The organism is Methylobacterium sp. Leaf85, from assembly GCF_001422125.1.
GTDB lineage: Bacteria > Pseudomonadota > Alphaproteobacteria > Rhizobiales > Beijerinckiaceae > Methylobacterium > Methylobacterium bullatum.
The window spans coordinates 226691-281713 of record NZ_LMME01000023.1 but is presented as its reverse complement, the minus strand read 5'-3'; the positions used below and the strand labels follow the sequence as shown (position 1 = coordinate 281713).

Below are 55023 nucleotides of genomic sequence, written 5' to 3'. Positions count from 1 at the left end.
CCCAGATCCGATCTCTGACCGCCCCCGGCCGCATGGGAACCCGACCCCGCTCCCCGCGCTTGCCCTCACGAGCCGGCATTCCACCCGGCCGAGGAGACCGCCATGTCGAGCGACACCGAGAAACATCAGGCTCTCCTGGCCGCCCTGAAAACCGCACAGGGCAAGGGTGACGGATCGTTCGAGCAGGCCGTCACGCAAGCTTTCGCGCATGTCTTCGAGCATCTCGAGCGCCTGAACGCCGTCAGCGGTCCCGATGAGGGACGCGCCCTTCATGCCGGCGAGTCCCCGACCCTGCGGTAGGTCCGCACTCATCGTGGGGAGCGAGGTTCTCAGCTGCCCGGGTCGATGACCGTGCGGACCTGTTCCAGCAATGACGGACGGATCGCCAGCGGTCCGTCGAAGGGGCGTTCATGCATCGCCACGACTCCCAGCGTGATCACCATCGCCAGACCGAAGACGGTCAATGTCATTGCCTGCGACGCGGGTCGTTCGGTGTGGATCGCGGCGATGACCAGCAGGGTCAGGGCCAGGAGCGCGAGCAGGGTCGCCCACTTGCTGTCGTCCCCCTCCACCTCGCTGAGGGCGAGCCGTTCGCTCCGGGCGGTCTGCAGGGCGAGGGTGGCGGCCAGGAGAGCGGAGTGATTGGCTCGTCCGACGACGATGTCGAAATTCGGCGCCACCACGGCCTGGAGCAGCCGGCCGAAGGCCTGATCCGCCTTCGATGATGCCTTTCCGCCATTGGCCATCGCCGGCCATTCCTCGACCACGATGGCCTCGATGTACTCCGCCAGCATCATGCGGATATCCGGTAGATCCTTCGACACGGACCGGCTCAGGTTGAACACGGCCCGCGCCTGAGCGCTCTCCGTCTGGACGACGCGGGAGGCTTGCCTCTGGCGCTCCCACGCATCGTTGGCGACGAATCCCATCAGGAGCGACAGCAGTACCGACAGGACACCCACGAAGGCGGGGGCGATCCCGGTCGCCACCGCCACGACGACGGGACGCGTCCGCTTCGTGTTGGTGAGCAGCATCAGGATCAGGCACCAGGCCGAGACGAGAAGCGCAAGGGTCCCGAAGATCAGCCAGATCGGCTGGTCGAGCCAGAACGTGAGCATCAAGGGTGATCCGGGCCGGTGGCGGCGGCCGTGATGAGGGCTGCGCGAGCGAGGACGCATGCGTCGTTCCAGATTGCGGACGACGATGCCCGCCGTCACCCGCAGTGGCGCACGAAGCACCGCGCGCCTTTGGAATGCAACGCAACACGCCCGGTGCCCGCGATCCGAAGGGCCACCTCATTGTGAGTGACGGGCCCACCGCGTGGCGCTCGCCCCAATTCCCTCATTCGCGTACCCCGATTCCACGCCGGCACTTGCGCTCGTACTGCGGCGCACCATCTACAGACCATCCAGCGAGATGGTATGGGGATGGTTTTCGATGTCGGATACGGTTCGTGAGCTTCGTCCCAAAGCGCCCGACAGCGAGAAGCTGACCCTCAATCTCGGCTTCGTCGATCTCGGCCAGATCGACCTCCTGGTTCGGGACGGGTTCTATGCCAACCGTGCCGACTTCATCCGCACGGCCGTGCGCAATCAGCTCGACCGTCAGGGCGACGCGGTGAAGCAATCGGTCGCCCGCAAGCAGCTCAGTCTCGGGCTGTCCCACTACAGCGTCCGCGATCTCGAAGCCGCCAGGGATGCGGGGACGCCGCTGCACATTCAGGTGCTCGGCCTCGCCAGCATCGCGTTCGATGTGACGCCGGAGCTGGCCCGACAGGCCATCGCCTCGGTGCAGGTTCTCGGGGCCTTCCAGGCCAGTCCCGAAGTCAAGGCGGCCTTGGCCGACCGCATCGCCTGACCCATTCGCCATGACCCGGGCGGAACGCCGTTCCGTGCCTTCACCCCATCCAGGATCGTGACCATGACCGCTTTCTCGACCATCGACATGGGTGAGGTGACCCGTCTCACCCGCGCGGGCCAGTTGAGCGAGGCGATGGCCCTGCTCCAGGGAAGGCCCGTTCCGTCGACACCGACCGGCCCCCACGCTGCTGCCGGGACCATCGACATGGTGGCGCCCACGATGTCCGGCGGGGCCTGGACCGCGCCCGGCACCGACCGCACGTCCGCCGATGGGGCGGCGAGCACGGCGAAAACCGCCTTCGCACGGCCGGGACTCGCGGAGACGATCCAGACCCTGCGCGAGCGTTTCCCCAAGATGGGCGCGATGCCCGACCTCGGACAGGGCATCGGATCGGCGCGGGGCGCCACCGTCGCCGTCCCGGAAGGGGCGCGGTTCGAGGAGCGGAGCTTCGGCAACGAGGCGGGCAGCCGGGCCTACAAGGTCTATGTCCCCAGCGGCTACCGGGGCCAGGCCCTTCCCGTCGTCGTCATGCTGCATGGCTGCACCCAGAACCCGGACGATTTCGCCGCCGGAACCCGCATGAACGCACTCGCCGAGGAGCAGACGTTCCTCGTGGCCTATCCCGGCCAGCCGCAATCGGCCAACATGCAGAAGTGCTGGAACTGGTTCAACGCCGGTGACCAGCAGCGAGGCCGCGGCGAACCTTCGCTGATCGCCGGCATCGCCCTGGAGGTGGTGAAGGAGTTCTCCGCCGATCCGAGCCGGGTCTATGCGGCGGGCCTGTCGGCCGGCGGGGCGGCGGCGGCGATCATGGCGGCGACTTATCCGGATGTCTTCGCGGCGGTCGGCGTCCATTCCGGGCTGCCGTGCGGGGCGGCCAGCGACATGCCCTCCGCCTTCGCCGCCATGAATGGGGGCGGTACTTCCAAGGCGCCGCAGAACGGTCCGGGCGTGCCGACCATCGTCTTCCACGGGGATGCCGACAAGACGGTGAAGCCGGTCAACGGCGAACAGGTCATCGCCCTCGCGATGCCGGGCGCCTCGCTCGCGCGCACGGCGACCCAAGGGACGACCGAGAGCGGGATGGGCTTCACCCGTACGGTCCGGACAGATGCGTCCGGGCGGGCCATGCTCGAACATTGGGCGCTTCACGGCGCCGGCCATGCCTGGTCCGGCGGAAGCAGCGACGGAACCTACACCGACCCGCGCGGCCCCGATGCCAGCCGGGAGATGGTGCGGTTCTTCATGACGCACGCGAACCGTTCGTCGTGACCGCTTCGACCTGCGGGGCTCTTCGGATTTCGTCGAAGGGCTCCGCACCACCTCTCGTTCGAGAGCACGTTCCGTAGAACGGGACGAAGGAGACTCCCGGCGGGACGCTCTCGGCCGCCCGGTACTAACCGGCCTTCAGCCAGGCGCGAAGACCGAAGGAGACGATCCCGAGGGCGACGATGCTGGCCGCCCAGATCGCCGCGAACCAGAGCAGACGCCGCCACAACGGCGATGGGTTTCGGCGAAACGCGGCGGGCTCCATCAATGGTACCCCGCCTCATCGACCTTTCCGCGAAAGACCCAGTACGAGTAGGCGGTATAGGCCAGGATGATGGGGATCAGCACGGACGCGCCGGCCAGGAGGAAGACCTGGCTCGCATGCGGCGAGGCGGCTTCCCAGATGGTGATGCGGCCGGGCACGATATCCGGGAAGATGCTGATGCCGAGCCCGGCGAAGGAGAGCAGGAACAGACCGAGGGCCAGGAGAAACGGCGCGGTCTCGGCCCCCTTCCGCAGCAGGCGGAAGAACAGGAACGAGGCGACGGCGACCAGGATCGGCACCTGCGCCGTGAGCAGCACGTTCGGCATCGAGAACCAGCGCTCCCAGTATTGTCCCTTCAGGAACGGCGTCGCCGCGCTCACCGCCGCCACGGCCGCGATCGTCGCCGCGCCGAGCCACAGGGACAGCGAGCGGGCGCGTTCCTGCAGCGATCCTTCCGTGCGCATGACGAGCCAGGTCGCCCCCAGGAGCGCATAGCCGCAGACCAGGCCGATTCCGACGAGCACGCTGAAGGGAGACAGCCAGTCCCACCAGCCGCCGGCATAGGCACGGCCTTGGACCTCGATGCCCTGCAGCAGCGCACCGAGGGCGACGCCCTGCGCGAAGGTGGCCACCACCGATCCGCCGGTGAAGGCGATGTCCCACAGGACCCGGTGGCCGGGGTCGCGCCACCGGAACTCGAACGCGACGCCCCGGAAGATCAGGCCCAGCAGCATGGCGATGATCGGCGCATAGAGGGCCGGCATGATCACCGCGTAGGCGAGTGGAAAGGCGGCGAACAGGCCTCCTCCGCCCAGGACCAGCCAGGTCTCGTTGCCGTCCCAGACCGGGGCCACGGAGTTCATGGCGGTGTCCCGCTCCTGCCCCGGCCGGAACGCCGGGAACAGGATTCCGAGACCGAGATCGAAGCCGTCCATCACGATATAGGCGAAGACCGCGAAGGCGATGATGAAGGCCCAGACGACGGTCAGGTCGATGCTCGCGAGCATGGCGGAATCCTCACTCGGCCGGATGGAGGGAGCGGCCGGGATCGACCGAGGGTGCGGGCGTGATGCCCGCGGTGCGGATCGGAACACCGGGCTCGATCCCGTGCTCGCCGAGATGCGGGGATTTCGCCATCAGGCGCAGGATGTAGAGGATGCCCATGCCGAACACCGCGAAATAGATCAGCACGAAGGCTACGAGAGAGGAGCCCACGGCCGGCGCCGAGAGGGGAGACGCCGATTCCGCCGTGCGCAGCAGGCCGTAGACCGTGAAGGGCTGCCGCCCCACCTCCGTGGTGATCCAGCCCGCCACCACGGCGACGAAGCCGGCCGGCCCCATGGCGATGGCGAAGCGGTGCAGGAGCGTCCATTCGTAGAGCGCCTTCCTGTAGCGCGCATACAGGCTGGAGACGCCGAGCAGCAGCATCAGCATGCCGAGGCCGATCATCACGCGGAAGGACCAGAACACCACCGGAACCGGCGGCCAGTTCTTCCGGTCCACCGTGTCGAGCCCCTTCAGCGGCTCGTTCCACCCGTGTTTGAGGATCAGCGAGGACAGTTTCGGGATGGAGATCTGGTAATCGACCCGGCCTTCCGCCTGGTTCGGCAGGCCGAACAGGATCAGCGGCGCCCCGTCCGGATGGCTCTCGTAATGCCCCTCCATCGCCATGACCTTGGCGGGCTGGTGCTCGAGGGTGTTCAGCCCATGGGCGTCGCCGGCCAGGATCTGCAGCGGCGCGACGATGGCGGCCATCCACATGGCCATCGAGAACATCGTCCGCGCCCCGAGATTGTAGCGGTCGCGCAGCAGGTGCCAGGCGCCCACCGCCCCGACCACGAGGGATGTCGTGAGGTAGGCGGCCAGCACCATGTGGACGAGACGGTATGGGAAGGAGGGATTGAAGACGATCGCCCACCAATCCTCCGGGATGAACTGGCCGGCGGCATTGATGCCGTAGCCCTGCGGAGTCTGCATCCAGGAATTCACCGACAGGATCCAGAAGGCCGAGAAGAAGGTGCCGATCGCCACCATGAGGGTGGCGAAGAAATGCAGCTTCGGCCCGACCCTGGACATGCCGAACAGCATCACGCCGAGGAAGCCGGCTTCGAGGAAGAAGGCCGAGAGCACCTCGTAGGCCATCAGCGGGCCGAGCACCGGCCCGGTCTTGTCGGAGAAGACCGACCAGTTCGTGCCGAACTGGTAGGACATGACCAGCCCGGACACGACGCCCATGGCGAAGGCGATGGCGAAAATCTTGATCCAGTATTTGAACAGATCGAGGAAGACCTGACGGCCCGTCGCCAGCCAGAGTCCCTCCAGCACGGCGAGAAAGCTGGCGAGCCCGATGGAAAACGCCGGGAACACGATGTGGAAGGCCACCGTGAAACCGAACTGGATTCTCGCGAGCACGAGGGCGTCAACGTCCGACAGCATGTCGATCAACCTGAATGGTCGTTGGGAACGGGCAGGAAAACGACTCGGCAGCTCAGTCTCGTCGACGAACCCTGCCCCATTGCGTCGCTGCGCTCAACGCCCGGCTTCCGGCCCGGCCTTCGGCACGGCCCGGACCGCGAAGCGGCCTTCCTCGGCCTTGTTGATGTACTGGCTCGCGATGAAGAGCCCCTTGAGCGGGCGGATGATCGGCACGCAGGCCAGGAGAAGCAGCGGGAGCGTGAGCACCGCATGGATCCAGAGTGGCGGATCGTAGGTCAGTTCCAGCCAGATCCCGAAGGCGGTGACGGGAAATGCCATCGACATCATGATGAAGAAGGCGGGGCCGTCCGCCGGATCGGCGAAGACGTAATCGAGGCCGCAGGCCTCGCATGCCGGCTTCAAGGTGATGAAGCCATCGAACAGCCGCCCCTCGCCGCAGCGCGGGCATCGGCAGCGCAGGCCCACCGACAACAGGGATCGATCCGTCGTTCCGTCCATGGTCGAGGTTCCTCGATGTTGGCTCACGTCCCGCACTCGATCGGCAGCGGCTCAGGTTTGCGGGCTTAAGATTGTATGGTATCAAAATCCATACATTGCCTCGCAGCGCGAGTTGCGGCTGTCGGTTTTTGAGACGGGGAAGCCTGTGGCTCTGTTCCTTGTATGCATACAACTTGGCGTGATGTAGGGTCAATGATGGAATCGTGGAGCCCTACAATCCTGGAAGAGGCCGGGCCGAAATATCTGGCCATCGTCCGGGTCCTGGCGGACGACATTCGCTCCGGGCGGCTCGCCCCCGGCATGCGGCTGCCGCCGCAGCGCAGCTTGGCCAAGCATCTCGACGTCGATCTCACCACCGTCACGCGGGCGTTCAACGAAGCGCGGAGGGCCGGGCTGATCGATGCCTCGGCCGGGCGAGGCAGCTTCGTTCGCGCCGCCGCGTCGCCGCTGGCGAAGGTCAGGGCGCCGGACCCATCGGCGAGCGTCGATTTCAGCATGAACATGCCGCCCCAGCCGGCGGAGGCGCGGCTCGCCGAGCGCATGGAGGCGGGGCTGGCGCGGCTTTCCGCCTCGCCGGGCTTCCTCGACCGCATGCAGTATCAGGACAGCGCCGGCAATCTGGCGGATCGCGCGGCTGCGGCGACTTGGCTCGCTCGCCGGCTGGGTCCCGTGCCGGTCCAGCGGGTCATCGTAGCCGGCGGGGCGCAGGCCGCCCTCTCGGCCATTCTCGCCGTGCTGCTCAGGCCCGGCGACGCGCTCTGCGTTCCCGCCCTGACCTATCCGGGTCTGCGGATGGCGGCCGAGCGGCGCGGAGCCCGGTTGCTTTCCGTCGCGACCGACGGGGACGGCATCGACCCCGATTCCTTCCTCGAGCGCTGCCGGGCCGAGAGGCCGCGCGCCCTCTACCTGGTGCCGACCCTCGACAACCCGACGACGGCGACGCTCCCGCTGGCCCGTCGCGAGCGGATCGCCGAGATCGCACGCTCCCACGGGGTCGCGATCATCGAGGACGATGCCTACGGCGCCCTGCCGCCGGACGCTCCGGCCCCGTTCGCGGCTTTGGCCGGCGACATCACCTGGCATGTGGCGACCCTGTCCAAATGCGTCACTCCGGGCTTGCGCATCGCCTATGTCGTCGTGCCGGGCACGAACGAAGCGGTCCGTGTCGCGGCCGAGCTGCGCGCCATTAGCATGATGGCCTCACCGCTGGCCGCCGCCCTCGCCTCCCACTGGATCACCCACGGAGACCTCGACGCGATCGTCGGGGCCATCAGGCGCGAGAATAGCCGCCGTCAGGTCGTGGCGCGGGAGGCGCTCGTCGGCCTCGAAGTCCACGCTCATCCCTGCGGGCACCATCTCTGGCTCCCGCTCCCGGCGCCGTGGCGGCGCGGCGAGTTCGGGGCGCATGCGCGCCAGCTCGGGGTATCGGTGATCCAGAGCGATGCTTTCGCCGTCGGCCCGGCCCCCGACGCGATCCGCGTCTCCCTCGGCGCCGCGCCCGACAGCGAAGCCCTGCGATACGGCCTCGGCCTTCTGGCGACCCTGCTGGCACACCCGCCCGGTGCCATTTCGAGCGTCGTGTGAGGGAAGAGCGGAACCCGGCCGCCTGGATCCCCAGTGAGCGTGTCTGGTCACCCTGCATCCGGGATTAATACAGCAAAGCTTGGCAGTCAGCCTCGGTAGGGTCTCCCTCGACATCGGGCGATACGATTTCACCCTCAGTTTAGAATTCCTTTAGCCTGCGTTCAGCTTTCTTTTGCCAAAAGCTCCCGTTGGTATTGCCCAATGAGCCCGGCGCGCACGGCGTGCCGACTGCCGAGGGGGGATGGATGGACGTTCGCAAACCGGGAATGGCGCAATCACTGCAAGCGGCCGAGGCTGACGGTCAGACGTTGGAGCGCCCCGCCAAGGGAGGGATACCGGAGGCGGTGCGCGTGCATCTGGGGGCCGAACTGAGGGCGGTCTACGCTTGCATCGTCGCGGAAGATCAGCCGCCGGCTTTGTTGGATCTGATTGCCCGGCTCACGCACGCATCCGCCGGGCGCGGCGACGCTGCGTATGCCGCCTTCAGCGCCGATCTGCTCACGGCTCTGCCGGGTTTGAGGGCCTTCGCCCTGTCGCTCGCCATCAACCCGGCGATGGCGGACGATCTCGTGCAGGAGACGCTTCTGAGAGCCTGGCAGAACCGGCATCGGTTCGAGCCTGGCAGCAATCTGACGGCCTGGCTCTGCACCATCCTGCGAAACCACTTCTATACGGAGTGTCGCAAGCGGAAACGGGAGGTCGAGGACGCGGATGGCGCCATGGCGGCGCAGGTGGCCGCGCCGGCATCCCAGGAGGCGAGCAGCGACCTCAAGCGGGTCTGGCAGCATCTCGGCAAGCTGCCGCCGTCTCAGCGGGAGGCCCTGATTCTCGTCGCGGCGCAGGGGATGACCTACGAGGCCGCCGCGGAACTCATCGGCTGTCAGGTCGGCACGATGAAGAGCCGAGTGAGCCGCGCGCGCTCGTCCCTGGTCGGGTACCTCGGGATGGAGGTGCGCCCGAAGGCGCCCTTGGGCCAGATCGCCGCCGACAGTCTCGAACCCGCCGCCATGCAGGTCGGCCTCGGCGCCTGATGTCGATAGGGCTGGACGTCGAATCGATGAGCCGCCGTCGACCTGCACTTCACCCTGAACATCATCGCCGATGTCGGCGGATACCTTTTGGCAAGGCCTTGCTCGTACCGGCGGATCAGCATGTCCCCCCCCCATGCCCGCCGCCGGGTTTCCCTCGGGCCGAACCTGATGGCCCCTGCCCCCTCCCGTCATGCGAATGATTGCGCCGGCCCACCAACGAGCCCTACCATCTCCGTGGCAGCCGCGAGGTCATGCGGTCTCGGCCCGGATGAGGTCCCCTCATGTTCGTGGACGAAGGTTGGAAGCCGCCGAGAGAACCATCGTGGGAGCCGCCAGCTCGCAAGCCTCCGCTAACCAGAGGCCAGGAGCGGGCGGTGGTCTGGATCATCGGGTTGAACGTGCTGCTCCTCTTTGTAGCACCCGTAGGCGGAGCGACCGTGATCCATGCTATCGCCGCGCTATTCGTGAGGGGCTGAGCGATGGATAGTAAGACGCAGATTTTAATCCTTGCGGTCTTGATCGCACTTGCGATTGTTATATTTGACCGATTGCGGAACTGTGATCCAGCCTCATGCTCTTACCGAAAGGGGCCGACAGTGGCGTTGCCACGTTGATCGTGCCCGCTCGCCCGGTAGTAGCGACACGTTGTCGTCCGCAAGGGTATGCCGCGGCGTACAACTCGGCGACCGTTCTTGAGGCCGTTCGTAAGGGTTAGCATCGGCATACCGATCCTCCCCCGGTTTCGCTGACACCTTTGATACGCTCCTTGCGGGCGGGGAAGGTGATTGATGGCCAAGACGAGACGCGAGTTTGCTTCGCTGCACCTTCGGTGCCACGCCAGAGTTCAAACGCGAGGCGGTGGCCCTGCCGGAGACCAGCGGCCGGGCGCCACCGCATCGTCCTCGGTGAGGAGCCGCGCCAATTCGCCCGCCTCGATCTCCGCATCCTTGGGCATGACCGACTGCCCAACTGGAGGGTAGGCCTCTCACCGCGCTTGAGCCGCTCCACAGCCGCGAAGTGCGCCATACAGTCCCTTGGGACGCGCGAGCCTACTTGCTTCGCGATGGCCAGGGGGGCGTCCTGAGGCTCAACTTCCAGTCTGCCTTCCCCGACCACGGGGTGGCACGAAGGACCTTAGGTCCCCCCTGGAATCACGCGGCGGAAGTAGTACGATCCCAGCCTCTCGCGGAGGGGGTATGACCTCAATGCCATGAGTGGTTTGCACCACCGGACTGTATGACCGGCGTCTGCTAAGGCACTGATTTACGCGCTATCTCAGCCTAGGCAATGGCTGAGAAGCCTAATGGCGCGCCCTGCGGGAGTCGAACCCGCCTTTTCAGCGTGAAAGGCTGACGTCCTAACCGATAGACGAAGGGCGCTTGCTCGAGAGCGAGGGTTCTATAGGCGGCTTCTCCCGGCAGGGCAACCGGTGTTTCGCGGTGTTTCACGCTTGACGAACGGCATGGCGGTCGCTTTGTCGCTGCTCAGCATCGGCGCGGCGTTTCGATCGTGCCGTCAGACAGTGGATTACACCATGAATACGCGACGCGACGGGCCGGGCGGACCCCGCACCGGCCGCCCCGGTGGCCAACGCGACCGGTTTCGTCATGGTCCGCCCTCCTCCGGGCCGCGCGGGTCAAGCGGCGATCACGTCGTGCTCTATGGGTGGCACCCGGTGTCGCAGGCGCTGGCGAACGAGGGGCGCGGCCTGCATCGGTTGCTCGCCACCGAGAACGCCCTCGCGCGCCTGACCGAGGAGCTCGGCCAACTCCGGATCGACGCCGAACTGGTGCGCCCCAACGCGATCAACGCCCTGCTCGGGGCGGATGCCGTGCATCAGGGCCTCTATCTCGAAGCCGATCCCCTCCCCGGCCCGGATCTCGACGACCTTCCGGACGATGCGCTCCTGCTGGCGCTGGACCAGATCACCGACCCGCATAATGTCGGCGCCATCGTCCGTACCGCCGCCGCGTTCGGCGTCGCGGGCATCATCACCACGGCGCGGCATTCGCCCACCGCCACGGGCGTACTGGCCAAATCCGCCTCGGGCGGGCTCGAACACGTTCCCCTCGTGATCGTGCGCAACCTGTCCGATGCGCTCATCGATCTGGGCAAGCGCGGCTTCACCCGCATCGGTCTCGATTCGGAGGGGGAGGCCACCCTCGATTCCGTCGGGCCGAAGCGGCCCGCGGTGATCGTGCTCGGTGCCGAGGGCAAGGGACTGCGCCAGCGCACGCGGGACAATTGCGACGTCCTCGCCCGTATTCCGTTCAGCGGCGAGATCCGCAGCATCAACGTGTCGAACGCCGCCGCGATCACGCTCTATGCCTTGAGTGTGCGCGGCGATTGAGACCGAGCGACGCCGATCCCGACCGATGGTCCTCCTCGGCGCGATCGGCGGACGCCCGCCGCCGCGTAGGCAGACGGTGATGAGGTTCACTCACCACCGTCTGGTCTGAGGCCGCGATTCAGCGCCAGAACGGTTTCACGTCGAGCAGTTCCTCGTGTGCCTTCTCCGCCGCCTTGAGCAGATCGTTGGTGCGGGCTTCTCCGTCGGCGGCGGTGAGGCCGGCGGCGAACAGCGCCCGCCCGTCGCCATCGGCGGCCTCGCCCGTCCCGGTGGTAGCCAGGCTCGCGAGCACGGAGTGGGCGGTGGCGAGGTCGTTGAGCGCGCCGAGATGGTCCTGCAGGTCCGAGAGGGCCGAGACGAACGCCTTGTGGTGCTTCTGCGCCTTCTTCTCCGCATAGAGCGAGGCGAAGAATTCCGCGCCGTAGCGCAGCTTCTTGGCTTCGATTCGCACCTCGTGGCGCGCCTCCGCATCGAGGCGCTGGAGATGGCGGCCGCGCTTGCGGATGCGCCGGCGGGCCTTGTCGAGCATGGCTTCGGCATGGTCGCGGGCGGAGACCGCCTCCCGCTTAGCATTGCCGCGCCACGGCCCGGTCTCGATCCAGGCGGACAGATCGAGGATCAGGCTGCGCCAGGCTTGCGATTCCAGGATCGTGAAGACGGTCCCGTAGGCGCGATCCCGCTCGGCTTCGAGGCGGATTCGCAGATCGTCGAGCCCCGCCTCCTCCGGTCTCCGGGCCATCTCGTCGGCCAGGGTTTCGCTGAGGAAGACATCGAGGTTGCGGGCGTGCCCGAACGGCTCTGTGACGCGCTTGATCTCCTCGCGCAGGGTCGTTGCGGCGGGATCGCTCACGAGAATTGGCTTGAACAGGGTGAAGGCCGAGCGCAGCCGCCGCAGGGCGACGCGGATCTGGTGCAGCCCTTCCGGGTCGCGCGTCTTGAGGAACACATCCTCGTTGAGCCGCAGATGGGTCAGGCAGGCAACGGCGATGGTGCGGAAGGCCGTGGCCGCCGAAGCGTCCCGGTCGAGCTTGACCGCTCCGGCCTTGCTCGGACGCCGCAGGCTCTCGCCGAGGATCCTGAAGCCGCGCTCGCTCTTCGACAAGACGCCGAGACGCAGGGGCACGGTCTCCGCGAGACTCTGCGCCAGGGAGAACAGGTCCGCCGGATCGCCCTCGATCAGTTCGAGTTCGAGTTCCCAGATGGGCGCGTCGCCGACCGGCGTCTCCACCCGCCCCTGGTCGAGGGTCGCCGAAATGCGCGAGTGTCCGTGGGCGACGGCCCGGGTGGTACGCTCGATGATGGTGGTCACGACGGCGGCGAGGTCGGGCGAGGACGCGCTGGCGAGTACCTCCGGGACCGGCGTCTCCTCGAGGAGCGACAGGTCCGGTGTCGGGCCGTCCACGGCCCATTCCCATTCCGAGCGGTCGAACAAGCCGGCCGCCGAAGATGCGGCCTTCACCGTCTGGACGTGACGCTCCCCATGCCGGCGAACCCGCAGGGACATCCCCTTGCGGTGAAGCGCCCGGTCGGCCGTGTCGTAATAGGTGGCGGACAGGAACTCGGCCTCCGTCGGCTGCTCGACGGCAAGCAGCGGGTGGCGCGCCAGCTCCGCCAGTTCCGCGGCGCCGCAATCCAGCTTCAGCTCGACTTCCCTCGGGGTACCCATCGATCGTCCTGTTCTGTGATCCGGTATGACGGGCGCCAACGCCCGAGGACCGGGTGTGGATCATCCATGGGCTTCGACGGGCACGCAAGCGGGCCATGTCGTTGCCCGGATGGACAAACCCGAGAATTCCCGTAGCTGAGACGGGGTGGCCCGGTTGGTCTGGCCTCGATCCGGGGAATCGGATCTTAGGCGAGAGATCACACGGGATCGTAAGGGTTCGATGACGGTGGACCGGGTGAGGGCCGATCGGCTCCTGGTCGAGGGTGGCCATTTCGAGAGTCGGGCGAGGGCCCAGGCTGCGATCGAGGCGGGTCTCGTCACCGCCGACGACCGCCCCGTGACCCGCGCCTCCGACAGGCTCGACCCCAGGGCGCGGATCGTGGCAAGCGCGCCGCACCCCTTCGTCTCGCGCGGCGGGCTTAAGCTGCAGGCCGCGCTGGCGGCGTTCGGATTCGATCCGGCCGGGCTCGTCTGCCTCGATGTCGGCGCGTCCACCGGCGGCTTCACCGACGTGCTGCTGAAAGCCGGTGCCGGGCATGTCTATGCCGTCGATGTCGGCCGCGACCAGCTGCATGCCTCCCTGCGCGGCGATCCCCGCGTGACCAGCCTCGAGGGCCGGGACGTGCGTGGCCTCGACACCGCGGCGATCCCGCGCGCACCGTCCCTGGTGGCGGTCGATGTCAGCTTCATCGCCCTTCGCCTTGTCCTGCCCGCAATCGTGCCGCTCATGGCTCCCGGTGCGGCCCTGGCGGCATTGATCAAGCCTCAATTCGAGGCGGGGCGCGACCGGGTCGGGCGCGGCGGCATCGTGCGCGACGAGGCCGTCCACCAGGCGGTCTGCGAGGAGGTGACGAACCTCGTCACCGATCTCGGCCTGTCGGTCCTCGGCCTCATCCCCTCCCCTGTCGCCGGTGGCGACGGCAATCGCGAGTTCCTCATCGGGGCACGCTCGACGGTGCGCCCATGACGGACACGACCATGACCGAACAACAGCCCCTTCGTACCGTCGAGATCGCGCGCCTCGGGCAGCGCGGCGACGGCATGGCGACGGACGGCACCGTCGTTCCCTATGCCCTGCCCGGCGAGCGCGTCTCGATCCGCAAGGACGGCGCGCGCGTGTCCCTCGTCGCGGTGGAAACGCCCTCCCCGGACCGGATCGACCCGTTCTGCGGCTATTTCGGAACCTGCGGAGGCTGCGCGGTCCAGCATCTCGCGCCAGAGCCCTACGCCGCCTGGAAGCGGGGCAACCTCGCGCAGGGACTGGCCCAGGCCGGGATCGACGTGCCATGCGAGCCCGCGCGCGATGCCCATGGGTCGGGCCGCCGCCGGCTGACGCTCCACGTGCGCGAGATCGACGGCAAGGGCGTCGCCGGGTTGATGGAGGCGCGCAGTCACGCCCTCGTGGCCATCGACCATTGCCCCATCACCGTCGAGCAGCTCCACCGGGCGCCGGCCGTCGCGCGGGCGCTGAGCGCTCCCCTCGGCCACGGCCGCAAGCCCCTCGACGTCGCCTTCACCGCCACCGAAGCCGGACTCGACGTGGACCTGCGCGGGCACGGCCCGGTGAGCGAAGGCCTGCGCGCCACGCTGGTGCGGCTGGCCGGCGAGCTCGACCTCGCGCGCCTGTCCCTGCACGGCGACATCGTGGTGGAGCGCCGCGCGCCCGCGATCACCACCGGCGAGACCCGCCTCGTGCCGCCGCCGGGGGGCTTCCTGCAGGCGACGGAAGCGGGCGAGGCGATGCTCGCCGAACTCGTGGTCTCCGCCCTCGACAAGCGCGTGAAGCGCGTGGTCGACCTGTTCTCCGGGGCCGGCCCGTTCACCCTCGCCATGGCCCGCACGCGGGATGTCCATGCGGTGGAGGGCGAGGCGGCGGCGATCGCCAGTCTCGACCGGGCGTTTCGCGCCACGCGCGGCCTGCGCCGGATCACGAGCGAGACCCGCGACCTCTTCCGCCGGCCGCTCCTGCCCATCGAGCTCGAGACCTTCGACGCCGTGGTGTTCGATCCGCCGCGCGCCGGAGCCCAGGCCCAGGCCAAGCGCATCGCGGAATCGAAAGTGCCCCTGGTCATCGGCGTCGCCTGCGACATCGGCTCGTTCGCCCGCGATGCGGCGACGCTGATCGAGGGCGGCTATCGCCTCGAACGGGTCGTCCCCGTCGACCAGTTCAAGTATTCGAGCCATCTCGAAATGGTGGGCGTGTTCCGCAAGGATGTCGCCAAGCGCAGGCCCTCGCTGAGGTAGGGGCCGGCCCCGACGGTCGCAGGACCCGCGTCGTCTTCGGGGCGCGGTGCGCTGCGGCACGCGGCAGGGCTCCGCGAGGTCATGGCAGCCGCGCTCGAAATCCCATGGCCGGCGTGGATGGCCATGGCCATGTTGGGAGGAGCAAAGTCGCTCTCCCATTCAGGACCATTCGTCGTGGACGCCTTCACCGCCAAGCTGCTGGTTTCCGCAGCCATCGTCACGGCCGTCGCCGGTTTCTCCCTGCTGACCGCCGGCTTGGCGCTCCTCGACGTCTACAACGACTTTCGTCGCGGAGCCGACGAGCGAGCCTCGTCCCGCCCCCAACCCTGAACGCCCGCGCCCTTCGGTCAGAACAACGTCCCCTGAGCGTCCTCGTCGCTGGATAACGGGCGCTCGTCCGGCGGAATGTCGAAGACCGTCTCCGGTCTGGCCCGGCCGACCGGGACGGCGAGGTCCGCGCCTTCGTTGCGTGCGTCGTTGACCCTCGCGCTCACCACGTCGAGGGTCAGCCATTGGTCGGGGCACGGCCGGCACAACGAGACCGCATCGCGCGGCTCCGTGCCGAGATGGTCGAGCCAGGGCTCGATGGCCTCTGGCGATAGGATGGCCGGCATTCGGTCGTGGATCGCCGCCATGGTGCCATTGGCGCCCGTGGTGACGATGGCGGCGGTGTCGATCTCGGACCCGTCGGCCCCGAGCCAGTTCTCCCACACACCCGCGAGCGCCATCGGCGCCCCGTCCGCCCGGCGGATCATGTAGGGCGTGCGCGTCATGGCCTTGCCGGTTCCCTCCCGGCGCCATTCGTAGAACCCGTCGGCGAGGAAGACGCAGCGGCGGTGGCGGATGGCCCCCCGGAACGTCGCCTTCTCCAGCACCGTCTCGACGCGCGCGTTGATGATGAGCGGAAAGCCCTTCGGATCCTTCAGCCAGCCCGGCAGGAAGCCCCAGCGCATGAGCCGGAAATGCCGCTCGCCGCGTTCCGCCAGCACGATCGGCACCGGCTGCGTCGGCGCCACGTTGTAGCGCGCCGGGAAATTCGGCTGCTCGGGATAGCCGTAGAACGACCGGAAGACGTTCGGATCCTGCTGAATGAGGAAGCGGCCGCACATGTGCTTACCTTCGCCCGCCGTCCATTGCAGGACGAGCTCGATGAGCGGTGCCGAAGCTCCGTAGACGCACGAGATCCATCCCGCCCTACAGCCACTTCTTCCAGCGGAAGAACACATACGGCAGCACGGCGGCCACCACCATCATCACCACGGCCATGGGATAGCCGAAGGTCCAGTCGAGCTCGGGCATCGCCTTGAAGTTCATGCCGTAGATCGAGGCGATCAGGGTGGGCGGCATGAACACCACCGCCATGACCGAGAACAGCTTGATGATGTTGTTCTGCTCGAGATTCACGAGGCCCAGCGTCGCGTCGAGGAGGAACTGGATTTTCGAGGATAGGAAGGTCGCGTGCTCCTCGAGCGACTGCAGATCGCGCAGGGTCGAGCGTACGTCCTCGCGCAGTTCCCGCGGCGCCTTGGTGGTGCGGTAGGTCGCCGAGAGCGAGAGCAGGATGCGCTCCATGGAGACCAGGCTCTCGCGCTGCTTCGAGATCAGGTCGCCCAGGCGTCCGAGCGCCCGCAGCGTATCCTGCAGGGCGGTGTTGCGGGCCGAAGGGTCCGCCTTCTCCTCGAAAATCTTGCCCGAGAGCCGGTCGATCCGCTCTCCCTGGAGCTGGAGCACGTCCGCCGCCCGGTCGATCACGGTCTCGATCAACCCGGCGAGGATCGTCTCGCCCGACGGAGCGGCGGAAGGACCGTTGCCCGTCGAGCGTCCGGCCCGCTGGGTATACATGCGGAAGGCCTGGGGCTCCTCGTAGCGCACCGTCACGAGGCGGTTGCCGCGCAGGATGAAGGTGATGCCGGCCAGCCCCGGCTCATCCGCGTCGCTGACTTTGCTCAGCACCCGGCCGGTCATGTAGCGCGCACCGTCCTCCACGTAGAGGAGCTCGGAGGGCTCGATGTCCTTCATCTCCTCGCGGGTCGGCACCGAGATGCCCATGAAGGCCTCGACCTTGAGGTCTTCCTCCCGCGTCGGGCGGATCATGTCGAGCCAGACGGTCTCGTCGGGAATGGGGTCCTGCAGTTCGAGGGGACGGCGGTCGAGCAGGATGTGCCCGGGGCCGGCGATCGGCTGATGGATGAAAATCACGCTTTACGTCTCAGGCGAGGGCCCCGGAAGGCGGTGTGTTCGCATCCGGCACGAAGAAGTCCGGCGCAAGGGGTATGCCGGGTGTGACGCGGTATTGTGTGAAGTCCGTGACACCTTGCTCGGCGAGGAAGCTGTCGTCGATGAGGAAGCGGCCGGTGACCTCGCGCGACGGTTTCAGGAACAGGGCATGGGCCGCATCGGCGACGATCTCCGGCGTCCGGCTCGCCTGGATCAGCGCTTCGCCGCCGAGGAGGTTGCGCACCGCCGCCGTGGCGATGGTGGTGCGCGGCCACAGGGCGTTCACGGCGATGCCCTGCCTGCGCAATTCGCCCGCGAGGCCGAGGACGCAGAGAGACATGCCGAACTTGGCCATGGTGTAGGCGAGATGCGGCGCGAACCACTTCTCCGCCATGTCGAGGGGCGGCGACAGCATCAGGATATGCGGGTTTGGCGCCTTTTCCAGATAGGGGATCGCATGTTTCGAGACCATGTAGGTTCCGCGCGTGTTGATCTGGTGCATCAGGTCGAAGCGCTTCATCTCCGTCTGCGGCGTGCGGGTGAGCGAGATCGCACTCGCATTGTTCACCACGATGTCGATGCCGCCGAAGGTCTCCGCGGTCCGCGCGATGGCCGAGGCGACGCCCTCCTCGTCGCGCACGTCGACGATGAGCGGTAGGGCGCGCCCGCCCGCCGCCTCGATGGCGGCCGCCGCCGTGTGGATCGTGCCGTCGAGCTTCGGGTGCGGCGTGTCGGTCTTGGCGGCGATGGCGACGTTGGCCCCGTCGCGGGCGGCGCGGAGACCGATGGCGAGGCCGATGCCGCGCGAGGCGCCGGTGATGAAGAGGGTCTTGCCCTTCAGGGACTTCGAATCCGTCATGGCCGTCTTCTCACGATCCGAGTTGAAAACGCGGCGGCGTCGTGCCGTCGGCGTCGGTGAAGCCGTATTCGGCGGCGAGATCGCCCGCGTGCAGGATGCGCCCGGCACGGGCCTGGACATCGGGATCGGCGGCGAGGGCCGCCAGCGCCCGTCCCGCATAGAGCGGGCTCTCCGTCGCCCGGTCGGCATGGCCGTTGTCCCGCGCCCGCTCCGTGAGGACGAAGCCGGGCGAAAGGCCGAGCGCGGTGACCCCATGGGGGGCGAGCTCCCGGGCGCAGGCGAAGGCGAGCCGGTTGGTGCTGGCCTTGGCGAGATCGTAGAACACGTCGCCGAGGTAGCCGGTCTCGGTGTCGAACGAGACGAAGGCGATGAGGCCGCGTTTGGCCGAGACCATCGCCGGCGCGACGGCTCTGGCGAGGAGCAGCGCCGGATAGGGGCCGGTCTCGAAGACCTGCGAGAACGACTCGGCGGAGCGACGCCAGAACGGTGTGCCCCATTCGATCCCGTCGGCGTAGCTCTCCCCGTCGAAGCCTTCGTTGCCGCCCCAGACGCTCGAGACCGCGACGTCGATCCGGCCGAAGCGACGCAGCGCCCAATGGACGAGGCCGTCCACCGCCCGCTCGCTGGTGTGGTCGCAAAGGTAGTGGTGGCCCTCGCCCCCGGCGGCATCGACCTCGCGGGCGGTGTCCTCGATGGTCTCTGGCCGGCCCTCGGTGCGCGGCCCCGTCTCGCTCGACCGGGCCGTGACGATCACCGTGGCCCCGGCCTCTCCCAGCCCGCGGGCGATGCCCCGGCCGACTCCCCGTGAGGCGCCCGCGACGAGGCAGATCGTCCGGCTCAGATCCGGGACGGCGGCGCGCCCGCTCATGAGGCTTTCGACTTGCCGAGAAAGCGCGCGAACGCCTCCTGTGCCTCGGGCGCCCGCAGCCGTGCTTCGAAGGCCACGGCCTCCGCTTCGAGCGCCGCCTCGACCTCGGCTTGATTGCCGCGAATGAGCCTGCGCGTCGCGGCGACGGCACCGGGCGGAAGCGCGGCGAGGCGCGCCGCCTGGGCCAAGGCGTGATCGAGCAGGAGGTCGCTCGGCGCGATGGCGTTGACGAGGCCGAGGCGCAGGGCTTCCTCCGCATCGAACGGTTGCGACAGAAGGAGGAGTTCGGTGGCCTTCAGGATCCCGACCCGGCGCGGCAGCAGGTAGGACGAGGCCGCTTCCGGCACGAGGCCGAGTTCCACGAACGGCATCCGGAACCGCGCGGCCGGGCTCGCATAGACAAGGTCGCAATGCAGCGTCAGCGTCGTGCCGATCCCCACCGCGATCCCGTCCACCGCCGCCACCATCGGTGTCGTCGTCCGGGCGAGCTGGCGGATGAAGTGAAGGGCCGGCGCCTCGGTGAAGGGTTTTCGCGCGCCGGCGACGAAATCGGCGAGGTCGTTGCCGGCGCTGAACGCGCCCGGCGCCCCGGCGAAGACGATGGCGCCGATACTCTCAGATGAATCCGCCTCAGCGAGCGCGTCGCGCATGGCATCGTACATGGCGCCGGTGAGCGCGTTCTTCTTCTCCGGCCGGTCGAGGCGGATCAGGCGGACGCCGTCCGGTCTGTCGTGGATCGCGATGTGCTCGGTCATGTGTGTTCTCGCTTTCCGGCGATCCCTCTCCCCTTTGCAGCAGAGCTATCGCATGTGGCCGCTTCGTCGAACGGAGGAGGGAGCCCCCTCTCCCCGCGTGCGGGGAGAGGATCGCGGGCACCTTGTCGTGTCCGCGATGAGCGAGAGGCGAAGCCGAAGCGAGGGTGAGGGGGCGATTCCGGATGAGACTCCTTCGGGTCCACCCCCTCACCGTCGGCTGCCGCCTCGCCGCGTCGACGACAAGGTCGTCGCGGCCCTCTCCCCGCAGGCGGGGCGAGGGGATGCGTACCCGTCGCTCCGCTTGATGCATCCTCCCCTTTCATCTCCAGTTGCTCCCTCTAACCCCAAGTCGGGCCGTCCCGAGTTGGGCGCCTGGGATGAAAACCACGGACAAGCACTGGATCCGTTGGGGGGAGAGTCTTCGTGCTCACCCCGCCAAAGCCAGCATACCGTCCTGCGTGAAACCGCCGCCGTCGACGACGCTCTGTTCCAGCCCGCCCGCCGCCGTGAGGAGGTTCTCGGCGAAGAACCGCGCCAGCGCGATGCGGGCGCCGTGGGCGGGATCGGTCTCGCCGGTCTTGAGGGCGGCATTCGAGGCCAAAGCCGCAAGGGCGAGGCAGGTCGCGCCCTGCGCGAGGCCGAACAGGCGCAGATACGGCGTCGCGCCGGCTTGGGCCTCCTCCGGCCGGTTGGAGGCCAGCGCCTTGAGGAGGTAGCTCGTCGCCCGGTCGAGGCTTTCGATCCCGGCGCGGAGGCGCGGCCCGAGATGGCCGAAGGCCGGTGTCGCATCCTTCTGCACGGCCTCTGCCACGCGACGCATGGAGGCCAGCTGCGCCCGCACGGTCGCCCCGCCATTCAGCGGCAGCTTGCGCGCCACGAGGTCGATGGCCTGGATGCCGTTGGTGCCCTCGTAGATGGCGAGGATGCGGGCGTCGCGCATGTGCTGCGCGGCTCCCGTCTCCTCCACGAAGCCCATGCCGCCATGGACCTGGACGCCCAGCGACGTCACCTCGTTGGCGATGTCGGTGGAGAAGGCCTTGGCCACGGGGGTCAGCAGCGACGCCCGGTCGAGCCCGGCCTTGCCCTCGGCCCCGCGCGCCGCGTCGAGAGCTTGCGCCGTGAGGTAGCAGATGCCCCGCGCGGCCGCCGTATAGGCCTTCATCGTCAGCAGCATGCGCTGCACGTCGGCATGGTCGACGATGGGGCTGACGGGATCGGACGAGCCCGCCGCCTTGCCCTGGCGCCGGTCGCGGGCATAGGCCAGCGCCTGCTGGTAGGAGCGCTCGGCGACGCCCACACCCTGCAGCCCGACATTGAGCCGGGCCGAGTTCATCATCGTGAACATACAGGCGAGGCCCCGGTTCTCCTCGCCGATGAGCCAGCCCGTGGCGCCGCCGTTGTCGCCGAAGGCCATGGAGCAGGTGGGCGAGCCGTGGATGCCGAGTTTGTGCTCCAGGCCGGAGCAGCGCAGGTCGTTGCGGCTGCTGTCGGGGAGGAACTTCGGCACCAGGAACAGGGAGATGCCGCGCGTACCGGCGGGCGCGTCCTTCAGACGGGCGAGGACGAGGTGGACGATGTTGTCGGTCAGGTCGTGCTCGCCATAGGTGATGTAGATCTTCGAGCCGACGATCCGGTAGGTCCCGTCGCCGGCGGGCTCCGCCCGGCTGCGCAGCAGCGACAGATCCGACCCCGCCTGGGGCTCGGTGAGGTTCATCGTGGCGGTCCATTCACCGGAGATGAGTTTTCCGAGATAGCGCTCCTTGAGATCGTCGGAGCCGTGCTTGGCCAGCGCCTCGATCCCGCCGGCGGTGAGGAGCGGACACAGGGCGAAGCTGATGCTGCCGGCATTCCACATCTCGCTGCAGGCCGCATTCAGCAGGAGGGGCAGGCCCTGGCCGCCGTGATCGGCCTCGGCGCTGAGCCCGTTCCATCCGCCCTCGATCCAGGTGCGATAGGCCTCGCGCCAGCCCGGCGACGTGGTCACGGCGCCGTCGGCGAGGCGGGCACCCTGGCGGTCCCCCACCGGGTTGAGCGGCGCGATCACCGCATCCGCCACCCGGCCCGCCTCCTGAAGGATCGCGTCCGCATCCTCCATCGTCAGGTCGCCATGGGCTCCCGAGGCGATGGCGGCATCGAGCCCGGCCACGTGGCGCAGGGCGAAGCTGATTTCGGCGACTGGCGTGCGATAGGTCATGGATGGTCCTCCCGCGTCGTCTTGAGCGACGCTTCACCTGAGTTTGACGCGCGCGCCGACCCGGCGATACGGCCCGTCGCGCCATGTGCTCCCAGGCATAGGCAAGACGGGTTCACGGGGATAGGCAGTCCCCGTCGACGATGCGGCACCGAGCCCGACGCCCTTCAGGCAGGGAATAGTTTAGATATGAACGATCTCGGGTCAATCCCCGGTGAAACGCTGAGGCTGGACATCGACGAGGCCGGGATCGAGTGCTCCGCGCGGCTTCTGCGGAGCGGCGGGCTCGTCGCGTTTCCCACCGAGACGGTCTACGGGCTCGGCGCCGATGCCTCCGACGCCGAGGCCGTCGCGCGCATCTATGCGGCCAAGGAGCGGCCGAGCTTCAACCCGTTGATCGCCCATCTGCCCGGTCTCGATGCAGCCCGGCGCGAGGGCGTGTTCGACGGTCTGGCCTTACGTCTCGCAGAGGCGTTCTGGCCCGGCCCGCTGACACTGGTCGTCCCGGCGGCGTCGGGCGGGACCGTGAGCGACCTCGCCCGCGCCGGTCTCCCCAGCGTGGCCCTGCGCGTCCCGGCCAATCCCGTCGCCCTGTCCCTGCTCGAAAAAGTCGGACGGCCGGTGGCGGCGCCCTCCGCCAATCGCTCGGGCCGTGTGAGCCCGACCCGTGCCGAGCACGTCCTCGCCGATCTCGACGGCCGCATCGCCGCAATCCTCAATGGCGGGAGTACCCCGGTCGGCTTGGAATCCACGGTCGTCGCCTGTCTCGACGGTCGCGCGCGCCTGTTGCGTCCCGGCGGCGTGACGCGGGAGGCGGTCGAGGCGATCCTGGGATTTGCCCTCGATGCCGGTCACGAATCCGCCGAGGCGCCGATCGGCCCCGGTCTTCTCGCGTCCCATTACGCGCCGAGGGCCGCCGTGCGGCTGGACGCATCGCGGGTCGAACCGCACGAGGCGGTCCTGCTCTTCGGCCCCGTGGACCCGCCCGGAGCGGAAGCGGCGACAGCGCGCCTGAACCTGAGCGCGGCAGGAGACCTGCGAGAGGCTGCCGCCGCCCTGTTCTCGTCGCTGCGCCGGCTCGACGAGGTGGGAACCGGGACCATCGCCGTCGCTCCGATCCCTCGGACGGGGCTCGGAGAAGCGATCAACGACAGGCTGCGCCGAGCCGCGGCACCCCGCTGAATTTTTTTCTGCAAACCGCGGAACTCATCCACGACGAGCACGTTTCACAGTCACGAAGGTCGGTTCAGCCCCCAATGACCTTCTCCCCCTCAAGGCTCGGATTTATCCGAGCCTTTTTTCTTGGTCGCTTCGGCACTTCTCGACGTCGAAAGCCCCGCGCGATGCGCGGGGCTTGTCATGCGCCGACGCTCGATCAGCCGGCGAGCTTGGCGGCGATGCCGGCCACGTGCCTGCCCTGGAAGCGGGCGCCGTCGAGTTCGATGCCGACCGGCTGGCGGCTCCCGTCGCCATCGGCGATCGTGGATGCGCCATAGGGCGTGCCACCCTTCACCTGCTCGACACCGTTCTGCCCGGCGAAGGCGTAGGGCAGCCCGACGACGACCATGCCGTGATGGAAGAGCACGGTGTGGAAGCTCGTGATGGTCGTCTCCTGACCGCCATGCTGGGAGGCGGTGGAGGTGAAGACCGAGCCGACCTTGCCGATCAGCTTGCCCTGCGCCCAGAGACCACCGGTCTGGTCGATGAACTGCTTCATCTGGGCGGCCATGTTCCCGTAGCGTGTGGGCGTACCGAAGATGATCGCGTCGTAATCGGCCAGCTCGTCCACGGTGGCGATGGGCGCCTGCTGGTCGAGCTTGTAGTGAAACTGTTTGGCGACATCGTCGGGGACGAGTTCCGGCACGCGCTTGACGCTGACCTCGGCCCCGGCCTCTCGCGCACCCTCTGCGACGGCGTTCGCCATCTGCTCAACATGTCCCCAGGACGAGTAGTAGAGAACCAGTACCTTCGCCATCCTGCTCACTCCATCGATGGGAGCCGCGCCGCGGCTCCAAGCTTGGCGGTATATCGGTCCGCGCAGGGCGCGTGAAAGGGCCATGGGCCACGAAAGCAGCCTGAGGCCCACCGGACTCCGTCGCAGCGCGTGAAAAGCGCGGGCGTTCACGGGACGAAATCTGGCCGAACGCGGAAAGCCGTCACGCTCGGCGCGAGGCGACTAGGTTCAGAGAAGTCGCCGGAGAAAATCCGGCTGCCCGCCGTTCAGTCGATCGACTCGATCTCGACCTCGTGCCCATTCACTTCGACGCTGTCGCCCACGCTTTTGCCGGTGAGCGCCTTGGCCATGGGCGAGACGTAGGAGATCGATCCCTTTGCGGGATCGGCCTCGTCCTCGCCGACGATGCGGAACGTCTGCCTGGTGTCGTCTTCTTTGACGATCGTGACGGTGGAGCCGAAATGCACGGTGTCTCCGCTCATGGGCTCCACCAGTTCGGCCGAGCCGAGCCGGGCCGTCCAGTAGGCGAGGTCGCGGGTGACACGGGCCTCATCGGCCTTGGCCCCCGGCGTCAGCGCGGAGAACTCCGACTGCAGCCGCGCCACCTCCGCCTCCATCTGGGCGAACCCCTGGGGGGTGACGAAATTGGTGTGAGGCGAGATCGGACGATCGGGAAGATCCTCGAAGGCCTCGCCGCCCTCACGCTCTTTGACGAATGCACTGCTCATGGAAACGGCAATGCATCGCGATCGAAACGGTTCCGCTTGCCCTCAGCCGATGGTGACGACGGTGCGGCCACGAATCCGTCCCGCGAGGATGTCTTCGGCGAGCGCCCCGACTTGCGCGAGAGGCACGGTGCTCGTCATCCTGGCGAGGAGGTCCTGGTCGAGCTCCCTCGCGATCCTCGCCCAGGCTTGCCGGCGCTTGGGCAGGGGGGTGGTGACGCTGTTGATGCCGAACAGGCTGACGCCGCGCAGGATGAAGGGGGCCACAGTTGTCGGCAGGTCCATGCCGCCGGCCAATCCACAGGCCGCGATGGCCCCGTCGGCCTTGGTGGCGGCGAGGAGATTGGCGAGGGTCGTCGAGCCCACCGCGTCGATCCCGGCCGCCCAGCGCTCCTTCGCCAGGGGCTTGCCGGGATTGGCGAGTTCGGCCCGGTCCAGGATCTCGGAGGCGCCGAGGGATGTGAGGTAATCCGCTTCGCCGGCGCGGCCGGTGACGGCGATGACGTGCCACCCGGCTCTCGCCAGAAGCGCCACCGCCACCGATCCGACACCGCCGGAGGCGCCGGTGACGATGGCAGGTCCATCGGAGGGTTTGATGCCATGGGCATCGAGCGCCATGACAGAGAGCATGGCGGTGTAGCCGGCGGTGCCGACCGCCATCGCCTCTTCGGGTTTCAAGCCGTCCGGCAACGGAACGAGCCAATCGCCCTTCACCCGCGCGCGCTCGGCATAGGCGCCGAGATGGCTCTCACCCACGCCCCAGCCGGTGAGCACCACCGCATCGCCGGGCTCGTAGTCCGGATGTTCGGAGCTCTCCACCACGCCGGAGAAGTCGATGCCGGGGATCATCGGGAAGCGGCGCACCACGGGCGAGCGCCCGGTCATCGCCAGTCCGTCCTTGTAATTCAGGGTCGAATGCGTGACCCGGACGGTGACGTCGCCGTCCATCAGGTTCGCTTCGTCGAAATCGGTGAAGCGAAGATTCTGGCCCGCCTCGTCCTTCTCGACCACCCATGCCTTGAACGTCGCCATGTCCGTCGGTCTCCTCACGTCTCGGTGATGACCTGTGGCGGGGCGGGCGTGAATCAAGCCGGCCCCGAGCGCGGATTCGCCCGGGGCCGGGAAGGCGTCGCCTCGCGGTCGATCAGTAGCCGTCGTAGATGCTGCCGGTGGAGAAGCCGAGGCCGACCCCGATATCGGCCGAACTGGCGCCGGTGATGCCGAAGGCATCGGGGATCGAGCCGATGACCGGAGCACGGTGGGAGCCGGCGTAACCGGGGCCGACATAACCGGCGCTGGCGTAACCGGGGCCGGAATGGGCCGGCACCCAGCCGGACCGGCCGCGCGAGACCAGGACGGAGCGCTGGACGCTGGCGTATTCGGCGGGAATCGTCTCCGGGATGGTCTGGCCGGGCTGGGCCAAGATGCGGCGGTGACGGACGGCGAAGCGCGGCGGAATCTCGACCCAGCAGCCGATCATCTCGCCATAGGCATCACGCCGCGTCTGCCAGACGCGACCGCCGGGCGAGACCTGAACCTGTTCGGAGACGGTCTCGTAGACCGGAGGAAGCGAGCGGTAGACGGTGCGGGCGGGGCGGACGAGGACGCGCTCGGACACGGTGTCGTAGACCGGAGGGGTCGTGACATGCCGGTAGCATTCGGCCCCGCCGCAGCCCCCGGCCTGAGCCGATGTCGCGAGGATCGAGGCACCGAGAAGGGCGCCGGCGAGGGCGGAGGCGGACAGCGTGAAATGGGTGACCGGCGCGGTCATGCTCGAATCCTCGACACTGAAATGCGGTGTGATGGGCGCGCACCCAGCGTTGGTGCGCAGCCTTCGACGCATTAGAGGCGGTCAAGTTGCGCTCGGAGCAAGCTCTATCGCAGATCAGGGTAAAATTAACCTTGGCTTAACACTACGCAATCTTCATCCTGCTTAAGTAAAGCGCTTTCGTTCGATTCACGGGTCGTTAAACCGGTCTCAGGTCTGGCCGCGCTTCAGCTGGTAGAAGATATGACGTCCGATCACGTCCATCTTCTGCAGGCGCCGGGACCAGCCCGGCTTTACGTAATCGGCATGGTAATGCGTGGCGCCTCCGACCTCGCTGAGATAGGTGCGGCCTTCGATCACCGCGCTGGCGATGCGGGTGGCGCTCTGCCAGGAGGGGCCGTCGGTGATGCGCAGGGACTTGCCCTCGCAGGCGAAGGAGAACTGGCAGCCCATGTAGCGATGGCGGTTCTGGTAGACGACGCCGCAGACATTCGACGGGTAGAGCCCGCTTTTCACGCGGTTGAGCACGACTTGGGCGACGGCCGCCTGGCCGTCCTCGGGCTCGCTCCGGGCTTCGAAATAGACCGCTTCGGCGAGGCAGCGTTGCTCGCGGTCGATGGAATCGGGGACGATCAGGTCGGCATAGCGGTGCCGGGCGTCCTCGGGGACGGTCTCGGTGATGCCGGAGCCGAGATCCTTTCGCGGCGAAAAGCCGGGAATCAACAGGCTGGCCGCCGCGACTTCGATGGGCGTGGCATCCGCCGGGGCCGGTGTCGTGGACGACAAGGCGATGGCGCGGGGAATGGCCGGCGTGGCGCCGTCCGACGGTTCATCGGTCTCTTCCTCGGCGGCCATCTCGTGCGGGGGGGTGAAACCCGAAGCCGGTTCGAGGTCGGGCGACCAGATCGCGGAGCCGGGGACGAGAAGGCCTGTATCGGCGCTCGACAGGCCGACCCTCACGACGGGCGCCTTCATGTCCAAGCCGGCACCTGCCTCATGGTTCGGATAGAGCCGTTCCGTCGCCTTCGCATCGACGCGGCGACGAACCCCCGGCGTATCATGAGGCAGCCGCAAGGCGATCCTCGCTCCGCCCTGCCCCGTGAGGCCGGAGGCGGACGGGTCGGTTCCGGCGCTTGCCGTGAAGGAGACAACGAAGCCGAGGGCGAGGGTCCACGGCACCATGGAGGCGCGAAACCAGGGCTTTTGGCAGGGGCGGCGAACGCGTTTCGTACTCACGACCAAACAACCCGGTTACGGACCTGGCCTCGCTGGTCACGCGCAGGGGTGACCAGAAGGGATGATCCAAACTATCGGGCGTTATGGTTGCGAGTGTCTTAAGACGATGAACGTGATCGCGTCTCGCGAAGACCTCGGACGGTCGTCGTGAAGTTGTTCGGACGTATTGCAGAGCGATCAGAGGTTTCCGGGGCGACCGTGTGTCACCGCGAGGGCGCCCACGAGCGCATTGACGCTGGAGCGTCCCTTGCTCTCGGTAATGCGCTCCGCATCGGCACTGCTCTGCGTCGCGACCGCGAAGACGAGAAGAGCGATGGTCGCGACACCGCCGAGCGCCGAGACGACCCAGATATAGGCCTGCTGGACGACCCGTGGCACGGGCACGGCATGCGAGGTTTCGGAGAGGAATACAGGGGGTTGGCTCGAGTCGCTCATGGTCGGCGTTCCCGCGCGTTCAATGCCATCCCACCCAGCCGGGAGCGTCGTCGCGCTTTGGTCTGGCACTAGCACTCAACGTGCCGAAGCGACATCGGTTCAAGGGGTATTCGGAGATTTATTCAACGAAATTTCCAATGGCGCAGCGCCACGAAAAAGGGCGGCCATCGGCCGCCCTTTCCGGTCTTCAAAGTCTCAAGGTCCGGCACTCAGGCGCCGGTCTTGTCCCGCATCGCGAGCGCAGCCTGAGCGGCGGCGAGACGCGCGATCGGCACGCGGTAGGGGGAGCACGACACGTAATCGAGGCCGACTTCCTGGCAGAAATGGATCGAGGCCGGATCGCCGCCATGCTCGCCGCAGATGCCGAGCTTGATGTCGGGGCGGACCGCCCTGCCCCGCTCGACGCCGATGCGGACCAGTTCGCCCACGCCTTCCTGATCGATCGAGATGAACGGATCGGCCGATAGGATGCCCTTCTGGGTATAGGCCCCGAGGAACGTCGCGGCGTCGTCGCGCGAGATGCCGAGCGCGGTCTGCGTCAGGTCGTTGGTGCCGAAGGAGAAGAACTCGGCGGTCTTGGCGATGTCCCCGGCGCGAAGGGCCGCGCGCGGCAACTCGATCATGGTGCCAACCTGGTAGGACAGCGCCGCGCCGGTCTCCTCGGTGACGGCCTTCGCCATGGCGTCGATGCGCGCCTTGACGATGTCGAACTCCATCTGGGTGAAGACCAGCGGAACCATGATCTCGGCGGTGACGGGGGCATCCGTCTCCTTGGCGGCCTGGACGGCGGCCTCGAAGATGGCGCGGGCCTGCATCTCGGCGATCTCCGGGAAGGCGATGGCGAGGCGGCAGCCGCGGAAGCCGAGCATCGGGTTGAACTCGTGCAGCTCGGTCATCCGGCGGCGGAGCTTCTCCTCGGACACGCCGGTGCTCTTGGCCACATCCTGAACTTCCGCATCGGTATGCGGCAGGAACTCGTGCAGCGGCGGATCGAGCAGGCGGATCGTCACCGGCAGGCCGGACATGATCGTGAACAGCTCGACGAAGTCCTGGCGCTGATAGGGCAGGATCTTGGCCAGGGCCGAGCGGCGGCCCTCGACGTCGTCGGCGAGGATCATCTCGCGGACGGCGACGATCCGGTCCCCTTCGAAGAACATGTGTTCGGTGCGGCACAGGCCGATGCCTTCCGCGCCGAAGTTGCGGGCGGCGCGGGCATCGGTGGGCGTGTCGGCATTCGTGCGCACCTTCATGGTGCGAACCTTGTCGGCCCAGCCCATCAGGGTCGCGAATTCACCGGAGAGCGACGGCTCGAGCATCTTCACTTCGCCGAGGAGGACCTGGCCGGTGGAGCCGTCGATGGTGATCTTGTCGCCGGCCTTCAGCGTCGTGCCCGCTACCGTGAGGGTACCGGCCTTGTAGTCGACGCGGATCGTGCCCACGCCCGAGACGCAGGGCTTGCCCATGCCGCGGGCGACCACGGCGGCGTGGGAGGTCATGCCGCCGCGCGTAGTGAGGATGCCCTCGGAGGCGTGCATCCCGTGGATGTCCTCGGGGCTGGTCTCGATCCGCACGAGAATACACTTGCGCTCGGCCTTGCGGGCGGCCTCGGCATCCTCGGAGTTGAACACGATCTCGCCGGTGGCCGCACCCGGGGATGCCGGCAGGCCGGAGGCGATGATCTTGCGCTCGGCTTTCGGGTCGATGGTGGGGTGGAGGAGCTGGTCGAGGGCGGCGGGCTCGACCCGGCCGATCGCCTCCTCCTCGGTGATCAGGCCTTCGGCGGCGAGATCCACGGCGATGCGCAGGGCCGCCTTGGCGGTGCGCTTGCCGTTGCGGGTCTGGAGCATCCAGAGCTTTCCGCTCTCGATGGTGAACTCCATGTCCTGCATGTCGCGGTAATGGGTCTCGAGCAGCCCATAGATCCGCACCAGTTCGGCATAGGATTCGGGCATCGCCCGCTCCATCGACGGCTTGTCGGACTTGGCCTCGATCCGCGCCTTCTCGGTGATGTCCTGCGGCGTGCGGATACCCGCCACCACGTCTTCGCCCTGGGCGTTGATGAGGAACTCGCCGTAGAGCGCCCTCTCGCCGGTGGAGGGGTTGCGGGTGAAGGCGACGCCGGTGGCCGAGGTGTCGCCCATGTTGCCGAACACCATGGCCTGGACGTTGACCGCCGTGCCCCAGCTCTCTGGGATGCCGTTGAGCTCGCGGTACTTCTTGGCGCGCGGGATCATCCAGGAACTGAACACCGCGCCGATGGCGCCCCAGAGCTGGTCTTCCGCGTCCTGCGGGAAGTCCGAGCCGTGCTCGTCGCGGACGATCTTCTTGTAGAGACCGATCATGTGCTTCCAGTCCTCGGCACCGAGTTCGGTGTCGAGGTTGAAGCCCTTGGTCTCCTTGTAATGCTCCAGCGCTTCCTCGAAGGCGTGGTGCTCCACGTCGAGGACCACGTTCGAGTACATGGTGATGAAGCGGCGATAGGAATCGTAGGCGAAGCGCGGATCGCCGGCGCCCTCGGCCAGGGCTTCGACGGTGGTGTCGTTCAGGCCGAGGTTCAGCACCGTGTCCATCATGCCCGGCATGGAGGCGCGGGCACCGGAACGGACGGAGACGAGGAGCGGGTTCTTGGGATCGCCGAAGCCGCGCCCGGTGAGCGCACCCACCGCATCGAGGGCGGCCTGGACCTCGGCCTTCAGCTCGGCCGGGTATTGGCGACCGTTGTCGTAGTACCAGGTGCAGACTTCGGTGGTGATGGTGAAGCCCGGAGGGACTGGGAGTCCGAGATTGGACATCTCGGCAAGGTTCGCGCCCTTACCTCCGAGGAGGTTGCGCATGGAGGATTGACCCTCCGCCTTGCCGTCGCCGAACGAGTAGACCCACTTCGCCATCGTCATTGATCCGCTTGCAACACTTCGGGATAGCATACCCCTAGATGCCGCGTTGGACCATTGCATGCTGCAACGCAAGATGAACGGCCGTTCGAGGCCCGTTGCGTGTAACGAGAGACGAAATTTGTCATACGGCGGTGTAACAAATATGCATCATGCAGGGCGTGTCACCCCGACGAGAGGGCACCCGGCGGTTCTGCCTGATAGCGCGCAATCATCGGTCCTGGCGAACCTCGCCCGAGGATCGCGGGCCGATGTCGGCGTTGCCGTCACTCACGGATGACGTTGTCTCGGCCCCGTGCCCGGACCCGATCCGCCCTCAGACCCGATATTTGCCGTTGCGCCGCACCAGCACCCGCGTGCCGACGGGAACGCGCTCGAACAGGTCGACGATGTCTTCGTTCAGCATGCGGACACAGCCGGACGACATCTGCTCGCCGATGCTCCACGGCTCGTTGGTGCCGTGGATGCGGAACAGGATGTCCCGGTTGTTCTGGTAGAGGTAGAGCGCGCGGGCGCCCAGCGGGTTGTCGACGCCGCCCTTGCGGGTCCGCGGCAGATCGGGGTTGAGGGAGACCATCGTGGTGGTGGGGCTCCAATCCGGCCACACGCCCTTGCGGCCGACCTTCGCCTCGCCCTTCCAGGAGAAGCCGAGCTTGCCGACGCCGATGCCGTACTGACGGGCCGTGCCGTCCTCCTGCACCAGGGCGAGCTGGCGATTGTCGATGTCGACGACGATGGTGCCCGGCTTCTCCGCGCCGGTGTAGCGCACGACCTGCCGACGATATTTCGGATCGAGCCGCGACGTGTCCACCAGCGGGACGTCGTAGGGCTTGTCCGGCATCGAGCCCGTATACCAGGCGGCCTCGTCATCCTGCGCCACCGTCATCGGGCCACGGGAATTGCACGCGGCCAATGGAGCGATGACGAGCAGGCTGAGAAGGACGCGGCGGATATGCATGGAGGGCTCCACGAAAGTGGTCGTCGGGCGGATCATTGCCCTCATGACTACCGTCCGGTGGCCTCTGATGTTGTGTCTTTCACGTCGCAGCAGCAGGGAACATGCCCGTCCGGCCGGATTTACGAGAGGTAGTGGTCATGGACCCAGCCCGTCTGGCTCGGCTGACCTTGCGCATTCAGCACGCTCACCCCGAGCCATCTGCCATCGCGCTCGATTGGCTCCACCAGCGTCCCGGCCGGAAGCAGCCGGAGCACGGGAAACGTCGTTCCGGGTCCGGTCCGCAGGTTGAGGCCCTCGGCGACATCGACCGTGAGGCCGACACCGTCATTGTCGGCCCGGCCCCCGAAGACGAGGCTGCGGAAATGCGCCATGTCGAAGGCCGGGCCGGTATCCCATTTCCACCCTGCGCTGATGTCGTCATGGCCGACGATCTCCTCGACGCCATAGGTCTTTACAAGCAGCCTCGCGATCTCGGCAGCCACCTGGAACTGAACCGGGGGATAGGGCTCCCAACCGATCGGGCAATTCTCTCCGTTGGGGTTGCCGTTCTTGTGTTTCGCTATGTGCGGATGGGCGATGGTCACACCGGTATGGCTCTTCCATTCGCCTCCAGCCAAATGGAGTGGCCCCCAATTGGCGAGCTCGATGCCGATGGAATGGTGGTTCAGGCCGGACAGGCCGCGCCATGTCGATTTGCCGGCATGCCACGCCACCTTGTCGAAGCGCACGCACTGAATGACCGATCCATCGCGGTCGATGACGAGATGGGCCGACGAACCCGGATTGTCCTTGCTTTGGAACCACTCGGCGCTGGATCTCGCGCTGGCTCCATAGGTGAAATGCATCGCCAGAAAGCGCGTCGGTGAGGGAAGTGCTCCGCCGGTATAAGGCGATGGTAGGGAGGTGACGGGTTTGCCATCGCGGCGCAACTGATTGGCACTGATCGCGAACGCCATGATCCCCGCCCCCTCTCGAGCCGCAAGCGATTCGCGGCAGGACGATCATGTGGAAAAGCCGACGGGCCATGCAACCTGAGATTTAGTGGTATATCTCAGGTTTACACGACTGGCGCCACCGCGCGGCCTGCGTTGCCCCGCCGGTCCGCACGGGGCATGCTCCCTTCGACGCGGCCGAGCCGCCGGAACCCGAGGCGCAGACGCAATGGCCGATACTGAGACGCTCACGGTCGCGGAGATCGAGGAACCCCTCGCCGAGCTCGGGCCGGCGATCCATCTCGACCATTGCGTGATCCATGTCTCGGATTGGGAGCGGTCCACCGCTTTCTATCGCGACGTGCTCGGGGCCGAGGTGATCCCCCGCGGGAAGGGTGTCGCGTACCGGTTCGGTGGCGTTCAATTGAACGTCCATGGTCCTGGGCTGTCGCCGACGCCCCTGGCCGAGCGTCCGGTGATGCCCGGCGGCAGCGATCTGTGCTTCCGCTGGTCGGGTTCGATCGACGACGCGGTGGCGCATCTGGCGGCGCAGGGCGTCCCTGTCGAGCTCGGCCCCGTGGATCGCAATGGGGCTGCCGGCGCGGGGATCAGCGTCTATTTCCGCGATCCGGACGGGTCGTTGATGGAATTCATCACCTACCCGACGGAGTGACGGTTTCGGCTCAGGCGCGGCGTTCCGCCAACTGCTGGTTCGTATGCTCAAGCCGAAGCGCGAGCTCCCGCATGACGGCGATGCTGATCTGCGGGAACTGAGCCAGGAGTTCGAGGAAGACGGTCCGATCGATGCGGAGCGCCGTGATGGGGGTCTCCGCCTGGACGGTGGCCGAGCGCGGCTGGTCGGCCAGGATACCCATCTCGCCGACGAGGGCATTCGGCCCGAGAAGGGCCAGCCGGAACGGGCCGAACGTTCCATCGATGGTCACCGCCGCCGAGCCTTCCAGAAGAAGGTAGGCGGCGTCCGCCACGTCGCCTCGGGCGAAGAGCTGCTGGCCGGCCTCGAAATGAACGCGCTCGCTCGTGAAGGCGAGCAGCTTCAGGCGTGACGGCTCGACACCGCGAAACAACGGCACCTGTCGCAGTGAGGATACCTCCGTGTCGAGGGTCATGATGCGTGGACCATTCTGAGCGCTCCGCTCGCAGGCGCCCAGAGCCGGGCGCCTCTACGTCCCGCGCATCCATGCGGTTTGCCCATCCATTGTCCAGCCCCGCCCGATCCACCCGCATGCCTCACCCTCGCGGAGATCGCCGAAGCGGTCCGCCGCCGCCGATCCATGGGAGTGACCGGCCGCATTCCGCAGCGAATTTCCGGCTTCGCCGAGGCAGATGACGACAGTGATGGACCGTGCACGACCAGACCGAAGCGGCCATTTGTCTTCGGCAAGGTTGGCCGAGGAACCATCGATATTGGCGAAGGTTGTTCAGTTCGAGAACCACATGCTGAGGAGGCGCTGATGGCATCAGGAAATTCTACCTCAAAGCGAGGTTTTGCATCGATGGATCTGGAGCGGCAACGCGAGATCGCGAGCAAGGGTGGGCGGAGCGTTCCGGCGGAAAAGCGTTCATTTTCCCAGGATCGCGAATTGGCCTCGTCGGCCGGTCGCAAAGGTGGCCAGTCGACAACCCCTGGGCGTCACGGCGAAGACTAGAGCCCGGATCGATATCGAAATGAGGCGCGTGCCGTCTGCCGGTGCGCGCCTTTTTCGTTGCGGGCGCCCTTCGGCCAACTGTTCCGTTTCGCGAAAGCGACCGTCGACGGCAAAAAACCCTCCGCGAAGAGCGAAGGGCTTTTCTTCGGTCTCTCGACCCAAAGAATACTCGGCTTGTTCGTCCAAGGCGTAACCTCATCCTGAGTGCCGCGCAGCGGCCTCGAAGGAGGTTTCCAGGGATCGCTCTGCGACTGGAGGGCTCATTCGAGGCCTCCGCTACGCTTCGGCACCTCAGGATGAGGTCGTCTGTTGGGAAGGTCTACTTTGGCGTGAGTATCCGCTGAGAGACCCGATCGAGCAGGCTCTCAGGGACACCTCAGGCGATGCAGCGCCCCGGGATCATGCGGCGCGCTTCGGGACCTGCCAGCGAGCTGATCGCTCCCTCGCAGCCGTCGCGCATCGTCCGGCGCGGTTTCATCACCGGCTTGTCGGTCAGAGCCGAATTCTGATCGGACGCCGTTCCGGGAGCCCGACGCTGGACGGAGAGCGCTGTCGAGACACGGAGTGTCGTACCCCCGGCCTTCGTAGCCCCCATTGGAGCGAGGAAGATCGCCGGAGCGACGGTCGCGGGCGCATGCTGCGTGACAGTGGCGCCGGGAGGTGACCGAAGGTCGGCCTCGCGCTGCAGGATGGGATGCACCAGCATCGTCAGGAGTGCTGCAGGTCCACCGACACTCAGGATGAAACCGGACCGAAGCATTGTCGTAATCTCCAAACGGAGCTTGACAGGATGCTCGATAACCGAACCAGACCGTTCCGGGTTCCTTGACTGGTCTAAAAACTTTATGACTAGTGAACGGGGCCCTCTTTGTTGCTAAAAATTTTCCACCAATGACAAACGGTCCACAGGACGGCGTTGCATAAAAATCACGTCAATCCGTAAAGCGGCAGCCTATGCATTTTTTGGAACCGTGTGGCATCCGGCTCGTTATCGAATCACCCGGCCGCCTGGTCCTCCCCCGCATTCCCCTTGTGCATTGGCCGGAAACTTTTTGACGGGTCGGACTCAGTCCGGCCCGTTTTTTCATGGCCGAAGGGTTGGATCGCCAAAAGAAAAGCCCCGGTGCGAGACCGGGGCTGCGTGCTTCGTTCGAGGCTTGCCGCGGGTTGCGCGGCGCCTTGGTCAGGCCGTCTTCTCGCGCCGCCGGGCGCTCTGCTGGAAGAACAGCGCCTGGCTGATCACCGCCGACACATTGGCGGGCTGGAACGGCTTGGCGATGAGGAAGGCCGGCTCCGGACGTTCTCCGGTGAGGAACCGCTCGGGATAGGCGGTGATGAAGATCACCGGGACCTCGAAGGTCTTCAACAGGTCGTTCACGGCATCGAGGCCCGACGAGCCGTCCGCGAGCTGGATGTCCGCCAGGATCAGACCGGGACGCGAGCCCTCCGACGCGATCTTGATCGCCTCGGACCGTGTGCGCGCGACGCCGATCACGTTGTGGCCGAGTCCTTCCACGAGGGCTTCGAGGTCCATCGCGATCAGCGGCTCGTCCTCGATGATGAGGATCTCCGTCGCCATGTCGGCCGCCAGCTCCCGCCCCGCTTCGTCGACGAGGTCCCGCACCTGGCTGACGTCGACCTCGAGGATCACGGCGGCATCCTCTTCGGAGAAGCCTTCGAGGCACGACAGCAGGAACGCCTGACGAGGCAGCGGCGTGATTTGGCCGAGTCGCACTTCGGCGGGCAGATCATGCTGAACATGATCGCTCTGGCCGTTCACCGAGAGGGAGTTCCAGATGCGCGTATAGACGCGGAACAGGTCGGCCTTGACGTTGGTGCTGCGCCCCAACGTATCCGGCTCGTTCACGAGCGTTTCCAGGGTGGCGGCCACATAGGCATCGCCGGCGACCTGGCTGCCGGTAAGCGCCCGCGCGTAGCGGCGCAGGTACGGCAGATGTTGCACGACGAGTTGAGCTGTCGACATTAGATCCCCTTAGGCTCTGCCGTTCTTTATGGTCGCCACCGCCACAACGCGGATCGATGGGCTGTGTTCCGCTAGGCCCGGAACCGATTGTATGGCGCTGCGTTGCAGGTGCAGCCATGACTTATGTCAAGCCGCAAAACAATCGCGGCGATGCCACCGCGTGGCATCAAGGGGATAACCGAATGGACGATGACGAGACGGGCCGCATCTCCGTGCCGGAGACGCGATCGGAGCAGGTACATGAGCCGAGACCAGAAGGCCCCGATTCTCACCGCTTGAGTGACCTCACTCAGAAGCGGATCGGCATGCACTTGCGAGCCATGTACGACACCATCGTTCAGCAGCCGGTCCCGGATCGCTTTCGCGACCTGATCGCCCGGATGGACGAATCCTCGGTTCAAACCCTCGACGACGTTTAGGCTACAATACGGATCATTCGTCTGACGTGTGCACCGGCACGATGGCGGTCGTCAGACCGGGCGACGATTGAAGAAAAGCCGCCGGATCATCCGGCGGCTTTCTCGTTTCCGTGCCTACTTGACGCCGTTGCGCCGAGACGTCCGCCCGTTAGAGGGTCGGCGAGCGACCGCGCATCAAGCCGATCACGGCCGAGATGGCGAACAGGACGATGGCGACGAAGAAGACGAGCTTTGCGGCTTCCATGGCGGTGCCGGCAATACCACCAAAGCCAAGCAGAGCGGCCACGAGAGCGACGACGAGGAATGTTACAGCCCAACCAAGCATGGTCCGGATCCTTTTGAAGCTGGCGCGACCTGTGCCGCGACCTCATGACAGCAATAACGCCAAGTTCTCCGGCCGGTTCCTGACTTTGACACAAAGCGGTCACGATTGATTTTCGGCCGTCGCTCGTCGTGGTCGCGGCTTGCGGGACTCCGGGTTCTCCCATTTGGACTCACGCCCTTCCTGCGTCTGTCTGAGGTGGATGTGATGTCCGTCCGGCCGCGCGCGCATCGCAGACATGCGTCATATCGACGGGTCTCTTGTCGGCGCCCTGAGGACAGACCCACATAGCTGTTGACGTCAGAGTGGAACCCAGTGTCCCATGTGGCGTTCGTCACCTGTTCCCGAACACGGATGCAATCTGATGAGAGAGTCGCTGGCCGCATCAATCGCACGACGCTTCCTCGATGCGGTCGCCGCTGCCGCTCGCGGATTCGTACAGGTCGTCGAGGGCACGTCCCCCACTCCCCAGCTTGTGCCGGTTCGGGTGCGGGGCGCACGTCGGCGCTGATCAGTAGGTGAGGGTCGAGCGGAGGCCGAACACGGCGCCGCCCTTCATGCGCTGGCCCGGGCGGTTCGGATCGGCGGCACCGCCTCCGGGGTTGAAGACGTATTGGATGTCCGGTTGGATCGTCCAACCGGACGTGACCGCGAAAAGATAGGTCGCTTCGATCGTGGCTTCGTAGCTGCGGGGAACGTGGAACTCGGTGCCGAATGAGAGCCGGTCCAGGTCGTAGCGCCGGGCGTTCTCGCCGATCCGCGCGTAGATGAAGCTCAGACCGAAGGCGTCCTTCGGACGACCGGGTGTCATGCCCGTGACCACGATGCCCCCATCAGCCCAGAGATCGATGAGGTTCCGGTCCGAAGGGCTCGTCGAAAGGCGGGCATAGGCGGCGATTCCATCAGTCTCGTTGCCGCCCATGGGCCGATACAGCTGCGCATCGACGACGGCATAGGCACCGCTGGTGCCGGCGTGGCGGCGGGCTAAGCCGCCGCTGCGTGGGTTTGCCAGGGAAAGTCCCGTCCGGTCGTAGCGGTCATCGTCGAAACGTCCGAAATGCCGGTACCCGCCGAGCTTCAGACTTCGACCGAGCCCGTCGGGGCCGGGCACCGCGCGAAACTGGACCTCGCCCATCACTAGGGGGGCGTCGTTCAGTCGAAAATTCAAACCTGTCCGGTTGACGCTCGCCTGATCGCCGGGATCGCCGTTGAAGATGGCGACGAGCCCGCTCACCGAAGCATCGGGCGTCCAGCGTAGCCTCATGCCGGGGGTCGAGATCGGATAGGCGGGGCCGCCGCTCGGAAGATTGGCCCCGGTGATGGTCGGCCAGTCGTTGCTGAGGAAGATCTTGCCGGTCTCGGACGAGAAGAACTCCCCATCCGCCACCAATTGCCCGAAGCGCAGGCTCAGCGTTCGGTCGCCGGAGGCCCGCTCCAACCAGAGTTCCGAGAGCCGCGTCGAGGGATAGACCTCGATGTTGCTGACCGTTATGAGCCGATGGAAGCTCCGGTCGCGCAGGCCGCCGGTATCGTGGATCTGGAAGACGTTGGCGAAGCCGCTCCATCCGGTCCAGCCGGCGAGACGGTCGAAATCGACCGTGACGGCGGTCTCGAACTTGCCGGCATGGATCGCGCTCTGCCTCACCCCGCCGGACAGGTTGCCGAGGACCTCGTTCGTATAGAGCAGGTTGTAGTCGATGCCGCGCGCCGCGAGCAGGCTGCGGAACCCACCCGGATCCCCGAATGCACCGAGCGACGTCTGGATCGAGGGGGGACGGTCGGGCTCCAGCGGAGCCGATTGCGCCGGACGATCGTCCACCGCCCCCGTCTCACCGGGGTCCGACCATGCGGGATCGACCGACAGGAATGCGAAAACGGCGGCGACCATCCGTGTCGGCGCCCTCTGTCGTCGTGCGATCATCCTCATGCTGATCATCGACGCCTCTTCTCGATAGTATAGCCTATGCTATATGATTGGGCAAAGCTTCACCTCCCGGTGCCGCGGCGCGGCCCGGTGGGGGCTGTGTGGTGTGCGCCCGCCGCCCGTCAGGGAAGCGGGCGTCGGACCCTATGCGTCAGGCGCCCGTGACGGTGTCCACCAGGAGCTTGACGTTCAGGACGACGATGATGGCGGCGATCACCCAGGCGAGGAGCTTCAGCCAGGCCGGAATCACCAGGGCGCCCATCTTCTGCTTGTCCGACACGAAGCGCACGAGCGGGATCACGGCGAAGGGCAGTTGCATGGACAGGACGACCTGGCTGAGCACCAGGAGGCGCGCCGTGCCCTCTTCCCCGTAGAGCCCCGTCACGACGACGACGGGGACGATGGCGATGCCGCGCGTGATCAGGCGCCGCGCCCAGTCGGGAATGCGCAGGCGCAGGAAGCCTTCCATGATGATCTGGCCCGCCAGCGTCGCGGTGACGGTGGAGTTGAGCCCCGAGGCCAGGAGCGCCACGGCGAACAGGGTGGAGGCGATGCCGGCCCCGAGCAGCGGCGACAGCAATTCGTAGGCCTGCTCGATCTCCTGCACGTCGGTGCGCCCGGTGGAATGGAACACCGATGCGGCCATGATGAGGATCGCGGCATTGACGAAGAGCGCCAGCATCAGGGCGATGGTCGAATCCGTCACCGCGAAGCGCAGGGCGCCCCGGCGTCCTTCCTCGGTGCGGGGATAGGCTCGCGTTTGCACGATGGAGGAGTGCAGGTAGAGGTTATGCGGCATGACGGTGGCGCCGATGATGCCGATGGCGATGTAGAGGGCGGCCGGGTTGGTGACGATCTGCGACGAGGGGATGAAACCCGCGAGCACCGCCTGGATCGGAGGCGCGGCGAGCGCGATCTGGATGCCGAAGCACACGAAGATCACCAGCAGCAGCGCGATCACGAAGGCTTCGAGCGCCCGGAAGCCGCGCCGCATCAGCAGCAGGATCAGGAACACGTCGAGGGCGGTGATGATCGCCCCGATGACGAGGGGAATGCCGAAGAGCAGCTTGAGGGCGATGGCGGTGCCGATGACCTCGGCGAGGTCGCAGGCGATGATCGCCGCCTCGCAGGCGATCCACAGCACGAAGCTGACGGGCCGGGGATAATGATCGCGGCAGGCCTGGGCGAGGTCGCGGCCGGTGGCGATGCCGAGCCGGGCCGAGAGGGCCTGCAGCACGATCGCCATGAGGTTCGAGAGCAGGATGACGGCCAGCAGCGTGTAGCCGAATTGCGATCCGCCCGCGATGTCGGTGGCCCAGTTGCCCGGGTCCATGTAGCCGACGGAGATCATGTAGCCCGGCCCGATGAAGGCCAGCAGCCGCCGCAGCCAGGAGCCGTGGGACAGCACGGGAATGCTGGCATTCATGCGCCCGAGGCTCGGCTGTTCGTTCGTCTCGCGGCTGAAGCGCCACCCCCGGTCTTCGTCGAGCCTGTCCATGCCGCGTCTTCCGTCGAGCTGAATCGTGGGTACCGCACTGCACCCGGAACGGCATATAGCATCGGCTATAATGAAAAACAAAGGCTAAGATAGGGACCTGCGCCTCCGTCCTGTGCGTGGCGTAAGGGGGCACGAGACGCCCGCTGCCGAGTGGGGGGCGGGTGCGCTCTCCTGTTCCCCTGTCGGGCCTCCGGCGGGATGCACGGGGAGGAATCGGCCCTTCGCCGATGGGCGAAACTCGGTGGTCTACCCCCGTTGCGAAGGCGCTCGCCTCGGCCTTAGGCAGGACGGGCGTCCTAGCGGATGGTTGCCGAAGGGTTGAGAAAACGATGCGGTCGACGAACCCCGGCAGGAGACGGACGAGTTTCGCGACGCAGACGCGCGTCGTCGCCCCGGTCATAGCCGGGCTGGTCCTCGGACTCGGCGGTGTCGTTGCCGGATCGAGCCTGGTTCAGGCCTCCGAGCAGGGAGGCATCTTCAGTTTCTTCGAAGAGATGTTTCGCGGTCCGGCGGTGAAGCCGCAGCCCGCGCCAGTCTCGATGCCGCGCCCTTCCCGGCCCCGCTACGCCTCCCTTCCCACGACGAGCCGTATCACGGCGGTCCAGGCGCCGCGCCAGACGCCACGCCTCGCGCGTCTCACGCGCCCCTCCCCCGCCCGAGCGAGCCGCGCCGCATCCGCTGCGCTGACCGCCTCGGCGCTGGGCGCCCGCACGGTCTGCGTCCGGGCCTGCGACGGCTACCTGTTCCCCCTCGGGCGCCTGGCGTCCCGCTCCGACATTCCCCTGCACGAGGCGGCCTGTGCCGCGGCTTGTCCCAACGCCGCCACCAGCCTCTACATGCTGGGTGCGAGGCAGAACGATCTCGACCGGGCCGTCGGTCTCGACGGGCGTCCCTACCGCGCCCTCCTCGTCGCGAACCTGTACCGCACCAAGCGTGTCGAGCAGTGCTCCTGTCAGTCCGAAGGCGTGGCGGCGGCGCCACTCCCGATCGAGCGCGACCCGACCGCACGGGTGGGCGACGTGGTCGCCACCCCATCGAGCGCCCGTGTGGTGGTCTCCACCCGGTCCGGCGGTTTCACGGTGGTGGATTTCCGCGAGGCCGGTCTCCTCTCACCGCGCGAGCGCCGCAGCATCGACCGCAAGATCGACGTCGTCCGGCGCGAGGCCGATGCCCGCGCCGCCGAGCAGGATGTTCGTCAGGCCGGCCGAACGGTCGACCGTGCCCCCCGCATCCGTGTGGCGCAGATGGGCTCCGGCGATGGCACCGGAGGCTTCGGCACCGTCCGGCGCCGGCAGAACGCAGATGCGGGTTTCGCCATCGTCCGTGTCGTGGTGTCCTCGCCCTTCACCCGCTGACGTCGCCCGCCGCCATCACTGCCGACCGGGGCTTCCGTTGTGGCTCGCCCCGCGATGGCTTAGGGGCGGACACGAGTGTGATCGTTCCAGGTACCGCATGACCAAGACCAGCGACGACGGCGACATCGCGGTGGATCCGAACTTCGACGGGGCGGCGCCGGCCAACGGCGAGACGGTGAGCCTGTCGCCGCTGGTGCGCCGGCGGATCTGTCCCAACGCCAGTCCGTTCACCTCGAGCGGCACCTGCAGCTACATCGTCGGCCAGGGCGAGGTCGCGATCATCGATCCCGGTCCCGCCGATGCCGCTCACGTGGCGGCGCTGGTCGCGGCCATTGCCGGCGAGCGGCTCACCGCCATCGTCGTCACCCACACCCACCGCGACCACTCGCCGGGCGCCCGGCTGCTGCAGGCGGAGACGGGCGCGCCCATCGTCGGCTGCGGCCCGCATCGCGCCGCCAGAAACCTGGCGGAGGGCGAATTCCCGCATCTCGACGCCAGCTCCGACCGGGACCACCGGCCCGACCGCCAGATGAACGAGGGCGACACGCTGGAGGGGCCGGGCTGGACCCTGCGGGCAGTGGAAACGCCGGGTCACACCATGAACCACCTCGCCTTCGCCCTGCCGGAGGAAACGGCCCTGTTCTCGGGCGACCACGTGATGGCGTGGTCCACGACCATCGTGGCGCCGCCCGACGGTTCGATGCGCGCCTACATGGCGTCGCTCGACGCGTTGCGCGGGCGCGACGAGACGATCTACTGGCCGGGCCATGGCGGACCCGTGCGCGATCCGCGCCGCTTCGTCCGTGGCCTCGCCGCCCACCGGCGCCAGCGCGAGAGCGCGATCCGCACCCGGATCGAGGCCGGGGACCGCGATATCCGCTCCATCGTCGGGGTGATCTATCAGGGCCTGAGCGCCCCCCTTCAGGGTGCGGCGGCGCTCTCGGTCTTCGCCCATCTGGAGGATCTCGTGGAGCGCGGGCTCGTCGTCACCGACGGCCCGCCGCGCCTCGACAGCGTCTACAGGCCGGCCTGACACCGGCATCGTATGACGGCCGCGGATCGAGCTGTCGCCTCAGGCCCCCTCGCCTTCCGGCTATTGGATCTATCCGTTTCGCAGGAGGCGCGGCTCTCCTCCCCCTTGTGGGGAGGAGTTGGAGGTGGGGGTGGTTGGGCGACCCTCAGGTTGCGGAGGCAAGCGGAGCCACCCCCACTCCTGACCTCTCCCCACAAGGGGGAGAGGGACGCGCTCTGCCGGAAAGAGCGGGGGTGAATGTTGCAGCCTTCTGGAAGTGGAAGTGCGCGCTTCCCCTGCAGTCGAACCTGACCGAACCGACAGAGTCGGCCCGACCGCTCACTTGACGGCGATGGCGAGGTTGGCGACCTCGTCGAGATAGCCCCGGATGGTGTCGGCATTGGCGCCGAAATCGCGGTCGCCGATCCGGGAGGCGGAGCGCACGTCGATCCGGGCTCCGTCCGCCCTCGGTCGGACACGGACCGTGATGTCGCTGGCGAGGTTCAGGATGAGTCCGCGCGTCACCGCCTCGATCCGACCGTTGCCGACGCGACCTCCGGGGCGGATCGCCTCAACGATCTGCCATTTGCGGTTCACCGCAGCCTTCCTGGCGAGTTCGAACGCGGCGTTGGCGTCGAGGTCGAGGGTGAGCGGGGCGATCTGCAGATAGGAGGCGCGCTGCGCGATCCGTGCCTCGGGGCCGGGATCGGGGGGATAATGTCCTTCGCGCGCCGCGAAGGCAGCATGCGAGCGTGAGAAGGCGGGCGGGTTGTCGGTATCGGTGGTCACGTCGGTGATGGCGGGAAGCCGCAGGCCGCGCAGCCCGACGAAGACCGGATAACCGAGGGTGATCGCGGCGAGGAACAGGCCGGCGAGAGCGCTTGCCACACCGCGCGCTCCCTCGCGCCAGACCCGGACGAAGGCGAAGACCGCAAAGCCGATCGCGATCACCGCCAGGACGAGGCCGGATGCCAGTGTCACCAGCGCGGGCCCCTCCTCCGCCCTCGGATCGCGCACCAGAACAAGGGCGAACAGGGTGACGAGGACCGACAGGATCGCGGTCCCGCGCGAGAGCGGACCGGCGCGGGTGATGGGCTCCTCGATAAGCGAACGACGCATGATACGGGTGAAATCGCTGTCCGGGAGATCGCCGCGCCATCGGGAGATGGTGCCCGCGCGCCTGAGCCCAAAGCTTTACCGGGCCTCGCTTTCCGACGCCACCCGCGAGATGGCCGCGCTTTCGATGCCGCCCGCTTCTGCTATAGCGGCCTCCACATGAGTCTCACCGCAGCGCCCCGCACCCCCGTGCCCGATGGAGGATCGGAAGACCCGTTGAGGGTCTGGTTCCGCTTCATCCGCCTCAACCGGAGGGTGACCGCCGCGATGGCGGCCGAGCTGCGCGGCCTCGGCCTGTCCATTCCGCAATTCGACGTGCTCTCGACGCTCACCGAACGCGAGGGCCTGACGCAGCAGGATCTCGCCGCGCGCCTCTACGTCACCAAGGGCAACGTTTCGGGGCTGATCGACCGCCTCGTGCAGGCCGGTTTCGTCGAGCGCCACGCCATCCCCGGCGACCGGCGCTCGCACGCCCTCCGCCTCACTCCGGCCGGGACCGAGATCGCGGCTCGCGGCATCGCCGCGCAGAAGGCCTATGTCGCCCGCACCCTCGGCACCCTGCCACAGGACGACATCGCGGCCTTCGAGCATCTCGTTCTGAAGTGGCGCGACGTGGCCCGCGCCGATTCTGAGACCTGATCCCGGATGGTGATGAGGCGCCCTCTCCTCGTCGGGCCGCAGGATGGCGGAGATTCGCCGCACGCGCCAAATCCCCGGGTGGTCAGAGTGATTGACGGATCACCGGGCGTCCTTCGGCCTCGACCTGCGGGTCGATCTGGCGGGCGGCCCGCAGGCCCGCCTCGATCGCGCCTTCGACCCAGCCGGTCTTCAGGCTGGTGAAGTCGCCGGCGAAATGGATGCGGTCCTCCGGCATCGTCCATTCGCGGATCATCCAGCCACCCCCCAGGGGGGGCGAGCCGAAGGAGCCCCTGATCCAGGGCTGCTCGGTCCAGGCGAAGTCCTTCACCGTGATCACCTCGTCGAACAGGTCGGGCATGTCGGCGCGGAACTGATCGACGGTCACCTGAGCCCGCGTCTCGCGGGGGCGGGCCAGGATGGCCTCCGCATTGGCGCCGTTCAGGTAAAAGAAGACGTTTCCATGCGACCCGGTCTCGTTGCCGGTGATGTCGATGACCCGCTCCCAGGGGCGGTCACCGCCGGCCATCGGCCAGCCATGGACGTTCTTCGAGAGCCACGAGGGTGTCTTGGTCTGGACGATGACCTTCACGGTCTTGTCCCATTCCATCTCGGCGAACATGCGCCGCTTGGCCTCCGACCAGCCGGGTTTCACGTCGATGCCGCCGAGGACGCTGAAGGGGATCGTGGACACGATGGCGTCGCCGGAGAAGTCGCGGCCGTCGCGGGTGCCGACGCGGACACCGCCGCTGGTCTGCTCGATGCTGACCACCTCCGCCTTCAGGACGATGTTCGCGGGGCCGATGGCCCCCGCCAGGGCCATGGGCAGGCGGTTGTTGCCGCCTTCGATGCGAAACACGTTCTGGTCGCCGAAATGATAGGCGAGGTCGGGAATGGCACCCAGGGCCTGCGAGCGGCTGGTGAAGGTGCCGCCATGGGCATCGAGGAGCTGGCAGAAGGCATCCGATGCACCGACGCCCTTCACGAGGTCGCCCACCGTCACGTTGTCGTAGCGGGCCAGGGAATCCGGGTCGGGCCAGCGGGAATCGAGCACAGAATCGGTGTCGAGCCCCGCCCTGTAGAGATAGCGGTTGAGGCTCGTCGCGACGCTGACGTTACGCTCCTCCCGTGAAACGGCCCAGGGCCAGTTGGCGAGGTCGGCGCCCGTGCCGGTCTGCCCGCCGACCATGTAGCGGGGAAGACCGTCGTTGAGGCTGAGGAGCGGCAGGTTGAAGCGCCGGACGTAGCTCAGCACATAGGGCATGTTGGATCGGAAATGCCCGCCGCCGGCCTCCGTGAACTGTCCGTTCTTGAGCGGAAGGGAGAGGAGCCTGCCGCCGATGCGGTCCTGATACTCGATGACCGTGACGCGGTGTCCACGGCGCAGGAGTGCCAGCGCCGCCGTCAGCCCGGACATGCCGGCACCGAGGACGAGCACGTGTTTTTGGGCCTTGCCGGTCTGAGCGAGGGCGGGTGAGGCGACGAAGGGCAGCGCCGCTGTGAAGGCCGTGCCGGCGACGCCACGGAGAATGTCGCGCTTCGTCGGAGCCAGAGGGCCGCCGGCTTCGAAACCGGCCCGGTCGTCACGGATCATCGTCGGGTACTCACCGGAAAAGCAGGGAGGGTGGCGCAATGGCGAGGCATCTTCGATGCGCCATCGCCCCATTGTTGTCGCGCCATCGCGCGGCCGTTAGGGACGGCGGCATGGCGCAACCAAGGGCCTCTCGATGGCGGTCGGGAATGTGGCCGCGTACCGGTAAAAATTCCCCTTCCATCCGCCTCGGGACGCCCCCCGATGGCGCTTCCTAATCGACGATCCGGTCGAGCAGGGCGGCGAGATCGCCGATCGATGCGATCACATGGTCTGCGAGCGGTGCCATGACCTCGCGTGCTCCCTCCCCGAGGGGGCCGCTCAGGACCGCGATGGTGACGGCCCCGGCCGAGCGGCCGGCGACGAGGTCATAGGGTGAATCGCCCACCATCGCGATCCGCCCCGGCGCGACGTTAAGATGCGCCGCGAAGGCGCTGACCATGCCGGGTTCCGGTTTCGATCCGTGCCCGGAATCGTAACCAGCGACGTAGGTTAGATGCGGTGTCAGGCCGAGAACATCGGCCTGCGCCCGGGCCGAGGCTTCGGCGTCGTTGGTGGCGATCCCGAGGGCGTAACCCGCATCGGCGAGACGCCGGGCGGTCGCCACCGGATCGCCGATGGGACACAGATGCGCCAGTCCCTCGCGGCGGAACAGCCGGTCCATCTCCCCGTAGAGGTCCGGTCCCGCCGGGCGGCCGAGCACCGTCGCCCAGATCGGGCCATAAGCGGCCGAAGAGCCCGCGATGAGGGGCGACGTCGGCAGGAAGCGGCGCTCCTCCTCGATGTAATGGCTCACCGCCATCAAGTCTTCCAGTCGGACGCGGTCGCCTCCGGCAAGGTCATTCATGACCGCATATGCTGCCGGACCCCAGGTCCGGTCGAAATCGATGAGGGTGCCGTCTTTGTCGAACAGGATGCCGGCAAGGTGGCCAGGGTGCATCGGGCTCACGCGCCGGCCCTGACCTTGACGACATCGAAGGCGCCGGCCCCCTCGCGCCGGACGATCCTGTCGCCGGGCTCGAACACGCCCAGGGCCACGTCACGGTCCGGCAGGATGACGGTGGTGGATGTGTTGAGATGGACGAGGACGAGGCGGTCCTGCGCCAGAGATGCGGCGGCCCAGCGCCGCAATTGTGCGTAATACGGCTCGCGCCGCCAGGCGTTAGGCTGGCCGGGGTCGACCTGGACGTTCATGTTCTTCGTCACCGGGTCGAGGGCGAGCACCATCTTGGCCTTCTCCGGCTTCCACTCGCCCCCGAGCCAGGCTTCCGTCATCCAGAGGCAGTGGAAGGCGCGGCAATGGTCCGGCCGTGTCGGATGGATGGCGCAGCCCCTGCCCTGCCTGGTGTGGCGGCACCATTGACCGGCGACGCTCTCCACCGCCGGGACGTCGTAGACCTTGCAGCACAGGGTGCAGGTTCCGCAGGAGCGGCCGGGCGCCGGATGAGCCACGAAGGTTGCGGGATCGAGCATGGTCCTGACGTTCCGTGCGGGCGCTGCGGTGACGGGATGGGTTTGTGAAGGCGCGCCGGGTCGCTAATGTGGCATCGCATGAACACGGGGCCGAACCGGCCCGCTTCCACAGGTAACGGCAGGCCCATGCTCTCGAACCTCGCGACCCGCGACGTCGAAACGCTGATCCATCCCTACACCAACCTCTCCACCTTCCGCGAGACCGGCCCCCTGGTGCTGGAGCGCGGCCACGGGGTCTGGGTCTATGACAGCGACGGCCGGCCCTATCTCGAAGGCATGGCCGGCCTGTGGTGCACGGCGCTGGGCTATTCCAACGAGGAATTGGTGGAGGCGGCGAGCGAGCAGATGTCGCGCCTGCCCTTCACTCACCTGTTCTCGGGCCGCAGCCACGATCCGGCGATCGAGCTCGCCGAGACCCTGAAGGAGCTGATGCCGATCCCGACATCGAAGATCTTCTTCACCTCGTCGGGCTCCGAGGCCAACGACACCCAGGTGAAGCTGACTTGGTATCTCAACAACGCGTTGGGCCGCCCCGCCAAGAAGAAGATCATCTCGCGGATCAAGGGCTATCACGGCGTCACGGTCGCCACGGCGTCGATGACCGGCCTCACGGCCAACCATGCGGATTGGGACCTGCCGCTGCCGGGCTTCCTGCATGTGGGCTGCCCGCATCATTACCGCTTCGCCGAGGCCGGCGAGACGGAGGAGGCCTTCTCGCAGCGCCTCGCCGACGAACTCGAGGCCCTGATCCTCCGCGAGGGGCCGGATACCGTCGCCGCCTTCGTGGCGGAACCGGTGATGGGTGCTGGCGGCGCCATCGCCCCGCCGGCCGGCTACTTCGCCAAGATCCAGGCCGTGCTCGACCGCTACGACGTGCGCTTCATCGCCGACGAGGTGATCTGCGGCTTCGGGCGCCTCGGCACCTGGTTCGGCTCCGAGGCCCTGGGAATGCGACCCGACAGCCTGTCCTTCGCCAAGGCTGTGACATCGGGCTACATGCCGCTGGGCGGCATCAGCATCGACGAGCCGCTCTACAAGGCTCTGGTGACGCAGAGCGCCAAGCTCGGCACGTTCGGCCACGGCACAACCTATTCCGGTCATCCCGTCGCCTGCGCCGTCGCGCTGAAGACCATCGAGATCTACAAGCGCGACCGCATCGTCGAAGGCGTCGCCGAGAAGGCTCCTCATTTCCAGGCAAGGCTCTCGGCTCTGGCCGACCACCCCATCGTCGGGGAGGCGCGCGGACTCGGTCTCATCGGCGGCCTGGAGATCGTCGCCGACAAGTCATCCAAGCGTCAGTACGAGCCGAAAGCCGGCGTCGCGGCCCGCTGCGTCGCCTTCGCGCAGGCCGAGGGTCTGATCGTCCGGTTCCTCGCCGGTGACCGGGTCGCGGTCTGCCCTCCCCTGGTCATCTCGCACGACGAGATCGACACGCTGTTCGACCGCCTCGGTCGTGCTCTCGACCGGACCGAGGCTTGGATCGCGTCGGAAGGTCTCAACGCAGCGCTTTAGAGTGCCTCACAAAACTCCCGATCAAGATCGGTTCTCGCTCCAAGCACGACAGCGCAGCGGGAGTTTTGTGAGAGACACTCAGAGCGGCGCTGCCACAGAAAAGTCCAGATCTTTCGCGCCGCAAGGAAGGTCAGATTGCGTTGCGGAATGGTATTTTTTATTTTTCCAATATTGCTTGTGTGTGTCACAAGACACGCAGCGCGGCGAGATGAAACTCTACCCTGGTAAAGTCTCGCCTATCCTTAAGCTCCCGTTCATGATCCTTCGCCGCATATGGATCTCGTGCCGCACAGCGCCGGTCCGGGTCGAACCTCTTGCGGGTGCCCGAGAGACTGGCGTGATCGTCAACCAGACAAACGAGGATCTGGTGGCGTTCCGACACCGTGAAACAGGACCCGTTCCCATGTCCCGCCCCGAACAGAACCAGCGCGCAGCCATGTCGTCGACGCCCCGTGCGTCCGGTCTGGTAACCGATCGCGAAGGTTTCCGCCCCGTGGCACTACCCGCCCTTGCCGCAGCGGTTCACGTCTCGGCGTCCGCTGCGAAAGAGGCGGCCCGGAAGATTGCCGCCCGCCGGCAGCTCTCCCGCTTCCAGCACGAGGATGCGCCCCTCGTCTGAGGCTTTTTCCTCCCGACCGAACGCCTCATGGCCAAATCGTGCGACCAAGCCTTTACGGGCTTGGTCACCGAGACTCGATCATCGGAAGCTCGATCACTGGAACTTGGCTGCGCCGGATTCGTGACCCCAGGGCGATGAAGCCGCATCGGCTCTGCGGTCGAGGACGATGACATGCTGATCCTGCCGACGAGACGGCAGTTCCTGACCGGGATCGGTGCGAGTACGAGCCTCGTGGCCGCCACGGGCGCTTATGGCTTCGTGATCGAGCCGCGCCATCGGCTCGTGGTGACGCGCTACGCTCCCTCCCTCCCAGGCTGGACAGAGGGGTTGACGCTACGAATCGCCGTCCTCGCGGATTTCCACGTGGGCGAGCCGACCATGCCGCTCGACCGGATCGCAGAAATCGTCGATGCGACGAACCGGCTCGAACCCGATCTCATCCTGCTTCTGGGAGACTATCCGTCCGGCCCCAGCGTGACCACGCGTAAGGTGCCGCTCGTCGAGTTTGCACGGGTGATCGGGGGGCTGCGAGCCCCGCTCGGTGTCCATGCCGTCCTCGGCAACCATGATTGGTGGGATGACGAAGTCGCGCAGGCGAGACGGCGCGGGCCTGTGGAGTCGCAACGCGCGCTGGAGGCACGCGGCATTCCAGTGATGGAGAATACGGTTCTCAGGCTGGAGAAGGACGGTCGCCCGTTCTGGATTGCCGGGCTCGGAGATCAGGAACCGTTCCTGCCGCGGGGCGATCGGCGCGGCCGCGACGATCTGCCCGGCACCCTGGCGCAGGTGACCGACGAGGCTCCGATCCTCCTTATGGCGCACGAGCCCTACATCTTTCCTACCGTTCCGGGGCGTGTCTCGCTGACCCTGTCCGGGCATACGCATGGTGGCCAGGTTCGGATCTTCGGCCTGTCGCCGCTGAGCCCATTCGCGCGCGGCAAAGATCTGACCTACGGCCATGTCGTCCACGGCGGACGGCATATGATCGTCTCCGGCGGCTTCGGCGTCAGCCGTGTCCCGATCCGGATCGGGGTGCCGCCGGAAATCGTCCTTCTCGAACTCGGGAGCGTGGCGCCGCCGACGTCGGTCGAGGCAGCGCCGCCCGCCTGACGGAGCGCTACTTCTTCGCGCCGATGCTCACGGTGCCCTTGGTCGAGGGGGCCGCGGCGATCGTCTTCACGACCGGCTTCTTCGGCTTCTTCGCTTCGCGGCCACCGCGTGGTTTCTCACTCGCCATGATCGTCTCCTTGGATCGTCGGAACACGAGCATGCCACGGATTCGGCGGCAGGCGACATGAAATCGCGCATCGGCATTGATGGCGGCTCACAGACCCCCGCGACCGGGTGGCATTACCGGGATCGCGTCGGCGATGGAGATCCCGGTCGGATCGATGCGGCAGCGATGGGCATGGATCTCGACCCCGCCCGCAGCCGCCCTGGCGAAGGCCCGGTCGAAGGCCGGGTCGAGGTCCCGCGCCACGTCGAACCGCTCGGCCTGCATCTGCACCACGATGATCAGCATCGCCCGGCCGCCCTGAGCGACAACCTCCGTCAGCTCGTCCATGTGCCGCGCGCTGCGGGCGGCGACGCAATCGGGAAACTCGGCGAGGCCCGGCTCGCGCAGGAGGTGACAATTCTTCACCTCCACGTGGCAGGGCGGCAGCCCTTCGCCCGTGGCCAGGAAATCGACTCGGCTGGCACGACCGTAGCGCACCTCCGGACGTAGCGAACCGTATCCCGCCAACGGCGGGAGACGCCCCTCGGCGAAGGCCTCGGCGACGAGGGCATTGGGCCGCATGGTGTTGATGCCCACCCATTGCGGACCGCCGGGGAGGTCCGCCTCCACCAGTTCCCATGAAAAGCCGAGCTTGCGCGCAGGGTTGGTGGAGGCGGAGAGCAGGACGCGCGATCCGGGCACGACGAGGCCGAGCATGGCGCCCGGATTGGCGCAATGCGCGGTGACGAGGCTGCCATCCGCCAGCTCGATATCGGCGAGGAACCGCTTGTAGCGCCGGACGAGCCGGCCCTCGATCAGCGGCGCTGCGAACTTCATTTGGTGAAACTCCACATCCGAGCGGGTGCCCCGCCCCTATCAGCAGCCTGCCGGCCGGACCAGGGAGCCGCCATGGTCAGGTGGGCATCGTCGCGCTACGTCGTCGTTATCGCCACGCGACCGCCACGGATTCCGATGACAGACCCCGCTCCTTCCCCCATCACCGCCGCGATCCTCGTCATCGGCGACGAGATTCTGTCCGGTCGGACCAAGGACAAGAATATCGGCACCATCGCCGATTACTGCACGGCCATCGGCATCGACCTGCGCCAGGTCCGCATCGTCCCCGACGAGGCCTCGGAGATCGTCGATGCGGTGAACGCATTGCGGACCCGCTACACCTATCTCTTCACCACCGGGGGCATCGGTCCCACCCATGACGACATCACTGCCGATTGCGTGGCGGCCGCCTTCGGCGTGACCATCAATGTCGATCCACGAGCCAAGGCCATGCTGCTCGAGCGGCACAAGCCGGAAGACCTCAACGAGGCCCGGCTCCGCATGGCGCGTATTCCGGCCGGTGCCGATCTCATCGCCAACCCGATTTCGAAGGCGCCTGGCTTTCGCATCGGCAACGTCTTCGTCATGGCCGGTGTGCCGGCGATCATGCAGGCCATGCTGGATGAGATCGGCCCCACCCTCGCGACGGGAGCGCGCGTCCTGTCGGAGACGATCGAGGCCGGAAACCTGCCCGAAGGCAACTATGCATCGGGCCTCGGTGAGATCGCGAAGGCGCACCCCGGCGTCTCCATCGGGTCCTATCCTTCGATGACGCAACAGGGTTTCGCCAATCGGATCGTGGTGCGCGGCAAGGATTCGGATGCGGTGGCCCGAGCCCGGGTCGAGATCGCCGACCTCGTGGCGCAATTGAAGGCCGCCGACGGCAAGGCATGACCGTATCGAGGTTGGGACCACCGGCAGCGAGACCGCGCGCACGGAGATGAATGATGCCCGAGCGGTCTCGCACGCTCCGGTTCAGCGGCTCGATGGCAGGATGATCCCGTGCCGCAACCCCATGGCGGGAGCGGTCCTCTCTCCGGAGACGTTCCGTGCCCGTGAAACCGCTATCATTCCTCGCTAGGCTTCGTATAACGCCGGTCCTGTCTGGATTCGTGGTCGTCGGCCTCTGCAGCGTACCCGCTGTCGCCGCCGATTTCCCCGATCCTTATGGACCGCCCCGTGATTTCCCCGCCGAGCGGCGGCTCCCGCCTCCTGTGGAGGAGTTCGGCCCCGAGCGCGGGGCGGCGCGGCTCATCGAGCCGTGCCGGGTCGTGGTCCGGCGCCGGATCACGCCCGATGGGGAAGAGATCGTGAAGCGGGTGACGATCTGTGAGGAGCGTTCGGACCGCTTCCGGCCCGAGCCGGATCGCGGATACGGCGAGGCGAGGCCCTTGCTCCGACCCCCGCTGCCGCCCCGCGACATTCCATTCGTGGATGAAACTCGCCCCGGGCGGGGAGCCGATCACGGGGAAGATCGCCTGGAGGAGCGCCCGGCGGACGGGCTCGCCGGCGACGAGCGCCTGTCCGACGAGCCGCCGTTGGAAGAGCGCGGACGCGGCCCGCGCTACTGAGGCGGTCGCGTCGGGCTTTGAGGTATCAGGCCCGTACGACGGGCCGGGCCTTCACGGCTGCGGCCAGCGCCTTCAGCTGGCGGTTCAGATCCGCCAGTTCGTTGAGGGCGATGGTCCGGTGGCCGTCCTTGACCGCACGCTCGATGTCGGCGACCTGCGCTGTGGCCATGCGCTTCAGTTCGGCGGCGAGTTGGTCCCGGGTCATCGGCGCTCCTGTCACGGCTCGGGGTGGTGGGACCGTGATAGGGCCCGCATGCTTAACCGACGGTGTTCATCGGGTGCGGCGCACCCAATGAACCGTGCCCGTCATGCGGTCTTACGTCCGCCAGGGATGCGCGGGCAGCTCGGTGGCGCCGACCGTGCTGGCACCGGCGAGAGCGACGGCGTGGTCGTTCTCCACGCTGGAGCCGCTGACGCCGATGGCGCCGGACATCTCGCCGTCCTGGTCGACGATCGGGATGCCGCCGGGGAAGGTGATCAGGCCCTCGTTGGAATGCTCGATGCCGAAGAGCGGGCCGCCCGGCTGCGACAGCTGGCCGATCTGCCCCGTCATCATGCCGAAGAACACGGAGGTCTTGGCCTTCTTCTGGGCGATGTCGATGGAACCGACCCAGGCCCCGTCCATGCGGTAGAACGCTTTGAGGTTACCGCCGGAATCGACGACGGCGATACACATCTGGGTGTCGAGCTCCACCGCCTTGGCGCGGGCGGCCTCGATGGCCTTGTGGGCGTCTTCGATGGTCACATGCATGATGGTTTCTCCCTTGTCGGTCGACGAGATCGGAGCCGTTTGGCCGTCTTCGCGTAGCGGAAGCGAGTGGCCCCGGCGCCTGTTCTCACGGCGACACACCGTGAACGATAGGACATTTCGGGCCTAAAGCGAGGACGGCCGCCCCTTTCGGAAGCGGCCGTCCTGCTCAGCGATGTCTACGAAGCGAGCGGATCAGCTGGCCGACATCGCGTTGGCCTTCTCGATCAGCGCCTCGGCCATACGGATCGAGGCGATGTCGATGAGGCGGCCGTCCAGCGAGACGGCGCCCTTGCCGGCCTTGGCGGCCTCTTCCATGGCTTCGAGGATGCGGCGGGCCTTGGTGACTTCGGCTTCCGACGGGGTGAACACCTCGTTGGCGAGGTCGATCTGCGAGGGGTGGATCGCCCACTTTCCTTCGAAGCCGAGGGCGGCGCAGCGGCGGGCGGCGGAGGTGTAGCCGTCCGGATCGGAGAAGTCGCCGAACGGGCCGTCGATCGGACGCAGGCCGTAGGCGCGGCACGCGATCAG

At 67.3% G+C, this 55023-nt stretch carries 57 protein-coding genes and 1 tRNA gene (2 of these 58 only partly in view); 22 read left to right on the top strand and 36 right to left on the bottom strand.

From position 1 onward, the window contains the following. A protein-coding gene (locus tag ASF08_RS13540) for an alpha/beta hydrolase (RefSeq protein WP_056146116.1) crosses the window boundary here: on the top strand, positions 1–18 show its final stretch. The gene continues 1014 nt to the left of window position 1, outside the view; 18 of the gene's 1032 nt are visible here — the last part of the coding sequence; the start codon falls outside the window, past its left edge; the stop codon is at positions 16–18. 84 nt (positions 19–102) lie between these two features. After that, positions 103–300 (top strand): hypothetical protein, encoded by a 198-nt coding sequence (locus ASF08_RS13535; RefSeq protein ID WP_018042458.1) that lies wholly within the window; start codon positions 103–105, stop codon positions 298–300. Between the two features lie 29 nt (positions 301–329). On the opposite strand, the gene ASF08_RS13530 is transcribed toward ASF08_RS13535, so the two are convergent. Continuing rightward, positions 330–1118 carry a bestrophin-like domain gene (locus ASF08_RS13530; protein WP_244474525.1) on the bottom strand — a complete coding sequence of 263 codons (789 nt, stop codon included), beginning with the start codon at positions 1116–1118 and terminating at the stop codon, positions 330–332. 319 nt (positions 1119–1437) lie between these two features. Here ASF08_RS13530 and ASF08_RS13525 point away from each other — a divergent pair, with 319 nt between their 5' ends. Together ASF08_RS13525 and ASF08_RS13520 are read left to right on the top strand one after the other, a co-directional pair. After that, a complete protein-coding gene (locus ASF08_RS13525; RefSeq protein WP_018042456.1) occupies positions 1438–1857 on the top strand; it encodes a CopG family transcriptional regulator in 420 nt (139 codons plus the stop codon). Between the two features lie 63 nt (positions 1858–1920). Beyond that, positions 1921–3132, top strand: coding sequence for an extracellular catalytic domain type 1 short-chain-length polyhydroxyalkanoate depolymerase (locus ASF08_RS13520; protein WP_056146108.1), 1212 nt, complete (start codon positions 1921–1923; stop codon positions 3130–3132). A 124-nt stretch (positions 3133–3256) separates the two neighbouring features. On the opposite strand, the gene ASF08_RS24160 is transcribed toward ASF08_RS13520, so the two are convergent. The 4 genes from ASF08_RS24160 to ASF08_RS13505 form a co-directional block, all read right to left on the bottom strand. Continuing rightward, positions 3257–3358 carry a DUF2474 family protein gene (locus ASF08_RS24160; protein WP_018042454.1) on the bottom strand — a complete coding sequence of 34 codons (102 nt, stop codon included), beginning with the start codon at positions 3356–3358 and terminating at the stop codon, positions 3257–3259. 35 nt (positions 3359–3393) lie between these two features. Then, positions 3394–4401 (bottom strand): cytochrome d ubiquinol oxidase subunit II, encoded by a 1008-nt coding sequence (cydB, locus tag ASF08_RS13515; protein WP_056146106.1) that lies wholly within the window; start codon positions 4399–4401, stop codon positions 3394–3396. A 10-nt stretch (positions 4402–4411) separates the two neighbouring features. After that, positions 4412–5830 (bottom strand): cytochrome ubiquinol oxidase subunit I, encoded by a 1419-nt coding sequence (locus ASF08_RS13510; protein ID WP_056146565.1) that lies wholly within the window; start codon positions 5828–5830, stop codon positions 4412–4414. 93 nt (positions 5831–5923) lie between these two features. Further along, entirely contained in the window at positions 5924–6328 is a 405-nt protein-coding gene (locus ASF08_RS13505; protein WP_056146103.1) for a DUF983 domain-containing protein, read from the bottom strand. Between the two features lie 192 nt (positions 6329–6520). On the opposite strand from ASF08_RS13505, the gene ASF08_RS13500 reads away from it, so the two are divergent. Further along, positions 6521–7912, top strand: a complete 1392-nt coding sequence (locus ASF08_RS13500; protein ID WP_056146098.1) for an aminotransferase-like domain-containing protein — start codon at positions 6521–6523, stop codon at positions 7910–7912. A 266-nt stretch (positions 7913–8178) separates the two neighbouring features. Then, the gene (locus ASF08_RS13495) at positions 8179–8943 is read left to right on the top strand and encodes a sigma-70 family RNA polymerase sigma factor (protein ID WP_244474537.1); all 765 of its coding nucleotides are present in this window, start codon (positions 8179–8181) and stop codon (positions 8941–8943) included. 1304 nt (positions 8944–10247) lie between these two features. On the opposite strand, the gene ASF08_RS13490 is transcribed toward ASF08_RS13495, so the two are convergent. Continuing rightward, positions 10248–10322, bottom strand: a tRNA-Glu gene (locus ASF08_RS13490). A 155-nt stretch (positions 10323–10477) separates the two neighbouring features. Between ASF08_RS13490 and rlmB the strand changes: the two genes are divergently transcribed. Continuing rightward, positions 10478–11293 carry a 23S rRNA (guanosine(2251)-2'-O)-methyltransferase RlmB gene (gene rlmB / locus ASF08_RS13485; protein WP_026175694.1) on the top strand — a complete coding sequence of 272 codons (816 nt, stop codon included), beginning with the start codon at positions 10478–10480 and terminating at the stop codon, positions 11291–11293. A gap of 118 nt (positions 11294–11411) precedes the next feature. Here the strand turns inward: rlmB and ASF08_RS13480 are convergent, their stop codons facing one another. Further along, positions 11412–12959: a CYTH and CHAD domain-containing protein gene (locus ASF08_RS13480; RefSeq protein WP_056146095.1), complete on the bottom strand. Its 1548-nt coding sequence runs from the start codon at positions 12957–12959 to the stop codon at positions 11412–11414. Positions 12960–13179: 220 nt separating this feature from the next. Between ASF08_RS13480 and ASF08_RS13475 the strand changes: the two genes are divergently transcribed. The 3 genes from ASF08_RS13475 (at position 13180) to ASF08_RS25350 (ending at position 15533) form a co-directional block, all read left to right on the top strand. Then, positions 13180–13926 carry a TlyA family RNA methyltransferase gene (locus ASF08_RS13475; RefSeq protein ID WP_056146092.1) on the top strand — a complete coding sequence of 249 codons (747 nt, stop codon included), beginning with the start codon at positions 13180–13182 and terminating at the stop codon, positions 13924–13926. 11 nt (positions 13927–13937) lie between these two features. Then, positions 13938–15203, top strand: coding sequence for a class I SAM-dependent RNA methyltransferase (locus ASF08_RS13470; RefSeq protein WP_056146562.1), 1266 nt, complete (start codon positions 13938–13940; stop codon positions 15201–15203). Between the two features lie 174 nt (positions 15204–15377). Next, positions 15378–15533 (top strand): hypothetical protein, encoded by a 156-nt coding sequence (locus tag ASF08_RS25350; RefSeq protein ID WP_200931857.1) that lies wholly within the window; start codon positions 15378–15380, stop codon positions 15531–15533. Between the two features lie 17 nt (positions 15534–15550). Here the strand turns inward: ASF08_RS25350 and ASF08_RS13460 are convergent, their stop codons facing one another. From ASF08_RS13460 to ASF08_RS13435, 6 genes are all read right to left on the bottom strand, one after another. Next, positions 15551–16312, bottom strand: coding sequence for an SOS response-associated peptidase (locus ASF08_RS13460; RefSeq protein WP_056146084.1), 762 nt, complete (start codon positions 16310–16312; stop codon positions 15551–15553). Positions 16313–16397: 85 nt separating this feature from the next. Further along, a complete protein-coding gene (locus tag ASF08_RS13455) occupies positions 16398–17402 on the bottom strand; it encodes a magnesium transporter CorA family protein (RefSeq protein WP_018042441.1) in 1005 nt (334 codons plus the stop codon). 10 nt (positions 17403–17412) lie between these two features. Continuing rightward, positions 17413–18279 carry an SDR family oxidoreductase gene (locus ASF08_RS13450; RefSeq protein WP_056146081.1) on the bottom strand — a complete coding sequence of 289 codons (867 nt, stop codon included), beginning with the start codon at positions 18277–18279 and terminating at the stop codon, positions 17413–17415. A 10-nt stretch (positions 18280–18289) separates the two neighbouring features. Then, the gene (locus ASF08_RS13445; protein WP_056146079.1) at positions 18290–19147 is read right to left on the bottom strand and encodes an SDR family NAD(P)-dependent oxidoreductase; all 858 of its coding nucleotides are present in this window, start codon (positions 19145–19147) and stop codon (positions 18290–18292) included. Then, positions 19144–19902 carry an enoyl-CoA hydratase-related protein gene (locus ASF08_RS13440; RefSeq protein ID WP_056146075.1) on the bottom strand — a complete coding sequence of 253 codons (759 nt, stop codon included), beginning with the start codon at positions 19900–19902 and terminating at the stop codon, positions 19144–19146. The genes ASF08_RS13445 and ASF08_RS13440 overlap by 4 nt, the downstream gene beginning before the upstream one ends. A 427-nt stretch (positions 19903–20329) precedes the next feature. Continuing rightward, complete coding sequence (locus ASF08_RS13435) at positions 20330–22096, bottom strand: acyl-CoA dehydrogenase (RefSeq protein WP_056146071.1); 1767 nt, start codon at positions 22094–22096, stop codon at positions 20330–20332. Positions 22097–22282: 186 nt separating this feature from the next. Here ASF08_RS13435 and ASF08_RS13430 point away from each other — a divergent pair, with 186 nt between their 5' ends. After that, entirely contained in the window at positions 22283–23275 is a 993-nt protein-coding gene (locus tag ASF08_RS13430) for an L-threonylcarbamoyladenylate synthase (protein WP_056146068.1), read from the top strand. A gap of 193 nt (positions 23276–23468) precedes the next feature. Here the strand turns inward: ASF08_RS13430 and wrbA are convergent, their stop codons facing one another. The 9 genes from wrbA to ASF08_RS13385 all read right to left on the bottom strand — a co-directional run bounded on the left by wrbA (position 23469) and on the right by ASF08_RS13385 (position 33016). Beyond that, complete coding sequence (gene wrbA / locus ASF08_RS13425; protein ID WP_056146063.1) at positions 23469–24068, bottom strand: NAD(P)H:quinone oxidoreductase; 600 nt, start codon at positions 24066–24068, stop codon at positions 23469–23471. Positions 24069–24313: 245 nt separating this feature from the next. Continuing rightward, on the bottom strand, positions 24314–24775 hold the full coding sequence (greA, locus tag ASF08_RS13420; protein WP_056146061.1) for a transcription elongation factor GreA: 462 nt from the start codon (positions 24773–24775) through the stop codon (positions 24314–24316). Between the two features lie 42 nt (positions 24776–24817). Next, on the bottom strand, positions 24818–25804 hold the full coding sequence (gene acuI / locus ASF08_RS13415; protein ID WP_056146059.1) for an acrylyl-CoA reductase (NADPH): 987 nt from the start codon (positions 25802–25804) through the stop codon (positions 24818–24820). A gap of 112 nt (positions 25805–25916) precedes the next feature. Beyond that, positions 25917–26543 (bottom strand): hypothetical protein, encoded by a 627-nt coding sequence (locus ASF08_RS13410; protein WP_056146056.1) that lies wholly within the window; start codon positions 26541–26543, stop codon positions 25917–25919. A 207-nt stretch (positions 26544–26750) separates the two neighbouring features. Continuing rightward, entirely contained in the window at positions 26751–27776 is a 1026-nt protein-coding gene (locus tag ASF08_RS13405) for a cell wall hydrolase (RefSeq protein WP_056146560.1), read from the bottom strand. Positions 27777–27953: 177 nt separating this feature from the next. After that, a complete protein-coding gene (locus ASF08_RS13400; RefSeq protein ID WP_026175690.1) occupies positions 27954–28211 on the bottom strand; it encodes a hypothetical protein in 258 nt (85 codons plus the stop codon). Between the two features lie 209 nt (positions 28212–28420). After that, the gene (gene ppdK / locus ASF08_RS13395; RefSeq protein ID WP_056146558.1) at positions 28421–31099 is read right to left on the bottom strand and encodes a pyruvate, phosphate dikinase; all 2679 of its coding nucleotides are present in this window, start codon (positions 31097–31099) and stop codon (positions 28421–28423) included. Positions 31100–31418: 319 nt separating this feature from the next. After that, positions 31419–32060 carry a L,D-transpeptidase gene (locus ASF08_RS13390; RefSeq protein WP_373321261.1) on the bottom strand — a complete coding sequence of 214 codons (642 nt, stop codon included), beginning with the start codon at positions 32058–32060 and terminating at the stop codon, positions 31419–31421. 119 nt (positions 32061–32179) lie between these two features. Beyond that, the gene (locus ASF08_RS13385) at positions 32180–33016 is read right to left on the bottom strand and encodes an N-acetylmuramoyl-L-alanine amidase (RefSeq protein WP_056146047.1); all 837 of its coding nucleotides are present in this window, start codon (positions 33014–33016) and stop codon (positions 32180–32182) included. Positions 33017–33221: 205 nt separating this feature from the next. Here ASF08_RS13385 and ASF08_RS13380 point away from each other — a divergent pair, with 205 nt between their 5' ends. Further along, positions 33222–33665, top strand: a complete 444-nt coding sequence (locus ASF08_RS13380; protein ID WP_018042426.1) for a VOC family protein — start codon at positions 33222–33224, stop codon at positions 33663–33665. A gap of 10 nt (positions 33666–33675) precedes the next feature. On the opposite strand, the gene ASF08_RS13375 is transcribed toward ASF08_RS13380, so the two are convergent. After that, positions 33676–34119, bottom strand: a complete 444-nt coding sequence (locus tag ASF08_RS13375) for a cyclic nucleotide-binding domain-containing protein (RefSeq protein WP_018042425.1) — start codon at positions 34117–34119, stop codon at positions 33676–33678. Between the two features lie 345 nt (positions 34120–34464). On the opposite strand from ASF08_RS13375, the gene ASF08_RS26125 reads away from it, so the two are divergent. Next, entirely contained in the window at positions 34465–34659 is a 195-nt protein-coding gene (locus ASF08_RS26125; RefSeq protein ID WP_027172650.1) for a general stress protein, read from the top strand. 376 nt (positions 34660–35035) lie between these two features. On the opposite strand, the gene ASF08_RS13370 is transcribed toward ASF08_RS26125, so the two are convergent. Together ASF08_RS13370 and ASF08_RS13365 are read right to left on the bottom strand one after the other, a co-directional pair. Next, positions 35036–35419, bottom strand: coding sequence for a hypothetical protein (locus ASF08_RS13370; protein WP_056146043.1), 384 nt, complete (start codon positions 35417–35419; stop codon positions 35036–35038). Positions 35420–35842: 423 nt separating this feature from the next. Next, positions 35843–36643 carry a response regulator gene (locus ASF08_RS13365; protein WP_018042423.1) on the bottom strand — a complete coding sequence of 267 codons (801 nt, stop codon included), beginning with the start codon at positions 36641–36643 and terminating at the stop codon, positions 35843–35845. A 116-nt stretch (positions 36644–36759) separates the two neighbouring features. On the opposite strand from ASF08_RS13365, the gene ASF08_RS25840 reads away from it, so the two are divergent. Beyond that, positions 36760–37062, top strand: coding sequence for a NepR family anti-sigma factor (locus ASF08_RS25840; protein WP_147832250.1), 303 nt, complete (start codon positions 36760–36762; stop codon positions 37060–37062). Between the two features lie 148 nt (positions 37063–37210). Here ASF08_RS25840 and ASF08_RS24135 read toward each other — a convergent pair whose 3' ends face one another. The 3 genes from ASF08_RS24135 to ASF08_RS13350 form a co-directional block, all read right to left on the bottom strand. Further along, positions 37211–37387 (bottom strand): DUF1328 domain-containing protein, encoded by a 177-nt coding sequence (locus ASF08_RS24135; protein ID WP_003599466.1) that lies wholly within the window; start codon positions 37385–37387, stop codon positions 37211–37213. 508 nt (positions 37388–37895) lie between these two features. Further along, on the bottom strand, positions 37896–39272 hold the full coding sequence (locus ASF08_RS13355; protein ID WP_056146039.1) for a carbohydrate porin: 1377 nt from the start codon (positions 39270–39272) through the stop codon (positions 37896–37898). A gap of 187 nt (positions 39273–39459) precedes the next feature. Next, positions 39460–40806, bottom strand: a complete 1347-nt coding sequence (locus ASF08_RS13350; protein WP_056146035.1) for an Nramp family divalent metal transporter — start codon at positions 40804–40806, stop codon at positions 39460–39462. Positions 40807–41135: 329 nt separating this feature from the next. Here ASF08_RS13350 and ASF08_RS13345 point away from each other — a divergent pair, with 329 nt between their 5' ends. Then, positions 41136–42161, top strand: coding sequence for a DUF2865 domain-containing protein (locus ASF08_RS13345; protein WP_056146032.1), 1026 nt, complete (start codon positions 41136–41138; stop codon positions 42159–42161). Positions 42162–42258: 97 nt separating this feature from the next. Next, the gene (locus tag ASF08_RS13340; RefSeq protein WP_056146029.1) at positions 42259–43194 is read left to right on the top strand and encodes an MBL fold metallo-hydrolase; all 936 of its coding nucleotides are present in this window, start codon (positions 42259–42261) and stop codon (positions 43192–43194) included. Between the two features lie 318 nt (positions 43195–43512). On the opposite strand, the gene ASF08_RS13335 is transcribed toward ASF08_RS13340, so the two are convergent. Continuing rightward, positions 43513–44292, bottom strand: a complete 780-nt coding sequence (locus tag ASF08_RS13335; protein WP_018042417.1) for a DUF1499 domain-containing protein — start codon at positions 44290–44292, stop codon at positions 43513–43515. Positions 44293–44448: 156 nt separating this feature from the next. Here ASF08_RS13335 and ASF08_RS13330 point away from each other — a divergent pair, with 156 nt between their 5' ends. Then, the gene (locus ASF08_RS13330) at positions 44449–44928 is read left to right on the top strand and encodes a MarR family winged helix-turn-helix transcriptional regulator (RefSeq protein WP_056146026.1); all 480 of its coding nucleotides are present in this window, start codon (positions 44449–44451) and stop codon (positions 44926–44928) included. 82 nt (positions 44929–45010) lie between these two features. Here ASF08_RS13330 and ASF08_RS13325 read toward each other — a convergent pair whose 3' ends face one another. The 3 genes from ASF08_RS13325 to ASF08_RS13315 form a co-directional block, all read right to left on the bottom strand. Then, positions 45011–46519, bottom strand: coding sequence for a flavin monoamine oxidase family protein (locus ASF08_RS13325; protein ID WP_056146023.1), 1509 nt, complete (start codon positions 46517–46519; stop codon positions 45011–45013). 211 nt (positions 46520–46730) lie between these two features. After that, a complete protein-coding gene (locus ASF08_RS13320; protein WP_056146020.1) occupies positions 46731–47456 on the bottom strand; it encodes an HAD family hydrolase in 726 nt (241 codons plus the stop codon). A 5-nt stretch (positions 47457–47461) separates the two neighbouring features. Beyond that, positions 47462–47989, bottom strand: a complete 528-nt coding sequence (locus ASF08_RS13315) for a hypothetical protein (protein WP_056146017.1) — start codon at positions 47987–47989, stop codon at positions 47462–47464. Positions 47990–48115: 126 nt separating this feature from the next. Between ASF08_RS13315 and ASF08_RS13310 the strand changes: the two genes are divergently transcribed. From ASF08_RS13310 to ASF08_RS13300, 3 genes are all read left to right on the top strand, one after another. Further along, positions 48116–49501 carry an aminotransferase gene (locus ASF08_RS13310; protein ID WP_018042412.1) on the top strand — a complete coding sequence of 462 codons (1386 nt, stop codon included), beginning with the start codon at positions 48116–48118 and terminating at the stop codon, positions 49499–49501. Between the two features lie 337 nt (positions 49502–49838). Further along, positions 49839–50120, top strand: coding sequence for a hypothetical protein (locus tag ASF08_RS24855; RefSeq protein ID WP_147829250.1), 282 nt, complete (start codon positions 49839–49841; stop codon positions 50118–50120). 171 nt (positions 50121–50291) lie between these two features. Next, complete coding sequence (locus ASF08_RS13300; RefSeq protein ID WP_056146014.1) at positions 50292–51230, top strand: metallophosphoesterase; 939 nt, start codon at positions 50292–50294, stop codon at positions 51228–51230. Positions 51231–51444: 214 nt separating this feature from the next. On the opposite strand, the gene sfsA is transcribed toward ASF08_RS13300, so the two are convergent. Further along, positions 51445–52173: a DNA/RNA nuclease SfsA gene (gene sfsA / locus ASF08_RS13295; protein ID WP_056146011.1), complete on the bottom strand. Its 729-nt coding sequence runs from the start codon at positions 52171–52173 to the stop codon at positions 51445–51447. 135 nt (positions 52174–52308) lie between these two features. On the opposite strand from sfsA, the gene ASF08_RS13290 reads away from it, so the two are divergent. Both ASF08_RS13290 and ASF08_RS13285 read left to right on the top strand, forming a co-directional pair. Next, positions 52309–53067, top strand: coding sequence for a competence/damage-inducible protein A (locus tag ASF08_RS13290; protein ID WP_056146008.1), 759 nt, complete (start codon positions 52309–52311; stop codon positions 53065–53067). Between the two features lie 218 nt (positions 53068–53285). Further along, positions 53286–53744 (top strand): hypothetical protein, encoded by a 459-nt coding sequence (locus tag ASF08_RS13285; protein WP_162238959.1) that lies wholly within the window; start codon positions 53286–53288, stop codon positions 53742–53744. A 25-nt stretch (positions 53745–53769) separates the two neighbouring features. On the opposite strand, the gene ASF08_RS13280 is transcribed toward ASF08_RS13285, so the two are convergent. From ASF08_RS13280 to ASF08_RS13270, 3 genes are all read right to left on the bottom strand, one after another. After that, positions 53770–53949 carry a hypothetical protein gene (locus ASF08_RS13280; protein WP_018042405.1) on the bottom strand — a complete coding sequence of 60 codons (180 nt, stop codon included), beginning with the start codon at positions 53947–53949 and terminating at the stop codon, positions 53770–53772. Positions 53950–54060: 111 nt separating this feature from the next. Then, the gene (locus ASF08_RS13275; RefSeq protein ID WP_056146002.1) at positions 54061–54495 is read right to left on the bottom strand and encodes a GlcG/HbpS family heme-binding protein; all 435 of its coding nucleotides are present in this window, start codon (positions 54493–54495) and stop codon (positions 54061–54063) included. Positions 54496–54687: 192 nt separating this feature from the next. Beyond that, positions 54688–55023, bottom strand: partial view of an HpcH/HpaI aldolase/citrate lyase family protein gene (locus ASF08_RS13270; RefSeq protein WP_018042403.1) — the 3' portion only. The gene runs 639 nt beyond the window's last position; 336 of the gene's 975 nt are visible here — the last part of the coding sequence; its start codon lies off the right edge, out of view — the gene reads right to left on this strand; the stop codon is at positions 54688–54690.

Coding starts and splice junctions, on each gene's coding strand:
- ASF08_RS13385 (WP_056146047.1), bottom strand. CDS start 33,016: ATGGCGTTCGCGATCAGTGCCAATCAGTTGCGCCGCGATGGCAAACCC.
- ppdK (WP_056146558.1), bottom strand. CDS start 31,099: ATGGCGAAGTGGGTCTACTCGTTCGGCGACGGCAAGGCGGAGGGTCAA.
- ASF08_RS13400 (WP_026175690.1), bottom strand. CDS start 28,211: ATGAGCGACTCGAGCCAACCCCCTGTATTCCTCTCCGAAACCTCGCAT.
- ASF08_RS25840 (WP_147832250.1), top strand. CDS start 36,760: ATGACTTATGTCAAGCCGCAAAACAATCGCGGCGATGCCACCGCGTGG.
- cydB (WP_056146106.1), bottom strand. CDS start 4,401: ATGCTCGCGAGCATCGACCTGACCGTCGTCTGGGCCTTCATCATCGCC.
- ASF08_RS13380 (WP_018042426.1), top strand. CDS start 33,222: ATGGCCGATACTGAGACGCTCACGGTCGCGGAGATCGAGGAACCCCTC.
- ASF08_RS13480 (WP_056146095.1), bottom strand. CDS start 12,959: ATGGGTACCCCGAGGGAAGTCGAGCTGAAGCTGGATTGCGGCGCCGCG.
- greA (WP_056146061.1), bottom strand. CDS start 24,775: ATGAGCAGTGCATTCGTCAAAGAGCGTGAGGGCGGCGAGGCCTTCGAG.
- ASF08_RS13390 (WP_373321261.1), bottom strand. CDS start 32,060: ATGCATATCCGCCGCGTCCTTCTCAGCCTGCTCGTCATCGCTCCATTG.
- ASF08_RS13325 (WP_056146023.1), bottom strand. CDS start 46,519: ATGATCCGTGACGACCGGGCCGGTTTCGAAGCCGGCGGCCCTCTGGCT.
- ASF08_RS13275 (WP_056146002.1), bottom strand. CDS start 54,495: ATGCATGTGACCATCGAAGACGCCCACAAGGCCATCGAGGCCGCCCGC.
- ASF08_RS13355 (WP_056146039.1), bottom strand. CDS start 39,272: ATGGTCGCCGCCGTTTTCGCATTCCTGTCGGTCGATCCCGCATGGTCG.
- ASF08_RS13365 (WP_018042423.1), bottom strand. CDS start 36,643: ATGTCGACAGCTCAACTCGTCGTGCAACATCTGCCGTACCTGCGCCGC.
- ASF08_RS13470 (WP_056146562.1), top strand. CDS start 13,938: ATGACCGAACAACAGCCCCTTCGTACCGTCGAGATCGCGCGCCTCGGG.
- ASF08_RS13475 (WP_056146092.1), top strand. CDS start 13,180: ATGACGGTGGACCGGGTGAGGGCCGATCGGCTCCTGGTCGAGGGTGGC.
- ASF08_RS13320 (WP_056146020.1), bottom strand. CDS start 47,456: ATGCACCCTGGCCACCTTGCCGGCATCCTGTTCGACAAAGACGGCACC.
- ASF08_RS24135 (WP_003599466.1), bottom strand. CDS start 37,387: ATGCTTGGTTGGGCTGTAACATTCCTCGTCGTCGCTCTCGTGGCCGCT.
- ASF08_RS13280 (WP_018042405.1), bottom strand. CDS start 53,949: ATGACCCGGGACCAACTCGCCGCCGAACTGAAGCGCATGGCCACAGCG.
- ASF08_RS13510 (WP_056146565.1), bottom strand. CDS start 5,830: ATGCTGTCGGACGTTGACGCCCTCGTGCTCGCGAGAATCCAGTTCGGT.
- ASF08_RS13290 (WP_056146008.1), top strand. CDS start 52,309: ATGACAGACCCCGCTCCTTCCCCCATCACCGCCGCGATCCTCGTCATC.
- ASF08_RS13460 (WP_056146084.1), bottom strand. CDS start 16,312: ATGTGCGGCCGCTTCCTCATTCAGCAGGATCCGAACGTCTTCCGGTCG.
- ASF08_RS13335 (WP_018042417.1), bottom strand. CDS start 44,292: ATGCGTCGTTCGCTTATCGAGGAGCCCATCACCCGCGCCGGTCCGCTC.
- ASF08_RS13530 (WP_244474525.1), bottom strand. CDS start 1,118: ATGCTCACGTTCTGGCTCGACCAGCCGATCTGGCTGATCTTCGGGACC.
- ASF08_RS13525 (WP_018042456.1), top strand. CDS start 1,438: ATGTCGGATACGGTTCGTGAGCTTCGTCCCAAAGCGCCCGACAGCGAG.
- acuI (WP_056146059.1), bottom strand. CDS start 25,804: ATGGCGACGTTCAAGGCATGGGTGGTCGAGAAGGACGAGGCGGGCCAG.
- ASF08_RS13410 (WP_056146056.1), bottom strand. CDS start 26,543: ATGACCGCGCCGGTCACCCATTTCACGCTGTCCGCCTCCGCCCTCGCC.
- ASF08_RS26125 (WP_027172650.1), top strand. CDS start 34,465: ATGGCATCAGGAAATTCTACCTCAAAGCGAGGTTTTGCATCGATGGAT.
- ASF08_RS13445 (WP_056146079.1), bottom strand. CDS start 19,147: ATGAGCGGGCGCGCCGCCGTCCCGGATCTGAGCCGGACGATCTGCCTC.
- ASF08_RS13350 (WP_056146035.1), bottom strand. CDS start 40,806: ATGGACAGGCTCGACGAAGACCGGGGGTGGCGCTTCAGCCGCGAGACG.
- ASF08_RS13495 (WP_244474537.1), top strand. CDS start 8,179: ATGGCGCAATCACTGCAAGCGGCCGAGGCTGACGGTCAGACGTTGGAG.
- rlmB (WP_026175694.1), top strand. CDS start 10,478: ATGAATACGCGACGCGACGGGCCGGGCGGACCCCGCACCGGCCGCCCC.
- ASF08_RS13370 (WP_056146043.1), bottom strand. CDS start 35,419: ATGCTTCGGTCCGGTTTCATCCTGAGTGTCGGTGGACCTGCAGCACTC.
- ASF08_RS13500 (WP_056146098.1), top strand. CDS start 6,521: ATGATGGAATCGTGGAGCCCTACAATCCTGGAAGAGGCCGGGCCGAAA.
- ASF08_RS13340 (WP_056146029.1), top strand. CDS start 42,259: ATGACCAAGACCAGCGACGACGGCGACATCGCGGTGGATCCGAACTTC.
- ASF08_RS13520 (WP_056146108.1), top strand. CDS start 1,921: ATGACCGCTTTCTCGACCATCGACATGGGTGAGGTGACCCGTCTCACC.
- ASF08_RS13330 (WP_056146026.1), top strand. CDS start 44,449: ATGAGTCTCACCGCAGCGCCCCGCACCCCCGTGCCCGATGGAGGATCG.
- ASF08_RS13535 (WP_018042458.1), top strand. CDS start 103: ATGTCGAGCGACACCGAGAAACATCAGGCTCTCCTGGCCGCCCTGAAA.
- ASF08_RS13315 (WP_056146017.1), bottom strand. CDS start 47,989: ATGCTCGATCCCGCAACCTTCGTGGCTCATCCGGCGCCCGGCCGCTCC.
- ASF08_RS13505 (WP_056146103.1), bottom strand. CDS start 6,328: ATGGACGGAACGACGGATCGATCCCTGTTGTCGGTGGGCCTGCGCTGC.
- ASF08_RS13430 (WP_056146068.1), top strand. CDS start 22,283: ATGAACGATCTCGGGTCAATCCCCGGTGAAACGCTGAGGCTGGACATC.
- ASF08_RS13375 (WP_018042425.1), bottom strand. CDS start 34,119: ATGACCCTCGACACGGAGGTATCCTCACTGCGACAGGTGCCGTTGTTT.
- ASF08_RS13440 (WP_056146075.1), bottom strand. CDS start 19,902: ATGACCGAGCACATCGCGATCCACGACAGACCGGACGGCGTCCGCCTG.
- ASF08_RS13345 (WP_056146032.1), top strand. CDS start 41,136: ATGCGGTCGACGAACCCCGGCAGGAGACGGACGAGTTTCGCGACGCAG.
- sfsA (WP_056146011.1), bottom strand. CDS start 52,173: ATGAAGTTCGCAGCGCCGCTGATCGAGGGCCGGCTCGTCCGGCGCTAC.
- ASF08_RS13450 (WP_056146081.1), bottom strand. CDS start 18,279: ATGACGGATTCGAAGTCCCTGAAGGGCAAGACCCTCTTCATCACCGGC.
- ASF08_RS13300 (WP_056146014.1), top strand. CDS start 50,292: ATGCTGATCCTGCCGACGAGACGGCAGTTCCTGACCGGGATCGGTGCG.
- wrbA (WP_056146063.1), bottom strand. CDS start 24,068: ATGGCGAAGGTACTGGTTCTCTACTACTCGTCCTGGGGACATGTTGAG.
- ASF08_RS13310 (WP_018042412.1), top strand. CDS start 48,116: ATGCTCTCGAACCTCGCGACCCGCGACGTCGAAACGCTGATCCATCCC.
- ASF08_RS13435 (WP_056146071.1), bottom strand. CDS start 22,096: ATGACCTATCGCACGCCAGTCGCCGAAATCAGCTTCGCCCTGCGCCAC.